This is a genomic window from Brucella pseudogrignonensis (assembly GCF_032190615.1).
In the GTDB taxonomy this organism is placed as follows: Bacteria; Pseudomonadota; Alphaproteobacteria; order Rhizobiales; family Rhizobiaceae; genus Brucella; species Brucella pseudogrignonensis_B.
Genome location: NZ_JAVLAT010000002.1, coordinates 1,302,058 through 1,356,663, shown reverse-complemented (window position 1 = coordinate 1,356,663; position 54,606 = coordinate 1,302,058). Strand labels below are relative to the sequence as shown.

Genomic DNA, 54,606 nt, shown 5'->3' with positions numbered 1-54,606 from the left:
ATGCCTCGCGATCAAGAGCAGAGCCGGGGCGAATGTAAGCAGCAACATCGGCAATAGCTACTACAGCCACAAAGCCACCGAGATTTTTGGGATCCGTATCCGGCTCCGCATAAACGGCATCATCGTGGTCTTTTGCATCTGCTGGATCGATGGTGAGCAATGGCATTTCGCGCCAGTCTTCACGACCATCCAGCGTTGCGGGCTCTACAGCCGCTGCTTCGCGCAGAACTTCCTCAGGGAAGATATGCGGGATTTCATGCTCATGAATAGCAATCATCGACAGCGCTTTTTCACTGTCTATGGAACCAACGACTTGACGCACTTTGCCAGAAGGCAGGCCATAACGGCGCGACGACAGAAGTTCCACTTCGACCAGATCACCACTCTTGGCATCTTGCAGTGATTGCGCGTCAAGCTGCACTTCCGGCTGCTTGCGATTGACCGGCTCAAGCCGCCATTCACCATTGCTCAGCTTGCGCAAAACACCAAGAACGGCATTGTTGTTCTGTTCAAGAACCTTGATGACACGCGCCGAATATTCCGGGACGTCATGCTCTTTGCTGCGGAAAATTTTTGCCAACACGCGATCACCGACGCCCACAACCGGTCCATCAGAGGTCTTGTTCAGGCGTGTGCGACGGATCACAACGACAGGTGGCTCGCCATATTCTGCCTCGTCCCAATCGACAGGGCTCGCAACGAGACCGCCTTCTTTATCGCGACCGGTGATGTTCAAGCTGGCAATAGGCGGCAATGAACCCGGGCGCGACAAGCGGCGATCACGTTTTTGGACCAAGCCTTCATCGCTCAACTCACGCAACAGGTCTTTGAGATAAACCCGCGCATCACCCTTAATGTTAAACGCCTTAGCCAATTCGCGCTTGCCTGCACGGTCGGGATTTTCCTCGATAAATTTGAGGACTTCCTCACGCGTTGGCAGATAAGCCATAGGGTCGGCTGATTTTGCCTCATTCAATTTTGCTGTTGCGGCACGCCGTTCGGTCCGTGCGGATCGTCCGGTATCGGGTTTGGGGAAACGACGTGCCAATTCTTACTCCTCTGCCGGCTTCGCTGTTGCTTTAGACGGGGCTTTTGCTTTGGAAGCTGCTGTTTTCTTCGCCGCTGGCTTTTTAGCAGCAGCTTTTTTGGGTGCGGTTTTCTTTTCGCCGTCTGCCGACTTAGCAGCTGACTTGCGAGCAGGAGCTTTCTTGGTCTTGGTGCTGCCAGCCTTTGCGGTGATCAGAACCAAGGCTTCTTCCAACGTCACACTCGCCGGGTCTTGTCCCTTTGGAAGTGTCGCATTGACCTTGCCCCAATTCACATATGGACCATAACGGCCATCGCGAACAGTGATTGAACCGCCATCTGGGTGATCGCCAAGTGTTGCAAGTGCTGCAGGCGTTGAACGGCCACGACCGCCGCCATTGGCTTTTTTATCCGCAAGTACAGCAACAGCACGGTTCAGGCCAACAGAGAAGACTTCTTCCGCGTTTTCAAGGTTCGCGAAAGTTCCGTCATGACTGACATAAGGACCATAACGGCCAATACCTGCCGAGATCATTTTGCCGGTTTCAGGATGCTGTCCAACATCACGTGGCAGTGACAGAAGGGCAATCGCTTTTTCATGATCAACTGTATCCAGCGACCAACCTTTTGGCAGGCTGGCGCGCTTTGCTTCTTTGCCTTCGCCACGCTGAATATAGGGACCAAAGCGCCCACTGCGCGCGGTGATTTCTTCGCCGGTGAATGGATCTTTGCCGAGCGACTTTGGCTCATCTGAAGCCGCAGCTTCACCATTGCCGTCGCCACTCAACTGACGCGTGAACTTGCACTCAGGATAATTCGAGCAGCCAACGAATGCGCCATACTTGCCAAGCTTCAGCGATAGCTGTCCGGTGCCACACGTTGGGCACGAGCGCGGATCGCTGCCGTCGCCACGATCAGGGAAGGCGAGCGGTGCAAGCTCTTCATTAAGCGCATCAAGAACATTAGTAACGCGCAGTTCTTTAATGTCATCAATTGAGCCGGAGAAATCGCGCCAGAAATCCCGCAATACGTCTTTCCACAGCAGCTTGCCGTCAGAAATCAGATCGAGCTTTTCTTCGAGATCAGCGGTGAAATCATATTCCACGTAACGCTTGAAAAAGCTTTCGAGGAACGACGTTACCAAGCGACCTTTCGGGTCAGGTGTCAGCTTGCGCTTGTCGATCGTGATGTATTCGCGATCACGAAGGGTTGCGAGTGTCGCGGCATAGGTCGATGGACGGCCAATGCCCAATTCTTCCATCTTCTTGATGAGAGAAGCTTCAGAGTAACGCGGCGGTGGTTCCGTCAAATGCTGTGTGGCATCGATTTTTTCGCGTGCGATTGCTTCGCCCGAACGGATTTCAGGCAGCTTTGCGCTGTCTTCATCCTCGTCTTCTTCCTCACGGTGGTCCGTATAGACAGCGAGGAAGCCGTCGAATTTTGTTACCGAACCATTTGCGCGCAGCATGGCTGATTTCGCGCCATTGGTGGCTTCAATGTCAGCTGTGGTGCGCTCAATGTCTGCCGCCTGCATCTGGCTTGCGATGGTGCGCTTCCAGATCAGTTCATAAAGGCGGGCCTGATCTTCATCAAGGAAACGGCGCATTTCTTTTGGATGGCGCGAGAAATCCGTTGGGCGGATTGCTTCGTGCGCTTCCTGCGCATTCTTGGCCTTGCTGGAATAATAGCGCGGCTTTTCCGGCACGTAATTTGGGCCGAAGTTTTTACCAATCGTGTCACGTGCTGCATTGATCGCTTCGGGTGCGATCTGCACACCGTCAGTACGCATATAAGTGATCAAACCGGCAGTTTCGCCGCCAATATCGACACCTTCATAAAGACGCTGTGCGATCTGCATCGTGCGAGATGCCGAAAAACCGAGCTGGCCCGATGCGGCCTGCTGGAGTGTTGAGGTGGTGAATGGTGGGCCAGGATTGCGCTTGGTTGGCTTGGCTTCAACTGAGACAGCTTTGAAGCTTGCGCCTTCCAGCATCGTGCGAATTGCCGTTGCCTGCTCTTCATTCTTAATGTCGAGCTTGCCGAGCTTCTTACCGTCAACTGCCGTCAGGCGTGCGGTAAACGCATCATTGCGCGGTGTTTTCAACGAAGCGGCAATGTTCCAGTATTCTTCACGAATGAAGCGTTCGATCTCAGATTCGCGGTCACAGACAAGGCGCAATGCAACCGACTGAACACGTCCAGCAGAACGTGCGCCCGGCAGTTTACGCCAAAGAACCGGCGATAGATTGAAACCCACTAGATAATCCAGTGCACGGCGCGCCAGATACGCATCGACCAATGGGATGTCGAGATCACGCGGATTGGCGATAGCATCCAGAACGGATTTCTTGGTGATCGCGTTGAACGCAACACGCTTTACGGTTTTGCCTTTCAGCGCCTTTTTCTGGTTCAAAACTTCCAGCACGTGCCACGAAATAGCCTCGCCTTCGCGATCCGGATCGGTTGCGAGAAACAATGCGTCGCTGTCTTTCAGCGCTTTGATAATATCCCCCAGACGTTTGGTAGAATTGCCATCCACCTCCCATGACATCGCAAAGTCTTCATCCGGGCGGACTGAACCATCTTTAGCTGGCAAATCTCGCACGTGACCGAACGAGGCCAGAACCGTATAGTTCGAGCCAAGATATTTATTGATGGTTTTTGCCTTTGCAGGCGATTCTACGACGACAACATTCATTAAAGCAGCCCAGATTCGCGATCTTCACAGGCAAAATGCCAATTCATCGCGTTCAAATTGTTGCCTTTCACATGAACAGCGGTTTGCGTTTGGTCAAGAGCGACAAGCGAAAAATCGTCAAATACAACCAAAGATTGATATTGTTAATTATAAACCAGATGGTAGAATTGTTGTCGAAATTATCCAAATGCATATGCCAAATAGATGATTTTAGGATGGAGATAAACGAACGATCTTGGGGGCAAGTATGGTTCAACGGGTGGCGACACGCCGGGAGTTGTTAATGTATATTGAGCAAATGCTTGGGGAATTGATAGTGATGGCTAAAGAAACTAATCAGCCTTTACTTGTTTACATGATGGACATGGCGTTGCAGGAGGCGAAAGAAGGCAGCCGCAAACGCAAATCTGCAAAATAATATTCAAATATATTTTCTACTGAGGCACCAATGCCACCTGATTGCCGGGATAACGTAAAAGTCGCCCGGCAAGATCAAGCTCCAACAGAATGAGTTGCGCGCTGCTGGCATCAAGGCTGGTATGTCGCACAAGGGTATCCACATCAATCGGGACGACGCTTAACGCATCAAGCAGAATGTCACGCTGTTCTTCAGTGGTGACTGCATGAGGCGGTTCTGGCGGCTCGTCAAATTGTTTGAGCAGGTCCGGTTGATCTGCGTCTCGCTGAATTGCTTCTCGACCTATCAGTGGGTTCAAGGCTTCAATAACGTCATCGGCATTCGTGACGAGTGTGGCTCCTTGTTTCAACAGTGAATTGGTTCCGCGAGCGCGCGGATCAAGCGGTGAGCCGGGTACGGCAAACACCGTGCGGCCCATTTCACCTGCCATACGTGCGCTGATAAGCGATCCTGAACGTTCCGCTGCTTCAACGACGATCAGTCCGAGTGACAGCCCTGCAATGATGCGGTTACGGCGTGGGAAATCGCGTGAGCGTGGTTCTGCCCCCATCGGCATTTCGCTGATTAATGCGCTCTCATGTTCCGGTATTGCGCGATAGATGGGCAGGTTTTCGGGGGGGTAAGGTCTGTCGAGACCACCTGCCAGCACAGCGACTGTTCCGCTTGTTAGACTTGCCTTGTGTGCCGCAGCGTCGATGCCCCTCGCAAGGCCTGAAACAACTGCGAAGCCAGCGTCTCCCAGCTCCCGTGCCAGTTTTTCCGTGAAGCGAGCGCCGACAACGGATGCATTGCGCGATCCAACAATCGCAACCGGCGGCTTGCGAAAGACATTTGGATTGCCCTTTATGATAACAAGCGGCGGCGGTGCTTCGCAGTTTTTAAGCTGTTGCGGATAGTCAGGCTCGCCCATGCCGACAAGCCGCGCACCCATGCGCGCAATTGCTTCAATCTCGCGTTCGGCATCTTCAAGCGGCGTAACACGGACGGGTTTTGAACCACCGCCACGTATATTAAGATCAGGAAGACGTTCTATGGCGCTGGCCGCAGAGCCACAAAACATGATGAGATCGCGAAACGCGACGGGTCCGATATTTTCAGTGCGAATGAGACGCAGCCAATTGAGCCGCTGCTTATCTGAGAGGCGAATTCCGTTTTTTGAATTCGCGCTCTGTTTCATCCTTTTTTACCAATCTTGCTTTCGGTACCGCTGAGAAGGCGTGAAATATTGGCATGGTGTTTGATAAAGATGATAATCGTCATAATTGCAAACAGTGTCGCAATCGCCAGATCACCGCGCACATAAAGCGCAATTGGGACAATGAGGCTGGCCACAAGTGCAGACAGTGACGAATAGCGGGTGAGAAGGGCAGTGACGATCCATGCGGCGATGAAAATCAGTGCGCTGGGCCATGCGAGGCCGAGCAGAATGCCGAGATAGGTCGCGACGCCTTTGCCACCTTTAAAGCCTATCCAGACCGGAAACAAATGGCCAATAAAGGCACCAAAACCGGCAGCAATAGCCGCATCCTGACCAAATTTTGATGCAATAAGAACCGCTGCTGTGCCTTTTAGTGCATCGAGAAGGAGAGTTGCTGCGGCGAGTTTCTTATTGCCGGTACGCAAAACATTTGTTGCGCCGATATTGCCTGAGCCGATCGAACGTACATCGCCAAGTCCTGCGAGCCTTGTCAGGATAAGCCCAAAGGGAATGGAACCAAGGATATAGCCGAATATCAGCGTGCCGAGTGTCACCAAATTGATAAGACCTGCGTCGGCCATGAAATTCCCCATATCTTCTTTATGAAATCAGTTGAGAAGAAAAGCCGCCTAAAATCAAGACGGCTTTTCAAAATTTGTGAGAGCGATAAGAAAAGCCTAAGGCATTATTCTTGATGCTTATTTAGTGACAGCTAAGCCGTATAAACGGTTTTCCCGCCAACGATCGTGCGGTTAACACGGCCCTGGAAGCGGGCACCTTCAAAACAGCTGTTTTTTGAGCGCGAATGCAGGTCTTCTTCGCGAACCACCCAAGGCTCATCGAGATCAACAATCGCAAGATCTGCTTTTGTACTAGGCTTCAGCGTTCCTGCATCGAGACCAAAAATCCGCGCAGGAGCGGTTGAAAGCACTTCCACCAGACGAAGCAGCGGGATGCTGTCGTTGTGGTGAAGACGAAGCGCCGCTGCCAGCAGCGTTTCCAGACCAATCGCGCCAGCTTCCGCATCTGCAAAAGGCAGACGTTTTGTGTCTACATCCTGCGGGTCATGTGCCGAAACTACAATGTCGATAGTACCGTTTTTCACGGCCTCAACCATTGCCAGACGATCTTCTTCGTTGCGAAGCGGTGGTGAGAGCCGGAAGAATGTACGAAATTCGCCGATATCGTTTTCGTTAAGCGACAAGTGATTGATGGAAATGCCAGCGGTGACATTTGTGCCGTGCTCTTTTGAACGCTTGAGCGCATCGGCTGACATCGCGCAGGAAATTTGTGCTGCGTGATATTTGCTGCGAGTGAGGGCAGCCAAACGCAGATCACGCTCCAGTGGAATCACTTCCGCTTCACGTGGGCTTCCCGAGAGTCCAAGCCAGCTTGCAAACAGCCCTTCATTCATCACGCCATTGGCACCGAGATATGGATCGCGTGTTTCGCAGGCAATTACAGCATCGAAATCGCGCGCATAAGTGAGCGCACGACGCATCAGCTGCGTATTAACAAGCGTGTTGCGACCTTCAGTGAAGGCAACCGCACCTGCATCGCGAAGCAGGCCGATTTCCGTCATTTCCTCACCATGCAGGCCCTTGGTAATGGCAGCGGCGGGATGCACATTGACGATAGCCGTGTCGCGTGCGGTTCGCTTGACGAATTCCACAAGCGCCACGTCATCAATAACCGGATCGGTATCCGGCATCATGATGATTGAGGTTACACCGCCAGCCGCTGCGGCCTGACTGGCCGATGCAATGGTTTCACGATGCTCGGCGCCCGGCTCGCCTACGAAGACGCGGGAATCAACCAGACCCGGCAAAATAGCCATGCCATTGAGGTCGATGATTTCAGCACCTTCCGGGGCACCTTGATTACGGGCATCTGCACCGCTGGCGACAATCTTGTCGTCTTTGATCAAAAGGCTTCCAACTTCATCGAGCCGGCGTGACGGATCGATGATGCGGGCATTTTCAAAAAGAATCGCACTCATGCCCGTTCTCCTGCGGCTGTTTCGCGTCGGGGATCGAGCAAGGCTTCCATAACCGCCATACGAACGGCGACACCCATTTCCACCTGCTGCTGAATCATGCTCTGCGGACCGTCTGCGACATCAGATGCGATTTCGACACCGCGATTCATCGGGCCCGGATGCATGACGAGTGCGTCGGGCCGCGCGATTTTCAGCTTTTCTTTGTCGAGACCGTAGAAGCGGAAATATTCACGCACCGATGGTACGAAAGAGCCAGCCATACGCTCACGCTGGAGGCGCAGCATCATGACGACATCGGCGTCTTTCAGACCTTCTTCCATGGTGTTGTAAACTTCAACACTCATATCGGCGATGCCGGAAGGCAACAGAGTCGATGGGGCGACGACGCGAACACGCGCGCCAAGTGCATTGAGAAGCAGGATATTGGAGCGCGCAACGCGCGAGTGAAGCACATCGCCGCAAATGGCAACGATCAGGTTCCCGATGTCGCCCTTGGCACGGCGGATGGTCAGCGCATCAAGCAGCGCCTGTGTTGGGTGTTCGTGCGCACCGTCGCCCGCATTGACGACTGCGCAGCCGACTTTTTGCGCGAGAAGCGCCGCAGCACCAGCAGATGCATGGCGAATGACCAGAATGTCTGGCTGCATGGCGTTCAGCGTCATCGCGGTGTCGATGAGCGTTTCGCCCTTTTTGACCGATGAATTGCCCACCGACATGTTCATCACGTCCGCGCCCAGCCGTTTTCCGGCGAGTTCGAACGATGATTGCGTTCGCGTCGATGCTTCAAAGAAGAGGTTGATTTGGGTGCGACCGCGCAGCACGGACTTTTTCTTCTCGGACTGTCTGGAGACAGCCACTTCCTGATCCGCAAGATCGAGAAGACAATTAATGTCCAGGGGCGATAGCCCCTTGATGCCAAGCAGGTGGCGATGAGGGAAAATCGGTGAGACCGTTTGATTTGTCATGGCAAGTCACCCGTATAGAGCCGCAAGAACTGGACCGCAACCGCCCTTATAATGGCTTTGGCCGATTCACAAAGAAAAACCTGTATTCTTTGGGCATAAAGCGGTGGGCTGTGTGAAAATGTTAGGAAATTACGATGCAAGAAAGCATAGAATGTTAAATCGCTGAGCCGCAAAAGGCTCACGAGCTGAATTTGAATTGAACAGAACCAAACGGATGAGCCTGTGAAAACGCACGAAGTCACCAACCAGACACCGTCCATGACGGGCACAAATGCATATCTGGGCGATCCGCTTCTGATACAGATCGCAGCGCGTTTCCCAAAAGAACTGCATTCTGATCTGGAAAACACCGGACGTTTCGTCATGTCGGCAGAAGCGCAGGATCTGGCGCGTCTTGCCAACACCGAATTGCCAAAGCTGCGCACGCATGATCGTCAGGGTCGTCGCGCTGATCTGGTGGAATATCACCCCGCTTATCATGCGCTGATGCGCCGTTCGATTGCGCAGGGCCTTCATTGCTCAATTTGGGAGGCCAATCCAGCTGAAGCCGGACGTCGCCATCAGGCTCGCGCCGCGCGCTTCTTCCTGACAGCACAGCTTGAGGCAGGGCATCTCTGCCCGTTGACCATGACCAATGCGTCGCTTGCAGCCGTCATGGCGTCGCCCGATCTCTACAAGGAATGGTCGCCGCAGATTCTGTCGCGCAAGTATGATTCCTCGCAAAAGCCTGCTCTGCAGAAGCACGGCATAACGCTTGGCATGGGCATGACCGAGAAGCAGGGCGGCACGGATGTTCGCGCCAATACTACCCGCGCAGAACGCAATGAAGATGGCACCTATGCAATCAGCGGCCATAAGTGGTTCATGTCGGCGCCTATGTCGGATGCCTTTCTGGTGCTGGCACAGGCGGAAGAGGGGCTTTCCTGCTTCCTGTTGCCGCGTCTGACCAATGAAACGGCTGGAAACGGCTTCTACTTCCAACGTCTCAAAGACAAACTCGGCAACAAATCCAATGCTTCATCCGAAGTCGAGTTCGACGGCGCGATTGGTCATCTGGTCGGTAATCCCGGCGAAGGCGTCAAAACCATCATGGATATGGTGACACTGACGCGGCTTGATTGTGCGGTTGCCTCTGCTGGTCTGATGCGCTCAGGGCTGGCCGAGGCCGTTCACCATGCGCGTCATCGTGAGGTGGGTGGGCAAAAGCTCATTGAACAGCCGCTGATGAGCCGCGTTCTTGCCGATATGGCACTGGATGTCGCGGGTGCTACCGCACTTTCCATGCGTCTGGCGCGCGCTTTTGATATGGCTGCAAGTGATCGCGCGGAAGCGGCTTTTGCGCGCTGCATGACGCCGGTTGTGAAATACTGGGTCTGCAAAATTGCACCGGCATTGCTTTATGAAGCGATGGAGTGCCTTGGCGGCAATGGCTACATAGAGGAAGGAAATCTCGCACGGGCCTATCGCGAAGCGCCGGTCAATGCGATCTGGGAAGGCTCGGGCAATGTGATGGCGCTTGATGTGGCGCGTGTGCTTTCGCGTGCTCCAGCTTTGTTCGATGAAGTTCTCGACTGGATCAGCGGGCAGCTGGGCGTACGCGGGCAGGGGACGATTGATGTGTTGCAGGCGGCCTTGCAGCTAACCGAAACCGATCAGGGTGTTGCGCGCCTTCTGACAGAGCAGCTTGCTTATGCTGCTGCCGCCGCAGAACTGCGTAATCTTGGCGCGGATGATGTGGCCGATGCATTTATCGAAACGCGTCTTGGTGGTCAGTGGCGTTCGACCTATGGCATGCTGGACGCACGCCATAATGCCAATCGGATATTGGACCAGCTTTATCCGGCGTCGTAATCGCTGTCATCGACGTTCGATGAGCGCAGCATGTGCAGGCGATCGAGCGCACCTTGCAAAATGAAGGAAGCTGCGGCCGAATCAATCCGTTCGGCCCGCTTTCCGCGTGAAACGTCCATGCCGATCAGCGCGCGTTCGGCTGCGACTGTAGACAGGCGCTCGTCCCAGTAGACGAAGGGCAGGTCGGTCAGTGGCTGCATAGTGCGCACGAAGGCGCGCGTCGCCTGAACGCGTGGACCAGCTGAACCGTCCATGTTCATCGGCAGGCCAATAATAATGACGCCGACCTTGTCTGCTTCGAGTGCTTTCAGCAGCACCTGTGCATCGATTGTGAACTTGGTGCGTTTAATCACGGGACGCGGATGTGAGAACGACAGGCCGAGATCAGAAACCGCAAGGCCGATAGTTTTGGTCCCAAGATCAAGCCCGGCGACTGTCTGGCCGGGTTGCAGAATTTCCAAAACGTCTTCGATCTCAACGACGGCCATATGTCCTCATAGTATTTTGATCAGGCTTCATATTGCCTGATGGAATTGCAACGTAATATCTGTTTTAAAACTGAAAATCGAGCCGCAAGGAGACACACAATGAAAATCACCTGGTTGGGCCATGCAGCCTATCGCGTTGAAACGGAACAAGCGGTCATTCTCATTGATCCGTTTATCAATGGAAATCCGGGCGCCAAGGGCATCGATTTTAATGAAGCGACTAAAGGCACCACGCATATCGCGCTGACTCACGGTCATGGTGACCATATCGGCGATACAGTGGCAATCGCAAAGGAACATGGTGCAACGGTCATAGCAAATGCCGATCTTGCCGCTTGGCTTGGGAGTCAGGGTGTGGAAAAGCTGGATCCGGGCAATACTGGCGGCACGCTTTCTTTTGACGGATTTACTGTCACATTTGTCAATGCGCTCCATTCATCAGCTACCCTGACGGACGGCTGTGAAAGTCAGGCGCTGGGCAACCCGAACGGGTTGGTATTCCATTTCAACAATTCTCCATCGCTTTATCACATGGGAGATACGGATATTTTCTCCGATATGGCGCTTATCAATGAATTGCATCAGCCGGAGATCGGTATAGTTCCTATTGGCGATCGCTTTACGATGGGTGGTGCTGTGGCAGCTCTTGCCTGTCAGCGTTATTTCAACTTTAAAACCGTACTACCATGCCACTACGGTTCTTTCCCGATCATTGATCAGAATGCGGATAAGTTCGTTGCTGGCATGGAAGGACAGACGAATACCAAAGTTCTGGTTGCTCCAGCGGGCACGGTTCATAGTTTCTAACTATGGATGGAAGCGCAAGAAATGTTGCGCTTCCGCACCCACACCGTTATAGCCGGTAAAAGAACCTTTTCGGGGTGGTTTCGTGCCGTCCTAAACATATAATTGCGGAGAACAGGATGTCCGTCGATATTTCCACCGTCAAGCGCGTCGCGCATCTTGCGCGTATTGCTGTCACTGAAGACGAAGCAGAGCGCATGACCGGCGAACTCAATGCAATTCTGGGCTTTGTCGAGCAATTGAACGAAGTCGATATCGAAGGCGTTGAGCCCATGACGTCGGTTTCGCCGATGAAAATGCGCTTGCGCGAAGATGCAGTGACGGACGGAAATATCGCCAGTGCGGTTGTTGCCAATGCGCCTGTGACCGAAGACAATTTCTTTGTCGTGCCAAAGGTCGTGGAGTAAGCCGATGGCTATCCGGGTTTCCATCGAGACCCCATTGCAGGATGATGTGCGTGATCTTGTTGAAGCATTGAACGCCCATATGCTGCCGCTTTCGCCTATCGAGTTCCAGTTCAAGATGACTGTTGAACAGATGGCAGAGCCAGACACGACAGTTTTCGTCGCGCGAGATGAAGACGGCAAGGCCGTCGGCTGTGGCGCATTGAAGATGCATGACAACGATGTTGGTGAACTTAAGCGCATGTTCACGCGCCCTGAAGTTCGCGGTAAGCGTATCGGCTCACATCTTGTTGATGCGATTGTCGAGCAGGCAAAAGCCAAGGGTGCTTCGCATTTGGTCCTTGAAACGGGTACTGGTCCCGGCTTTGAGAGTGCCTGGCGGCTTTATGAAAATTCGGGTTTTGCGCGCTGCGGAGTGGTTTTAGATTATCCCGATTCCGAATACAGCGCCTTTTTTGAAAAGCGCCTTGCTGAGGCATGACTTTACAGGATTAGATGATGAGCGAACTGACCGCACTGACCATTGCCGAAGCGCGCGATAAGCTGAAGGCCAAAGCCTTCACTGCGACGGAACTGACTGAAGCCTATATTGCGGCTATTGATTCTGCCAATGACAAGCTCAATGCCTATGTCGCTGTAACGCCTGAAAAGGCGCGCGAAATGGCAAAAGCTTCCGATGCACGCATTGCGGAAGGCAAGGCCGGTGCTCTCGAAGGCATTCCACTTGGCGTAAAAGATCTGTTTGCGACGAAGGGTGTTCACACGCAGGCTTGCTCGCATATTCTTGATGGTTTCAAGCCTGAATATGAATCAACCGTCACTTCTAACCTTTGGGCTGACGGCGCTGTTATGTTGGGCAAGCTCAACATGGACGAATTCGCCATGGGCTCGTCCAATGAAAGTTCTTATTACGGCCCTGTGAAAAACCCTTGGCGTGCGAACGGCTCAGATGTTGATCTCGTGCCGGGGGGATCGTCGGGCGGTTCAGCAGCGGCGGTGGCCGCGCATCTTTGTGCTGGTGCCACGGCATCTGATACAGGTGGTTCAATCCGTCAACCAGCGGCATTTACCGGCACAGTTGGTATCAAGCCAACCTATGGCCGTGTTTCGCGCTGGGGTGTTGTCGCTTATGCGTCGTCGCTTGATCAGGCTGGTCCGATTGCGCGCGATGTGCGCGACGCCGCAATTTTGCTGAAATCCATGGCATCGGTCGATCTGAAAGATACAACCTCAGTTGATCTGCCGGTTCCAGATTATGAAGCAGCGATTGGAAAGTCACTGAAGGGTCTCAAGATCGGCATTCCGAACGAATATCGTATCGATGGTATGCCAGAAGAAATCGAAGCGCTTTGGCAGAAGGGCATCCAGTATCTCAAAGATGCTGGTGCGGAAGTTGTCGATGTTTCGCTGCCGCACACGAAATATGCGCTTGCTGCCTATTATATCGTGGCACCTGCGGAAGCTTCTTCCAACCTCGCACGTTATGACGGTGTGCGTTATGGTTTGCGCGTGCCGGGCAAGGACATTGCCGATATGTACGAGCAGAGCCGCGCCGCTGGCTTCGGCAAGGAAGTAAAGCGCCGTATTCTGACTGGAACTTATGTTCTGTCGGCTGGCTATTACGACGCTTACTATCTGCGTGCGCAGAAGGTTCGTACGCTGATCAAGAAAGACTTTGAAAATGTCTTTGCGAGCGGTGTTGATGCAATTCTGACGCCGATTACGCCTTCTGCTGCATTCAGCATCGGTGACAAGGAACTCGCGAACGATCCGGTCAAGATGTATCTCAATGATATCTTCACCATTACACTCAATATGGCTGGTCTTCCGGGAATCGCTGTTCCTGCGGGCCTCAACGATCAGGGCTTGCCGCTTGGTTTGCAGCTGATCGGTCGCCCGTTCGAGGAAGAAACTTTGTTCCAGGCAGCAGGTGCAATTGAGCAGGCAGCCGGACGCTTTACCCCGAAAAAATGGTGGTAAAATCTGAAACTCTCATTCGCCGGGCATTCCCCGGCGAATTTGTTTTGATGGCTGATCTAGCAGTTCGCGCATGGCAAACCGGAGGGCGTGACATTACGTTTACGGACGAAAGCCGGTCGGAACTTCAGGTCAAGTTCCTGCGTGATTTGCATGAGAATGCCGATGGTGTTTTGTTGGCAGAACGAAGCAGTGAGATTCTCGGCTGGGGCGCTTATGTCCCGAACACAAACTATATTTCAGACCTCTGGGTTCATCCGCTCTATCATGGTCAGGGAGTTGGCGGAGCACTGCTTGATGCGCTGATGGCGCAGATTGTACTGAATGGCTTTTCAGACGCAGAGATAGGCACTCATGCCGACAATCTTCGGGCAATTAAGCTTTATGAAAAATTCGGCTTTCGTATTTATCAGCATGGCGAAGAATGGTCGGCGAGTTTTGGATGCATCGTTGAAAAAGTGCGAATGCGTGCTGACTTATAAAGCGTCATTGCCCTTTTGAGACATACGCCTATCCTCTTGTAAGGAATCGTTTTTTCAGAGGAGGGGCACATGTGGATTATGCTTACGGACGTTAGCGGCGAACGGGTTGCGGTCAATTTCAACCATGTTTTGTCATATAATGCCTATGGTACGGGAACGCGTATTGTGACGCTGAGTGCTGATCTCACATTCTTCGTCAAGGAATCTATTGATGACATACAAACGAAGCTAGGCATCGATGTGAAACAATAAATCACGCGATCAGCGATTGGCTTTTCTTCGTTTTTTGGCACTTGATCGCTTGACCTTCCAGCGATGGGAACCCTTATTTTTTGACATGAGATAAACCATGGAGGTTCTCATGACATTTTTGAATATGCTTTTGGGTGGCAATAAACGCATAACAAAGACTTTTTTAGTGAGCGTATTGGTTGCATGTCTCGGAGCGGGTATTGCTCAAGCGCAGACTGGAACTAGCGATGCCCATATGCACCATGGTGGTGGCCCTGAGAAAGCTGACGCATCTTCTGCAGATTCTGCGGTGTTGGCTTATAAAGCTGCCAATGACCGTATGCATCAAGGTATGGCTATAGAATATAGCGGTGATGCTGATGCAGATTTTATGCGTGGAATGATCCCTCATCATCAGGGTGCCATTGATATGGCTCGGGTGGTACTAAAATATGGTTCTGATCCGAAGGTAAAAGCGCTCGCGGAAGAAGTCATCTCCGCACAGGAAGCCGAAATCAAAATGATGCAGCAATGGCTGACAGAGCACAATAAATAAAGTGACGGCGGGCGTGTATATGCGCCCGCTATCTTTCACGGATTGATAATCCAACGAATTGATTACCTATCGTCAGGCTGAGTTAAATATCAAGCTCTTCCACAAACGCAGCGCGATCCTGAATGAAGCGAAAGCGCGCTTCCGGCTTTGTACCCATCAAGTCATCAACGGTGCTGCGCGTTTCATCGATATAATCCTCATCCACATGAACACGAAGAAGCGTGCGCTTTTTCGGATCCATGGTGGTTTCTTTGAGCTGCTCGGCGCGCATTTCACCAAGGCCTTTGAAGCGGCCGATTTCAATTTTGCCACGTCCGGTAAACATCGTACGGAGCAGTTCGTCCTTGTGCGCATCATCACGAGCATAAGCGACTTTGCCACCCTGACTGAGACGATACAGCGGCGGGACAGCCAGATAGAGGTGACCGTTGCGGATGAGGTCTGGCATTTCCTGATAGAAGAACGTGATGAGCAGCGATGCAATATGCGCGCCGTCAACGTCAGCATCGGTCATGACGATAACGCGATCATAACGTAGATCATCTTCGCGATAATTCTTGCGGGTGCCGCTCCCCAGTGCCTGAACCAGATCGGCAATCTGCTGGTTGGCTGTCAGCTTCTCACGGCCAGCACTGGCAACGTTCAGAATCTTGCCACGCAGCGGCAGGATTGCCTGATTGGAACGATTGCGTGCCTGCTTGGCGGAGCCGCCAGCTGAGTCACCTTCGACGATAAAAAGTTCAGCGCCCGCAGCCGCATTCTGCGTGCAGTCTGCAAGCTTACCCGGAAGACGCAGTTTGCGCGTGGCACTCTTGCGGACTGTTTCTTTTTCCTGACGGCGACGCAGGCGCTCTTCCGCACGATCGACAACCCAGTCGAGCAGGCGCGAAGCTTCCTGTGGCGAGGCTGTAAGCCAGTGATCGAACGGATCGCGGATGACATTTTCCACGATACGTTGCGCTTCGACAGTTGCAAGCTTGTCTTTGGTCTGACCGACAAATTCCGGTTCCCGAATGAAGACCGAGAGCATGGCGGCTGCTGAAATCATCACGTCATCGGTGGTGATGATCGAAGCGCGCTTGTTGTTGGTCAGTTCGGCATAGGCTTTGAGGCCACGCGTCAACGCAATGCGCAGACCTGCTTCATGCGTGCCGCCGTCGCCCGTCGGGATTGTGTTACAATAAGAATTGACGAAGCCGTCGCCACCATACCACGACACCGCCCATTCAACGGCACCATGCCCGCCCTGCTTTTCGGTGCGGCCGGAGAAAATCTCACGCGTCACCTGATGTTCTTTGCCAAGCGACGCCGCAAGATAATCCTTCAAGCCACCGGGGAAGTGGAATACAGCCTTTTCCGGTGTTTCCTTTTTCGGGTCGAGAAGTGCGGGATCGCAGCTCCAGCGAATTTCTACGCCACCGAAAAGATAAGCCTTTGAGCGCGCCATGCGATAAAGCCGATGCGGATCAAAATGTGCGTTCTTGCCAAAAATATCCGGGTCGGGATGGAAACGGACGCGCGTACCACGACGGTTGTGCACTTCGCCGACATCTTCGAGACCACCCTGCGGAATGCCGCGCGAAAAGCGCTGGCGATAAAGGCGGCGATTGCGTGCAACTTCGACTTCCAGAACATCGGAAAGCGCGTTAACCACCGAAACACCGACACCGTGCAGACCGCCTGAGGTTTCATAGGCTTTGCCGTCAAACTTACCGCCTGCATGCAGCTTTGTCATAATGACTTCAAGGGTCGATTTTCCAGGCACCTGTGGGTGTTCGTCGACCGGAATACCGCGTCCGTTATCGCTGACGGTCAGGAAGCCTTCGGCATCAAGATTGACTTCGATGAAGTTGGCGTGGCCTGCAACGGCTTCGTCCATCGAGTTATCAATGACTTCTGCAAAAAGGTGATGCAGCGCCTTTTCGTCGGTGCCGCCGATATACATACCGGGGCGCAGACGCACAGGCTCGAGGCCCTCAAGAACACGAATGGAGGAGGCGTTGTAATCATCAGCACCAGATGAAACAGGTGGAGCCTTGGTCGCGACAGGCGCTGGCTTCGTTGTAGACGGTGCCGTTGCCGTTTGCGCAGCAGGCGTCGATACAGAAGCCTTCTTGGGCTGCTGTTCCATCTGCCGTTCACGGGCATTGTTCACTACTCTGGAAAAGAGATCGTTATCGTCCATCTTTGTCCGAAAAGCTTTCTATCTGAAACCTGAAGGACCGCCCCCAGCGAACGGCACCAAATTTATATCTGCGAATCACATATATAATGCCACTGTAATACCCGCATTGCGAATAAAGTTCGCCTTACGTTCCAGTTTAGTCCCAAGTTATCAAGTGGTTTTGCCTAAAGCGAGACCGATTTGCACCATAAGCACGGCTAAAGTCAAACCGCATGCTTCCTTACGCGGATTAAGATAGAAACCGGCCAACCATTCGCGTAAGCGCAATTGCAGTGATGAAATTGTGAGTAATAAAATGCAGGGCAAGGCGACAGGCGGTACCGAAGCACACGTTAAAGGCATGGCGATCATGGTGCTTTCGGTGTTGCTACTGCCGCTTATGGATGCCATCGGCAAGTGGCTTGCCATGATGGACAATATGCCACCGGCGACTGTCACCTTCATGCGCTTTTTCATTCAGTCAGGGCTGATGTTTCTTGTGCTTATTGTTATGGGCGGTCTGAGTGCGCTGCATACGAAGCATCTTACGGGCAATCTTGTGCGTGGCGCCCTGATGGGTTTCGGCGGAACATGTTTCTTCACTGCCGTTAAATATATGCCGCTCGCCGACGCCATGGCGGTGTTTTTTGCGGAGCCGCTGATCCTTACATTGCTATCTGCTGTCTTTCTTAAAGAGAAGGTCGGTTGGCGCCGGTTCAGTGCGGTCGGGATTGGTTTGATCGGCACGATGATCGTTATTCAGCCGAGCTTTGAGATTTTTGGTGCTGTATCTCTGTTGCCATTGGCGACTGCCGTCACTTTTGCAATCTATCTGATTTTGAACCGCAAATATGGTGCCAAGGAAGGTCCAGTCGTGATGCAGTTTTATGCTGGCGTCGGCGGATCGCTGATCGCAGGTCTGTTTATGATTTTTGGCACGGCTGCTGGCATTGGAGATTTGAGCTTCGCGCTGCCTCATAGTCTACAGCCTTGGTTGTTGCTGTTTTTGCTGGGCTCTATTGGCACAATCAGCCATTTGTTGGTGGTACAGGCATTTAAGCTTGCACCGGCATCTATGCTGGCACCGTTTCAGTATCTGGAAATCGTCAATGCGGTTTTGGTTGGGTTGATTATATTTGGTGATTTTCCGACACCATCGAAATGGTTTGGTATCTTCATTATTGTGGGATCTGGCTTTTACGTCTTCATGCGCGAAAGGCGAATAAAAGCCGTATGATTATTTCGTCTGACGTGGGCCAAAGACGCTTTCAAAAGCTATTCCCAGTGCCACGTCAACGTCGCCCATGGTGATCGGCAGACCTAGATCGACAAGGCTGGTCACGCCATATTCCGCAATGCCACAGGGCACAATGCCGCCAAAATGTTCGAGCTCTGGCTCGACATTGATGGCAATGCCGTGGAAGCTCACCCAGCGGCGAAGACGGATGCCGATAGCAGCGATCTTATCTTCACACATGCCTCCATTGGAAAGCAGTGGCTTTTCGGGACGTGAAACCCAGACGCCAACACGATCTGCGCGGCGTTCACCTTTGACATTGAACTGCGCCAATGTCTCGACGATCCATTGTTCAAGTGCGGTGACAAATGCCCGGACGTCTTCACGGCGACGCTTCAAGTCCAGCATCACATAGGCCACGCGCTGGCCGGGGCCGTGATAGGTGTATTCACCGCCACGTCCGGTGTTGAAAACTGGGAAACGATCCGGCGTCAGCAGGTCTTCGGTATGAGCGCTGGTGCCAGCAGTGTAAAGCGCCGGATGTTCGACAAGCCAGACAAGTTCGTTTGCGGTGCCTTCGCGAATTGCTTGCACGCGCTCTTCCATGAACGCAAGTGCTGCTTCGTAATCTGTCAATCCATCCGCGACGAGCCACTCAACTGCAGGCTGGTCGTTCGACTGCGGGAGAAAACGCGGTGCGGCGACTAACGTGTCACGTCCAATATGGCGCGGTTCGTCATCCGTAACAAAAATGGAAGGAGCGGAGCTGTCGTTCATGATCGCAGCATATGGCGCTTTTTCAAGTCGGGCACCAGATGTCAAAATGCCTCTTTTTCTTAACCAGTTGTTCCAGCGGGAATACTGGTAGAATGCGTGCTGTGATCAAAGCCAGGAAAGATTTCGCAGGTGATGGGAGCCACAACATCAATTTTCAGGCCAGTCGGGGCGAAATCAATATCGCACCGCGCTTTGAGTTCTTCCGCGAGAACCAGGCGTATGAGACGTTGTCCAAAACCGCGACGCGATGGACGTGTGACGGTCGGTCCGCCACTTTCAACCCATTGCATGTGGAATTTGTGTTCTCTGTTATCAATGATAACGTTCCAACTGAAATCGATGCTGCCGTGCTCATCCGACAATGCGCCGTATTTAACAGCATTTGTGGCCAGTTCATAAAGGCCAAGCGAAAGCGAAACGGTAATTCGGTCGCACACAAAGAGCGATGGGCCACTTATGCGAATGCGATTGCCGTAGGTTCTATTGAACGGTTCCAGTGCTGTGTCGGCAATTTGTTTGATTGTTGCGCCGTTCCAATTCTCTTGCAGCAGCATATCATGTGCTTGTGCCAGTGCATGCAAGCGTTCGTTAAATAATTTGCTTGCTTCATCGGAATTACTTGCATTGCGTAATGTCTGGTTGGCAATTGATTGAACCATTGCCATCGAGTTCTTGAACCGATGTGAAATTTCCCGTGTCACAAGTGCTTTGTCGGCTTCGTTCTGCTTGCGTTCTGTCACGTCTAAGATAACACCGACCAGAGCCGGATTCTCACCAAGCAAGGCTTTTGCTCGGGTCTCAACCCAAAGAGTTTCTCCAGCTTTATTGATGATCCGATATTCCATGGAATAAGGTTCGCCGTTTATAAAAGCGGCCTCAGTCTGCTGGATCACAGCCATTCGATCTTCAATAGCGATCAATTCAACAATCTGATCGAAATTAATGGGCTCATTCTCTGTGAAGCCGAATATTCGTCGACATTCTGCTGATCCGGTCACAATTCCGCTGTTTAAATCACGTGACCAATAACCGATATTGGCCGCATCAACGATATAATCGAGATGTTTTTGGTGTCGAGCAGTTTTCGTGGAAAGCAGGTCACGTTCTTTTTGAAGTTCAACAAGCTGTTTGAGTTCCAATGTCACATCGAGCTGCGTTGCAACGAAATGCTCGACCTGACCGTCAGCGTTTTTAACAGGCGAAATATGCAGGCGATTCCAAAATGCTTCGCCGGATTTCTTATAGTTCAGAACGTCAATGTCGATTGCGGTTTCAGCATGTAATGCATTGCGAATAGCATCGATATGATCTGCGCGCGTTCCTTCGCCCTGCAAAAATCGACAATTTTGGCCGATAACTTCTTCCGCAGAATGGCCCGTCAAATTCAGGAACGCTTCGTTTGCATAGACAATTGGATTGTCTGGAAGGCGTGGATCGGTAATAACCATCGGCGTGGGGGTATGCTCAATCGCAGCCAGAAACGGGTTTGCAGTGCCCGATAACAAGCTAGTCGAATTCATTCTGGCAGTTATTGGTTCCGCCTGCACGACTTTCCCCGCTATTTAACAGTGACCCAATTTATTATGGGTTCAAACGAACCATCACTAATAGCAGATTCTAATAGAAACATAGCCATACCTTTGTATTATCGGAAATTTTAGCCGCGAATGCGATGATGGATCATGAATGACGGGAGCTTGTCAGGTGTTGAGGGCGCTATATATTTCTCCCTATCATTCAGCGCATGTTCATCTGGCATTGAGCATGATGTGTGCAGTTGAACTGGAGAACAAGATGATCAAAACGTTGAAAAAAATGATGGTTGGCTTGATCGGTGCGACTTTTATGATTGGGGCTATGGCGCCGGTCTCTGCCGCTCCGGTCCTGCCGACAGCACAGGTTGCAGGCTCTGATAATGTCTTGAATGTTCGCGATGACCGTTGGCGTCGTCACGGTAACGGTAACTGGAATGGAAATCGTCCGGGAAATCGGCCTGGCTGGAATGGTCATCGCCCGGGTCCGCGTCCAGGCTGGAACGGCAACCATCGGCCACGTCCTGGATATTGGAATGGTCATCGTGGTTATAATCACTATCGCCAAGGCTATCGTCGTCACAATGACGGCTGGTGGTATCCACTTGCAGCGTTCGGTGCTGGTGCGATCATCGGCGGGGCTATTGCATCACAGCCAGCGCCGCAGCCGGTTTATCGTCAGAGTAACAACCATGTTCAGTGGTGCTACAACCGATATAAATCTTACCGGGCGTCGGACAATACGTTCCAGCCATATAACGGCCCACGTCAGCAGTGCTATTCGCCTTACCGATAGCAGGATTTGACTCCTGAGATGAACAGCCGCTCTAATTGGGCGGCTGTTTTGTTTATTCTGGCTTTTTATCCGCCACGCTGTTCGTAACCTTCGACGTCTTCGCCAGTGAGTTTATGGCGGAGGTATTGCTTGAGACGATTGATCTGAGCTTCATTCCATCCATCAACATCTGCAACATCAATCCAGGCATTAACATAGTCTTCCGGTGCATAAACATGGCCGTAGCCCATTGGGGTTGTGGTTGCAAAAGCCATATCAAGCGCAAGCTGAAGCATTGTCACAACTGGATACCACCGCAATTTTGGCGAGACATCAAAACCACGTGGCGTGTTCATCCATTCGGGTTGCCGATAAAGCGCATGGCTGTCAAAAAAGACAACAGCATCGCTGGCATACTGCAGATAAACAATTCGAAGCGGCCCCCATCGATCACCATTACCGGGTGCTTCGCCTTTTTGGTTCATGAAGCGGGCAAACGCTCCATCGCGAAATACGGGAAGCCATTCCGGCGTGCCTTCATTTCGGTCCCGAGTGAGCAGCTTCCAGTCGCGGCTTGGAAAGGGCGGCCCCGCCCATAAGGCACCATTTATTGGGTCTTCAAGCATTTCAAATAAAGCGACTGACTTCTCGGAGTTCATAGCGCCTAAACTCAAGCCATATAGATAAAGCCTTGGACGCTGGTCTTTTGGCAGTGTTTTCCAATAATTATAAACGGTTGTGAATAGAGCTCGTGATGCTTCGGCACCATATTCGGGCTGAAAGAGCAGTGATAACGGGCTGTTGAGATAAGAATATTGCATAGCAATGCTCGCGACATTGCCGTCATGTAGAAATTCGAGGCCGTCCATTGCAGCAGGATCAACCCAGCCAGTGCCCGTAGGAGTGATAATGACGAGAATTGAACGGTCAAACCCGTTCTGTCGCTTTAACTCTGCCAACGCGCGCTCGGCACGTTGTTTGGGCGCGTCAGCGACATTCAATCCGGCATAGACACGAATTGGATCAACAGCATCGCGTCCGGTAAAGGATGATATCTCTTCCGCCGCAGGACCAGACGAAACAAATTCACGTCCGGCACGCCCGAGTTCATTCCATGCTAAAAGGGATGTGGCACTTCCTGTCTTGCGGCTTTCTTTTGGCTGAGGGCGGTCTGGCTCAATCAGTGCATCAAACTCGCGAAATGAGCGGTCAAGCACTTCAAAAGTCGATTTGATGAGAAGGCCGTTCGCAATTGTCCATATCAAAACAATTGTCAGTGTGATGCCGACGACATTTGACACTCTGCGCGGCACGAGGCGATGTGTCATTCTAGAAATGAAAAGCCCAAGCCAAATGAGCGCGCGTGTTAAAAGCAGCAGGACAAGAAATGTAACAATTGCTAACCCGCACACGCTTGCAGGGTAGGCGCTTGGGACAGGCTCCATGCTCATGACAGAGCGGACAGAATTTTGCCATTCAGCGGAAAGATAGAGCGCTGCTAGCGCAACTGCGAGACATATAAGGCCGATAAAGATGTTAACTCGCCGCCGCAACCGTTCACGCGGCTCTGGAAGTTCGAGGTAACGCCAGATCAACCGCCAGAAAACACCCAATCCATATCCTGATCCAAAGGCAACACCACACAGCACGCCTTGCATCACATAAGTTCGGGGTACAAGGCTTGGCGTCAGTGCTGCCGCGAAGAACAAAGTGCCGAGTGCCAATCCGATCCCGGATAAGGAATGACGAAAGCGAAAAAATGCTTTGGCGATAAAGGACATGAAAAACCGATACGCTAGAATGGGTTACGCTGACAGCCTACAATATCATTCTAGAAATCCATATCAATTTCTAGAATCAATTGATTTTTCGATGGACGTCGTCCGCCGCGTGATTCTGTCTTTCTGAATGGCTGGATTGCCAATTTTATTCTTTTGATGGTGTTTTTTAGCGTTGGAATGTCTGTGTTGGATCGGCTTGGTATGGAATTTGTACGGATATGACTATTTTTTTGAATTTATGTTGGAGAAACTTGATTTTATGGTGTTGACCAATTCAAAAGTCGCCCGTATGTTCCGCCGCACTTCCTGGGGTTAAATACTCCATTAGGGAGCGCGTAGCTCAGCCGGTAGAGCAACTGACTTTTAATCAGTAGGTCCAGGGTTCGAATCCCTGCGCGCTCACCAAAAATATCCAACAATATCAAATGTTTGAGCGTGGTGTGGTAACTTTAGCCATGTGCCGCGAATGTTCAGGAATTTCCTAGAAAAACACGCATTTTCGGGATAGCGCGGGGAATCGGCGGCACATGGTTTGGCACACGGCACACGGTTTACGCGGCGTGCTCTGCTTCCAGATTTTCCATCCATTTTTTGAGGCTTGATCGACGAGCCGCTACTGTCCCACCGAGCTTAAAGCTAGGCATAATTTTATCGTAGACTAGCCTATAGGCTTGGCGCCTCGTAACGCCGAGATACTGAGCAATAGGCTCTACGCCCATGAGCAGATCGGCTTCGTTATCGTTTTCATGATGCATGTTGATTCCCTCATTGTTGTTAAATTGTTTGGAACAAAGATTCCTGGTCGGCGTTGTTGCCGCAAGTTCCCTTCCTAAGGATATCGAAATGTCGGTTTTTAACAGCACGGCTCATAATTTTTACTACCTCTCCGAGCAACAAAACGGCCTATGGGAAGTAAGGGAAACGGTCACCAAGCAGCCGGTATCTCTGAACGGTCAATTCTGCTGTTCACTTAAAAAGCGAGACGCTGAAGAACTGATTGAGTATCTGAATGGTTTGGATGCATCGCTAGCAGCATAAGCCATGGTCACTCCCCGCCTTTCAGGGTTTGGCGACGACGCTCAATCATTTCAGCAACTTCTGACAAGTTGTCGTCTGTCATGCAGAAATCACGATCAGGTAAACCCGGCGTTCTAACTAGAACAGTGATCTTACTGCCCGATTTGAAGCAAGCGAGTATCTGATCCATAGCGCCCGCCGTTATGTGGGTTGCATCTTCCAGCTTCATTCGCTCTGCTACCCTAGTGCGGATGCGTTGAGCATGGCGCGCCAAAGGCCACGGTTGCGCGGGTGTGTCTCTGTCGCGGTTACATGCTCATCCCATGTGTAACCGGCTTCTAGAACAGCCTCTGTCGGCTCCTGTAGAGCATCGAAAACCGTATTAATCGCCGCTTCTGCTTGATCTAATGGAAGCAGCTTGACCGCTTCCTCCGAGGGGGCTCCAGCGCGTATCAACGTATCGACAAGCTTTGCTGTGTCTGGCTTCATCCGCCTTGCAGCATTTTCTATGAGCGTCTGACGTTCCTTACTCGCCATGGCTGGCCTCATACTGCTTCCAAGTTGGTGACATAGACTGCAAGCGCGTCCGGTGAGGTTCGGGGCAAACTTTCCAGCCTATCCACGATAAGGCTTTGAATACTTTCCAACGCAGTTCATTGATCATGGCTTGCTGGCCTCCTTTGCGCGCAAGACTTCAGCGTGTGCCGTGTAAACCTTCTGGATGGTCGCTAAAGGTATCTCGCCTTCAAACTTTTCATCGTGTTTTTGCATTAGGGTTACGGCATCGAAAAGGTCCTCCAACGCCTGCGCACGCGGGGATGGGGACAGATTCGATTCAACCTCTTTGTAGAGCCGGTAAACCTGGTCGCCGGAAAGGGTCCAGCTTGTGGACGCTGCATGACATGCGGCCTTAAGCTCCTGCTCACTGACCAACATAACGCACCTCATCACCAACAACGACGGCACGCCCCGTTGCCGACAGACGGCGAGCAACGGGTAGGGGGATGCCAGCGCTTCCGACAGAAGCGCGGCCTATGCGCTGCGGGCCTAGCCGCAACGCGTTGAGATATGCAGCGTCGATACTGTTGCCGCGTCTATCTGGGGCGTGTGTGTCCATCACGCTGCCCTCCGCTTGAAAGGACGACGATTGTCGTTTGCCGGTCGCACGCGGCGCATACGGAACTTCTCGCCCGTTTTGCGCGACACGTCATAGGCGATGTCTTTGATCTTCGCGGCCGTCGTCGGGTCGCTCGCGCGGTACCAACGGGCAATCGAAAGGATTGCTGCTGCTGTGGTGCCCTGAGCAATGAACTCGTCGGCGGTAAGGATGTGTCTTGCGGACATTATTGGTGCTCCTCGTGTGGTTTTGGTAAGCGTGACGACCCGTGGCGTGAAAACGCGTGGATCGTCGATGATTTGGAAATCCTGGGGCGCTCCGCCCCGTCGCTATCTTTCGCGGTAAATCATGTGACGACGAGTCCCACAGCGCCGACGCCGACAACAACGCAAAACCCTACAACAACCGTCATCTCAACGGCTTCGCGCGCTGCGTATCGTATCCAAGGCATGGGACGAGCGTGCTTCTTTGTGCGGTAATCCGGGCGCCGCATTGGCTCATCGCTGCCTGCACGAGCAGCGTCTGTGTGCAGGTCGGGTTCCATGTCGGCGAGCATTTCCAGCAGGGCGCGGTTCATCACGCAGCCTCCGCAAGCTCGGGGTCTTCACTAGCGACAGTCTCAACGCTGGCACCAGCCTCGCGGAGTTCGGCGAGAAAGAAATCATGGTTAGACGAAGCAATCGCGCCACTCGTCTGGAAAACTTCAAAAGTTTCGCCCGGGCAGAGCTTGGCAAGGCGTGTTGCCTCAGCCAGCGCTTGCTCAAAAGAGCCGTGCTCATAAGGCAGGGTAGTGGCTACGCTGACGCGGCCGGTTAGTTTGCCGCGGCGGAATACAAAGAATCCGCCGCCGATTACTTCGTTCTTGCGAGGTGCTGGCGATCTTCTTCTTCTTCTCGGGGTTTTCGCGTTCGTCATTGGGTTACTCCTCGTGTTTGGTTGGTTCAGCAGATCGAGCTGGTGAGGCTGTCTTCGTGCTGTTCTGTCACCTTTATATGCTTATCAGTCACCTAATGTCAACACGATCGATGACAAAAACACATCAACGAAATTCACAGGGTTAACCAAGCATGAATAATGTTCTTGAAATGTTCCTATAATGATGGAATCCTAAATTAGGAGTAGCGCGTGTGAGGTCTCATGTTCCCGTTGTTTGTGGTTCAGTGTTTTATTCAGGGGCGATGGGGTGTGGTTCCCGACACTCCAATCCATGTTGATACAGAAGATCATGCCTGTGTTTCGGCGTGGAATATTGACCCCACTAGCGGGTGAATACTTATTCAATTTTGACCCCTGCTAGATTTCATCCGAGTATCTGACTTTTAGTCAGCGGATGGAGTAGGGAGTTGAAAAGAGTGGATACGATTGCTCGTGTCCGGCGCGCCTTCCATGTTCAAGGCTGGTCGGTAAAGAAGATCACCAGAGAGCTTCATGTTTCTCGTAATACGGTTCGCAAAATACTGCGATCTGATGCGACTGAGTTTTCTTACAAGCGTGAACATCAGCCCTTACCGAGAATGGAGCCTTGGAAGGGGGACGTTGAACGTTTTCTTGTTTCCAACGAAGGTAAGGCATCTCGTGAGCGGTTGACGCTTATCCGCATTTATGAAGAAGTTCGGTCGCTGGGCTATGAAGGCAGCTATGACACGGTCCGCCGCTATGCCAAGTCCTGGTCTAAGAAACGCGGATTAGTGACAAGTGACGCTTATGTTCCGCTCTATTACGCGCCAGGCGAAGCTTATCAGTTTGATTGGAGCCATGAGATTATTCGTCTCAATGGCGTGACGACAACGATCAAAGTTGCGCACGTTCGATTGTGTCATAGCCGGATGATGTTTGTGCGGGCCTACATGCGCGAAAGCCAGGAAATGGTATTCGATGCACATGACAAAGCTTTTGTGTTTTTTCGTGGCGCTTGCACGCGCGGCATATACGATAATATGAAAACCGCTGTTGATGCCATTTTTGTCGGGAAAGAGCGGCAATATAACCGTCGGTTCCAGCAAATGTGCTCTCATTACCTTGTTCAGCCTGTTGCCTGTACTCCGGCATCAGGTTGGGAAAAGGGACAAGTCGAGAACCAGGTGGGCTTGGTTCGAGAGCGTTTTTTTACACCGCGTTTACGGGTCAAAAGTTTGGAGGAGCTCAATGTCTGGCTCCTCGATAAATGTATCGCTTATGCAAAAGCACATCGTCATCCTGAACAAACGCAGCGCATGATTTGGCAGGTATTTGAGGAAGAACGCAAAAGTCTTGTACCCTATATTGGCCCATTTGATGGCTTTCACTGCGTTTCAGCGTCCATATCAAAAACCTGTACCGTCCGTTTTGACAACAATAAATACTCGGTTGTTTCGACTGCAGTTGGTCGCCCTGTAGAGGTTCATGCCTATGCAGATCGGATTATCATCCGGCAGGATGGTGTGAAGGTCGCAGAGCATACGCGTAGCTTTAATCGAGGAGAAACGGTCTATGACCCATGGCATTATGTGCCTGTTCTTGCTCGAAAACCTGGCGCTCTACGCAATGGTGCTCCTTTCCGCGATTGGGTTTTGCCAGCTGCAATGGAGAAAATCCGCAAACGTTTGCAGAGCGCTCACGATGGTGATCGGCAGATGGTCACCATCCTCGCATGTGTACCTTCCGACGGATTGGCAAATGTCGATGCTGCATGCCAGGAAGCGCTTGATCATAACGTTTGTTCTGCGGCGGTTATCATCAATATTCTCGCACGCAGTCGAGATCCCGCTCCTGCTCCAACACTCCAAATCCCAGAAGCACTTCGATTGATGCATGAACCAATCGCCGACTGTTCACGCTATGACAGCCTTAGGAGGGCAAGCTGATGGAACGCACGCAGGTACTTGAACTCATGGGAACGCTGAAGCTCTATGGTATGCGCAGCGCCTATGACGAGGTAATGGGGAATGGCATAAAACGGCAGCACGAACCGCCACGTATTGTGGGTGAGTTGTTGCAGTCGGAAATTGCAGAGAAGCAAGCACGTTCCATTCGATACCAGCTCAGCATTGCCAAATTACCTCTTGCTAAAGACATTGAGGACTTCGACTTTACCGGCACCCCAATCAACGAAGGTTTGGTTCGCGAGCTGGCCACAGGCATTTTTGCGAGCGATCAAAGAAATGTCGTTCTGGTTGGTGGCACGGGAACGGGAAAAAGCCATCTGGCCATTGCCATTGCGCGCGCACTCATTCGCAATGGCACACGTGGCCGTTTCTTCAATGTAGTTGATCTGGTCAATCGCCTTGAAACTGAAACACGCAACGGGAAGCAGGGCAGAACCGCGGAATATCTCAACCGTCTCGACTTCGTTATTCTCGACGAGCTGGGTTACTTGCCATTCGCTCAGGCAGGAGGACAGTTGCTGTTCCACCTTATAAGCAAGCTCTACGAGCGAACCTCAATTATCGTTACGACCAATCTGGCGTTCGGCGAATGGCCCACCGTCTTTGGTGATGCCAAAATGACAACCGCACTTCTAGATCGCCTAACGCACCATTGCGAAATCGTAGAGACAGGCAACGATTCATGGCGCTTTAAAAACCGCTCTCAAAGCTAAAGCCGAAAGAGCTAATCACCCGCACTTGGCCTACCCTTTGCAACCCCGGCCAGCGTCGGGCAGGCCAAGTGCTAATCCGTAATTGGGGGGTCAATATTGGATAAGTAAAGGGGGTGAATATTCCGCTCCGATTGACAATCATGCCCTCAGGCTGGCTCATCGATTGGCATGCGAAAAGCCTGCCGTCCTTGCTATATATAGATGGAACAATGAAACGCAGATCATCGCAGCTATCGGCCGTGTACCTGATAGCGCGCTTGAGGCTGTAGTTAATGGTTAGCTTTAACGGGTGTTATACTTGCCAACGACGCGATGACAGACCGGCCAATCCGCGCGAAATTCCTTGAATTCCTTATGCGGGTTGTACTGTTCCAACATCCATTCTCGGTCATTGAAGCCTATCAAGCGTTTGATGATCGCCTCATTCTCATCCATTGCGCTCGTGTGATAAAGAATTACGTCTTCATCTCGCACTGGCGGCAAATTCGGGTTTACAAGCGCAGTTTCGCCCGGGCGGTAGGCGGGAATCATGGATTCCCCAGACAATAGAAGGCCGTAACCACCCTTAACGCCCTGTAGGACGGCGGGCATTTTCATATAGCTGATTGGATCAAAGGTGATGATGACGTGACCATCGCCCCCCTTCGCTGCGGCGTAAACAGGCAGGCCGCGTTCTTGGCTTACAAGCTGATCGCCGGGGATGGGTGCCGGTGTGAACGTATCAGCAATAGGCTTAGCTGATGTCGCGGCCATCTCGCCATTACCAAAGGCAAGCCAATCTTCATTCAGATCCAGCGCACGAGCCAAACGGGCGACAAACTCAACGCTCGCGCCACGTTTCCCGCCTTCCAAAAGACTAATCGACGACTTGTCGCGCCCAATAAGAGCCGCAAGGTCAGCCTGACTCATTCCCTTAAGGTCACGCGCCGAACGAAGGCGCTGCGCGAAATCTTTGTCCATGATGTGCTTTTCGCATATTGTTGTGAAAATGTAACGTGCGAAAATGTCACCACATGTTGACATGGATGCGAATCTGTCATATATAGGTGTCATCAACCGGCGCACAAGACGCTGGACAGTTCGAAGGAGGGCCTACCTCATGATGCCAGAGAACATCCTCCCAAGGATATCGGCACTCAACAGATAGACGCCGCGCTGAAGCGCAATAGAAACTCAGGAGAGAGCAAATGAATAAAACCGCCGACAGAAGCGAACCGACTCTCATTGCAGTGCCGCCGTAGGATTAATAGGAACGCTGCTGACCTGAATAGGGTCAGTGGCGCTTTCGGCATTCCTGTATGTCGAAAGATTTAAAGGCGGAGTTTATGAGCCGGCACCACCCGCTGCTCGCTCCGCCTCGTAATCCCAGCGCTTACACGAGGAGGGCTTGCACCACTTCTACACGCTGGTTTCCTTCGCAGGTACCACCCCGCGCAGGACAACAGATGGCTTCACCAAGGCCATTTGTCAACCAACACCACACACGAGGAGAGCATGAGAGATTATGAAACCATAGAAGAAGTGCATCGCATGCACGACGTTGGCGCCAACCCGACTGAAATCGGAAATGCGCTTAGCCTGCCCAGGTCGACCGTAGCGTCAATTCTGCGTCGACCAATTCCTAAATCTACAGCTGACCGCATTGTTGTGCGATGTGTTTCGAACGGTGGATGGTCCACGGCCAATCACTGCGTCAGTTATATCGCAATGCCACGCATTCGTGCGCTGGAAGCCGCGAACGACAATTACGAACAGCCGGGCGCAATCGCAGCCTGAGCCACGTTGGCCGTGTCGGAGTTATAAATCTACGTATTTTTGACCGGCCACAGATCAACCTCCTGACAGGAGGAATATCAATGAAATCCCATAACTTGCGTGAGCCGCACAAGGCTTACCAAACCAAATTCACGCGGACTGGTGAGCGGGATACGACGAACCGCAAGCCTTATCGAACGGTCGCGCAGAAGCTGCTTGCCCGCGACACTGCCGTCCTTAAAGACGGTCGGTACGTTTCAAACGCACCTGTGTCCTTCAGCAGAACGAAGCGGGGTGCAGCGTGACTTGCGAATGCGGTGATTGCTGGGATCTACCCGGCTCAATTGTGACCCACAAGCTGACAGGCTGGAAGGGCATCATCATCGGCGACCGAGATGGCTGCATGTTCCTCACAGTGCGGTTCTGGATACCAAGCACTGGCCTTGGGACGATCGAGGTTTCGCGCTTCGAAGTTGAACCACCCGCTAATGATGGCGACGGCGGTGGCGGCTCTGAGGTCGGAACAGAAGAAGACAATGTCATTCCGGTCGATTTCACCAAGGGCGTGAAACTTACCAAGAACACCAAAACACGAGGAGTAGCTTGATGGGTAATGTGAAAGTTGGAGATAAGGTTAGAAGCCTGGTAACACAGATCGACGTTCGCGCAGGCGAGCTTTACGAGGTAAAAACCGTCGATGATGGTGATGTTTGGGTCATCGATGACGTTGGCGACGATTTTTATTTGACGGCAGATGAGTTCGAAATTCTGCCGGTTGAGGAGGCATCGGAAGATAAGCCAGCTTTCAAGGTTGGCGATCGGGTGCAAATGATTGCCGATTCACTACCTTGGTACAGGACTGGTGAAATCGCAGAGGTCATCAGGGCTGATGGTGGCGACAACGATTGTTACGTTCGATTTGATACGCATCGAATGGCTGATGATTGCTGGTATGCGAAATGGGATCATCTCAAATTAGCCCCCCTCAAAATCGAAGCAGGCAAATACTACTGCACGCGTGATGGCCGTAAGGCTGGGCCATTGATGGCACGAAATAATGATTCATATGCATTTGCTGCTGATATAGCCGGTGATATCGGGATCCGCATCTTCCAGAAAGACGGTGTTCACGGCTCACGCTGGATAGGCAATGAGCCAAATCTCGACCTCATCGCCGAATGGGTCGACGAGCCTGTCAAGGCGGCTGCTCCGGTCCAGTTCATTCTGCGCAACGATGTATTCTCGTTTGCTCCGGTTGCAAAACCCGCCATCGTTGCGCTGATTGAAAACGGTCAGCCAAAGCCGTCAACAGCTCCATATGTTCACGCCAATGAAACGTTGGCCACGAAGGAAGCCGCACGTCTAGCCAGCCTCCAGAAAGGCAAGGAGTTCGGCGTGTACGTGATGACGCAGAAGGTGAGTGAGCCTGCACCATCCTATAAGCACGAATGGCAACGGTTAGCTGCTAAGGGCGAGAAGATTTCAGCGATCAAAGAGCTGCGATCTGTAACTGGTCTCGGATTGAGGGCGGCAAAGGATGCCGTCGAACACTGGATCGCTCACGACGAGCCGTACTCGCGCATCGCCGCTTAACCAGTAAATCCCACCGATGAACCAACCAGCCCCGCTGCAATCGCGGCGGGGAACGAGGAGGTTATTATGCTCAGATTTCATAAGGACGGTGCCGAATGACGGCGCCTTTCAAAGACTACGCCGTCGAAGACGACCGCATCTTGGAAACACCAACTTCCAGCGTTCTCGGCCTTGGCGATCGCTTCGTCATGGGGCTGGCAGTCGTCGCGGCTTTAGCGCTGGCCATCGGCTTTCTTCATGGGTGCTGTTGTGAACGTCATCACGCCAGCCGGTAATGGCACCGGGAAGATTGCACGTTCGCTGGCTCTGACCGGTTTTACCCTTGGGTTTTTGCTGGTCGTTGCAGGCTTCATTTTCTGGAACGCCGTGCTGCCGTTCTACGGCCTACTTTATTTGTGGGGGAACTAATGGAAACATTCGACAAAATTATTAGCGTTGTCACTATGTTCGTTGGCCTGATCTATATTTTGTTGGGGCGCGTAGACTTGGCAACATACATGATGGCCCTTGCGGCCGCTAATTTCGCAAGAATGGCGGCCTTCAAATGACCTACCCACGGTTCCCCACGCTCGCCACGTCGGCGCCAGTTTGGCTGATCGGCTCGCTTATCCTGCTGGCCATGATGATCGTCATTCAACTTACCCACTAACCACACACGAGGAGTTAATTATGGCTATCAGCCTATCAAGCCTCAAGTCGACGAAGAGAAACGACCCGCCAGTCATGCTTTTGTATGGCGTCGACGGTATCGGCAAGACCAGTCTTGCTGCTGAATTTCCAGATCCGATCTATCTGGCCACAGAAGGCGAGCGACCGCCATCTGATATCGAAATGGCAACGCCAGGCACAATTGAAAGCTTCGACGACCTGCTCAACATTATCGGTGAGTTGCTGACCGTCGAGCACGATCGACGCACCGTGATTATCGACAGTGCCGACGGCCTCGAACCGCTTGTCTGGGCTGCGACATGCACCCGCCTTGGCATCACCAGTATAGAGGAAGCTGGATTCGGAAAAGGCTACGTGGAAGCCGACACCGAATGGAACGAGCTCATGTCTGCCCTGTCGGCGCTCGCGCAAGCCGGTATTTATGTGGTCATCCTTGCCCACCCAGAGATTGTGCGCTTCGACAGCCCGACGACAGATCCTTATTCGCGATACCAGCCGAAACTGCACAAGCGCGCTAATGCACTTGTTCGTGAAAAGTCTGACGTTGTGGCGTTCATGAACTACCGCGTTTCCATCAAAGAAAAGGAAGTCGCGCGCCAGACGAAGGTCGCTCATGCGGAGGGTGGCAAAGAGCGCCAGATACATCTGAATGAAGGCGCGGGCTTCAATGCCAAGAACCGCTATTCAATGCCCGACGCCGTTCCATACCGCAAAGGGCAGGGCTTCACCGAATTGGCGAAGTACTGGCCGGTCTCAGAGCAGGAGGCAGCGTGATGGGGTGGTTCAGTCCAAATCCTATGCAGCTAAAGTTTGGAGAACCTGTCCACCAGATGGCGATAAGGGCGATGATGCAAGGAGCCCTCAAGTTTGACTCTGAGAGCATTCTCACCTGCACATCTTACCATTTCGTCGGTCCACATGGGATTGTTTATAAAGGAAAAGACAAAACATGGCGCCGGTGCGGGGACGTATTAGCAGAAGGAGTTGCCGAACTATGCGAAGAAATTCAGCAGGATTTCAATGAGCGCATAGCGGCACAAGAGAAAGCGCGTGAGTACGCTCGCGAAAAACTTTCCGTTCCGAGCCTTTTTGCATCAGTCACTAAACAGCAGGAGCCCGCATGATGGAAAAAGCACTAGCAGGACTGGTCACGGTTGCCGCTATCCTTTTCTTTGCACCGCTGATCGGCGTTCTCTTTGGCGCGTTTTCGGGATGGGTGGTCGGCTTCTTCTTCACTGAAACTGTGCAGGCATTCTTCACCGCTTTGGGTGTCAATGCTGGTCACTTGTCACTTTGGCAGATTGGCGCTGCGCTTGGATTCATCGGTGGGTTTCTCCGACCCACTGTATTTCGCGCAAAGTCTTAACCTGCGCACTAACCACAACACCAACACAAGGAACTAACACATGGCGAGACTTGGAACGGCGTTTGACGCCACCCAACACGACACGACGCAGTCGGACTATTCCGATCTGCCGAACGGCACATACAAGATGGAAATCGAGGCGGCCGACGTTGCTGCAACGTCGACAGGTAGCGGCACGATTCTGAAAACCACAATGAAGGTGCTTGAACCGGCTGAATATGCTGATCGCAAGCTTTTCAACAACTACAACATCGAGAACAAGAACCCGCAGGCGCAGGAGATCGGCCAACGACAGTTCGCCAGCCTTTGCCGCGCGCTCGAAATGTCTTCGGTAGAAGACACGGACGATCTGCTCTTCAAGTCGTTCACGGTTCGCGTTGCGCTCGGCAAGCCTTCAAAGGACGGCCAATATCCCGCGCGCGCCGAGATCAAGAAGTATTTCTTCCCTGACGAAAACAACGTGCCTGAGCCGAGCATTGACGCTCAGCAGCCTGCGGCGGCAGCGCAGCGCCCAGCAAACGACGACCGTCCTGCAGCGGCAAACAGCAACAAGCCAGCGCAGCCTGCAAAAGCTGCGGGAAGCCGTCCTTGGTCTAAGTAAGCACCAAAAAGCTGCCGGTGCTTTCGCGCCGGTAGCCCACCGAACCGAACATGAGGAGTTTTGTATGGCATACGAATCCGAGCGCAGACAGATCGATGGTGCGCTTCCAATACGCTTTGACGGTGCGTTTGTTGCTGGCGGCGCAGTAACTAGCGTTTTTACTGGAACCAAAATTAATGACGTTGATTTGTATTTCAAATCTCGCAGCGCATTCCAGCGAGGGGTTTATGATGCATATGAGGATGGACTGTGGTGCGTGGCTGCGAGTAAGCGCGCAGTGACCTTCTCTGATCGGAGCAACAATATTGCTCAGCTAATGTATTTTGACTTCTTCCCAAGTGCCAAGTCTATTTTTGACGCCTTTGATTTTACCGTTTGCATGGGTGCGGTTGATCTGGATGCAGGCGCCAACAGCCCAGACTCCGGCTTTGCTTTTCATCCTGACTTTCTGAAGCACAACAGCCAGCGCTTTCTGAAATTCAATGCTGGCACTCGCTATCCACTCGCGTCAGCTACCCGCGTCCTGAAGTATCAACAGCGTGGATACACGATAGGCAAAGGCGACATTATGAAAGTTGCCTTGGCCGTTCGGGGTGTGAAAATTGAAACTTGGGAAGATCTGAAAGACCAGATCGGCGGCGCGTATGGTGACAAGGTTGTGTTGGGTAATGAGGACAAGCCTTTTACCATTGAAGCGGCTATCGAGGCGCTGACTGTGGACGATGCGGAAAGTGAACCATGGGTGCAACCGGCCAACGATAATATGCCGGGCAACGCCGAAGCGCTACTTGAACACCTTGCCGATATCAATGGCATCGAATTTGTTCCGCCTGAGCTTGACGAAGATGGCTGGCCTCTAGCAGCCTAATCTAACCAAGGCGCGGTTACCAGCCGCGCCTAACACCACCAACACGAGGAGAAACCCATGCGGGTAACGCTTGACCGAGCGCAGCTTGCGCACGCCTTGTCGACAGTTACGAAGGCTGTTGAAGCCAGAACGACAATCCCAATTCTTGGCAACGTGCTCTTGTCCACGGACAAAGGACAGCTGAGCATCACAGGCACCAATCTGGATCTGGAAATCAGCACCAGTTTGCCGGTTCTGGATAGCCAGGACGGCACTGTCACGGTTGCAGGCAAGCTGCTTGCGGACATTGCCAAGAAGGCAACCGGCGACATTAGTTTGGAAGCCGACGGCAATCATCTGGTCGTAAAATCTGGCAAGAGCCGTTTCAAGCTTGATACGCTGCCAGCTGCTGACTTCCCGTCCTTCAATCACGGAAGCTTCGACACCACGATCGAAGTGGATCTCGCTTCGCTCGTGCAGGACGTGCAGTTCGCAGTCAGTACCGAAGAAACCCGCTATTATCTGAACGGCGTCTTTCTGGAAGCAAAAGACGGCCATATCGTTGCCACGGCGACAGATGGGCATCGCCTCGCGTCGACACGCATCGAGCAGGACGCCACGTTTGCTCCCGTTATTCTGCCGAACAAGCTGCTGTCATTGCTTCCGACCGGCGTTGTGTCAGTTTCGCTATCGTCAAACAAGGTGATGGTCGAAAGCGGTTCGACCGTCATCGTGTCGAAACTCGTCGACGGTACATATCCGGATTACGAGCGCGTTATTCCAAAGCCGTCGGAGCGTGTCGCTACGCTGTCGGCAAAAGCTCTGCGAGAAGCTGTTGGCCGCACATCAGTTATCGCCAGCGAGCGTGGGCGCGCTGTGCGCTTCTCATTCGCTTCGGATGCTCTGACACTGAATGTCGCTAATCCAGATCGTGGCGACGCGACGGAGGAAATGGAAGTCAATTTCAGCAGCGAGCCGCTGACGATCGGTTTCAATGGTCAGTATGTCACGGACCTTATGGCGGCGTTTGGCGCGGATGAAATCACAATGTCGATGGCGGACTCCGGTTCGCCTGCGCTGATCACGTCGGCGAGCAGGCCGGGGTACAGGTGCGTAATTATGCCGATGCGCGTGTAGGAGAATGGCACCACTCCCCAAACCACAATCTACAACCGTCGGCGCGATCTATGCTGCGTACGAGGCCCAGGCGAAATCCTGGGACTCGTGGGGCATAAGCGTGGGCGAGGCGGGCACGGAATGCGATAGGGCGCTTTGGTATGGCTTCCGCTGGGCATCGGCTCACGAGGTCCATAGCGGCCGCCAGCTGCGCTTGTTTGAAACTGGTAACATCGAGGAAGAACGGCTCGTCGCTGATCTCGAGAGCATCGGCGTCGACGTTTACGGGCAGCAAGACAAGATCCGGCTTGTGTCGGGCTTTGTGCGGGGCAAGTGCGATGGCAAAGCAATGAATGTGCCTGAAGCGTCGAAGATAGAACACCTGTTAGAGTTTAAATCGAGCAATGCCAAGGGTTTCGCGCTGATTGTTAAGGACGGCTGTCAGAAAGCGAAGCCACTCCATTATGCGCAGTGCCAGCTTGGAATGCATGCCTTCGGGTTGAGCCGCTGTCTTTATCTGGTGTCATGCAAAGACAGCGACAGCCTTTATTCCGAGCGCATCGAGTACGATCTGGAATTCTGCCTGCGACTGGTAGCGCGCTGCGAACGTATCGTGTTTTCGGACACGCCGCCGAGCAGGATTAGCGAAAACCCAGAGTTCTTTGGATGCATGTTCTGCAAACATAAGGCGGTCTGTCATCACGACGCACAGCCGCGAGTGAACTGCCGAACCTGCCTTCATGCTCAACCTGAAAGCGGCGGTGATTGCCATATCTCGTGCGCACGATGGGCAAAGCCTTTGTCGATCGACGAACAGCGCGACGGTTGCCCGGCGCATTTGTACCTACCGGGCATGGTGAATGGTGAGCAGGTCGATGTCGACGAAGAAGAAGAGACGATCACGTATCGTATGAAGTCGGGAGAGGTTTGGGTGGATGGCTCTAAGGGTTAGGACCAGTATTGGGAAAGCTCACGAAACTCATGGTCTAACCGGTCTCTCAGTGACTGTGCTTGAAGTTGAAGTATTCGATATCGATTACGTAAATCTAACTCGTCGTCGTGCCCAAATAGTGCTTGTGAAACGACTGGATTGTTCCATTTAACGATTGAAAAGAATAAACAAACCCGGGGGCTAGTACCTTGGTGGCCCTGTCAATGTAAGTATCGTCAAATGGGCCAATATTAAACCCGTCGACGTCAGGATCGCGGTTGGCTAGTTGTTCATCGAATGTCATGCATAGCATTGAGCTGCACCAATCAGAGGCCGCTATCATAACGTCAACCTGCTCTTTGAACGACCGTCTAATGCTGGCCGCATGCTGCCGACGATTAGCATCCAACTGCTGCTTTGCGACCACGACAGCAACAAGAACCGGGATACCCGCAAGGATTGTTCCGTAGTCCTTCACAAGCAACAAGAACGCTTCTCCGAAGGTCGGCAGCTTCGCATAGAGCGCACCAAAGACCATCGCGCAAACACCGACATAAACAGCTGTCGCCACGTACAAAATCGACGAAGAAAACTGCTCGTTTTCTTTTTCTGCATTCTCTTTATCAGACAAGGTAACGCCCCCAACATGCTAACCTTACGAAACTACCAGTCAGAAGCAATAGACGCCGTATTCGACTATTGGCAAGAGGAGGCAGGCAATCCGCTTGTTGATCTTGCAACGGGCTGCGGCAAGTCGTTGGTTATGGCGTCATTGATCCAGCGCCTCGTTGAAGGTTGGCCTGATATGCGCGTGATGGTCGTTACCCACGTCGCGGAGCTTATCGAACAGAATTATCTGGAATTGCTGGGCGTATGGCCATTTGCGCCTGCAGGTATCTATTCGGCGGGTCTTGGTCGCCGTGATGCACGCAGTCAGATTGTGTTTGCAGGCATTCAGACGGTTCACAACAAGGCTCAGCAAATTGGACACGTCGACGTGCTCATGGTCGACGAGTGCCACCTGATCCCAATCAACGGCAACACGATGTATCGCAAGTTCATCGATGCGCTGCTTGAGATCAATCCGGATATGAAGATCCTCGGCCTGACTGCCACACCTTACCGGCTGGACAGCGGCCGCTTGGATGAAGGCGCGGATCGTCTGTTTGATCAGATCGTCTACACCTACGGCGTTGCAGACGGTATCCGCGACGGCTTCCTTGCTCCGCTCACAAGCAAACCAACGGCTACAGAATACGACGTCAAAGGCGTCGGGAGGCTTGGCGGAGATTACAAGCAGCGAGCGCTGGAAGAAGCAATCAATCGTACTGACCTTAATGACGCGGTCGTTTCTGAGATCATAGCAAAGGGTTCCGATCGTCGTTCCTGGTTGTGTTTCTGTGCCGGCGTGAAGGCTGCGCTGGACGTGCGCGATGTGTTCAGATCGCGCGGCATTACGTGCGAGGCCGTAACGGGCGATACGCCGAAGGAAGAACGCCGCCGCATCCTTGAGGACTTCAAAGCATACCGTATCCAGTGCGTGACGAACAATTCAGTACTTACGACAGGATTCAATCATAAGGGCGTTGATTTAATTGCATTTATGCGCCCGACTCTATCTTTAAGTTTGTACGTCCAAATGGCGGGGCGTGGCACTCGTCCTCTCTACAGGGCAGGTGCGCCACTGGATACGGTAGAGGAGCGTCTATCAGCTATCGCGGCAGGCCCCAAACGTAATTGCCTCGTCCTCGACTTCGCGAAACTCGTCGACCGGCATGGTCCTGTCGACATGGTCGAGCCGAAAGCGCCAAGCGCTGGTAATGGGGAGCCGCCAATCAAGATCTGTCCGACCATGCCTGACAACAACGGGGCGGTCGGTTGCGGTGAGAAGGTGCACATCTCGCTGATGAAGTGCCCATGCTGCGGATATCACTTTCCGCCGAATGAGGATGAGAAGCTCACACGGCAGGCCGCCGACGTTCCGATTGTTAGCACCGCCGAAGCAGAATGGCGCAAGGTGACCGGAAGGACGTTTCATTTTCACGAAGGCAAGGGCGACAAGCCGCCGTCGGTCAAGTGCAGCTACATCGCAGGCTATACGCAGATCAATGAATGGCTTTGCCCGCAGCATACGGGCTTTGCACAAACAAAGGCGCATCGATGGTGGACGCAGCACGGAGGCCAGCGACCTTTCCCTAAAACGGTCATGGAATGGCTAGAGCGTCAGCGCGAATTGCTCACCACCGACGAAATTAGCGTGATCCCGAACGGCAAATATTGGAACGTGAAAGACGTGCGGGCTAGAGACGTAGGAGATAACAACAACGTACCGGAGCCTGCGAACGATAATGTGTCTGTCGGGTTATCGGAGCTGCTGGACGATGAGATCCCGTTTTGAGGCCCGTATCGCGCTTTGGGCGGGGGGCTTGGGGTGCGCGATACGGGTGCCGCCCTGCGAGCAGGGTGCCAACAATAAGTAGGTACGAGCGCTGGATTCAGAAATGACAGTTTGTTGCAATTGCAAATTGTTAGTGCAGCAACCAAAAAAGTCGCCCTGCAGCTAGAGCTGTCAGAGCGACTGCGTACGGCGCCCCCACCCGGAAGCCAATACGCAATTCAAGCGTAACATCAAAGGCATGCAAGTAAAAGTTACATTTACTTTAGATTCCTGTTGCACAGACTGACGACGCCACCACAATGAGCATCACTCGGCCTCACCAGCCAACCACACGAGGAGAAACCATGAAGAATATCGACGCAGATAGGTACGATCCGTACAACGCCAGACCTTCGGCGCAGGCAGGACACAACAACCCGCCGACCTCCGCATATGAGACGATCAAGCAGGAAATCGAAGACCTGTTCGACGAGGCGAAGAACTTCGCAGACGGCGAAGCGATCGACAATCAGGCCCTCGCCGACGCTGTGACCGAGCTCCATGACAAGCTGCATGAGGCTGGCAATCGTGCCGATACCGCACGCAAGACTGAAGCCAAGCCACACGACGACGCCAAAGCTGAAATCCAGGCGCGTTACAACAAACTGATCGGCAACACTAAGACGTCAGGCAAGGGCAAGGTCGTGCTTGGTAAGGAAGTGCTGCAGGGGCTCCTGACCCCTTGGCGCAATAAGGTTGCCGCCGAAAAGGAAGCTGCTGCTCGGCTGGCAAGAGAAGAAGCTGACCGCGTAATCCGCGAAGCGCAGGAAGCCATGCAGGCGAGTGCTGGTAATCTGGAAGCGCGCGAGCAGGCAGAGGAACTGGTCAAGGAAGCGAAACAAGCTGACCGTTGGGCGAAGCGCGAAGACAAGGCGGCAACGACTGGCGCTGGCCTTCGTTCGGTATGGCATTGTGATCTGGTCGACGAAGGCGTCGCGCTTGATTGGGCATATGGCCGTGCGCCAGACCGTTTCAAAGCTGTCGTGCAAGTAATGGCTGAGGAAACCGTGCGCGCCGGTGTGCGTCAGGTGCCGGGCTTTAACGTGCGTGAGGAAAGGGTGGCGTGGTGAGGACCAAGATAGATCCGGCTGATTATGTGCCGCGCATAAAAAGCTTGCGCGAGCACGGGATAGGGCTCGACGAGGCAAGGAAACAGGTAGACCGTGAGTACCTGATGAACGCAATTGATAACGCGTCCAACTTCTATGAACTGCGTGGTGTAATGCGCGCCTGCATGGAGAAGGTGTTGTGACCAACTACGGCGATCAGTTCATGAAATGACCCGAATGCGGCGGCACGGCAGAAGCGGAATGTGTTGACGTCGGGGTAGGCCTGTACATCCGCGACGAATACGAATGCCCGTGCGGTTACAATTCAGCGGCTGATGGACGGATGAATGTCGCCACCTATGATGATTGGTTTCCAGACCTGACACTCTCGATTGCTGCCGTGCAGCAAGGGGTCGCCGTTCCGCGTTGCAGTGAATGCGGAGAAACGCAGTTAATGACACCACACGGGATTTTCTGCTCCAACGGCCACGGTGGCGCACCCATCCTTTAACTTACAGCCCGCCAGCCACCAACTGGCGGGTTACCACACACGAGGAGAGAATGAATGCAGGAAGATCTGCCACGGGCCAATATTGCGCCAAGCGCAACAGTTGGCGACGCCACTATATATCAAGCTGATTGCCGCGATGTGCTCAGATCGTTGGCGGATAATTCCATCGACAGTATTGTAACGGACCCGCCTTATGCTCTTGTCAGTATCGTCAAGCGCTTTGGAAAGCCTGGGAGTGCACCAGCAAAGGGCAACGAAGCTTATCAGCGAGCTTCGGCGGGCTTCATGGGCAAGTCGTGGGATACTGGAGAAGTCGCGTTCAGCGAAGATTTCTGGCGTGAATGTCTGCGGGTGTTGAAGCCCGGCGGACACGTCGTCGCGTTCAGCGGTACACGCACTTATCACCGCATGGCTGTAGCGATCGAGGATGCTGGTTTTGAAATCCGAGATCAGCTTGGTTGGCTGTATGGATCGGGCTTCCCCAAAAGCCATGATGTTGCAAAGCAAATCGACAAAAGTGCCGGCTTCTGGCGCGGGAAAGCCGGTGCAATCAAGGATAATACTGTTGGTCAGGTTGCTAAAGGCACCGAGTATGAGCGCACTGAGAAGGGTGAACCCATTACCGACGAAGCTCGCGAATGGCTAGGATGGGGCACAGCATTGAAACCGGCTTGGGAGCCTATCGCCTTGGCGCGAAAGGCGTTGTCTGGCACCGTTGCCGCGAATGTCCTTTCCCATGGTACGGGTGCCATTAATATCAATGGAACACGTATTCCCGCGGGCAATGAGCATGAACCGGATCGCTGGCCCGCAAACATCGTCCATGACGGCAGCGATGAGGTTCTTTCGGCATTTCCCAATGATGGTGATCCAGCTCGTTTCTTCTACTGCGCCAAAGCAAGCCGGAAGGATCGGGATGATGGGCTTGATGGGTTTGAACAGAAATTGGTAGCCTCCGCGCTTGCAAGGGTTACTCAACTCGCAGGGGAAGAGGCAACTTGCATCAGTGGCACTAAGAATACTCGTGCCAACACGCACCCAACCGTCAAGCCTACAGACCTGATGCGCTGGCTATGCCGCCTCATCACGCCGACAGGTGGCATCATTCTAGACCCATTCATGGGCAGTGGATCGACGGGCAAGGCCGCTCTACTGGAAGGCTTCAAATTTATCGGATGCGAGCGTGAGGAAGAATACATGCCGATCGCACATGCGCGTATTGCAGCGACTCTGCGCCCTGTTGTTGCGAAAACGCGGCCAAGTGTGGTCAACGACAACGAGCCAATAGATTTATTTAGTCGTGTAGCCTGATTGAAAGCAGTCGGGTGAAATGCCAGCATAGCGCATCGTCAAACCGGGGGTGCGTCATGCTCAAGAAACAGTCCAAAGTTCCACATCACGATCAGCTCTTTTGGCCGGTGGTCAAAGCGTTCAGAGATTTGGGTGGCTCTACGGATAAAGACCAATTGGTTGAGAAAGTTTCCGAAATCATGACACTTTCCGATGAAGTTGTGGCTATCCCGCACAAGGACGGACCACAATCAGAACTAAGCTATCGAGTTGGTTGGGTTCAGTCTTGGTTGAAGTGGGCCAAGGCGCTGGACAATCCTAAGCGCGGAGTTTGGGTATTAACTCCGTATGGACGCTCAGCAACGCAGCAAGAAATCGAATCGCTCCCTGCCTTACGGCGTGCTTCCTTATCCAGCAAAGCGAAGAATAAGGTCAGCGAAGCTGAACAGGTGGACGAAGATGTTGTGGAGGCAGAAGAAGAAACACAATGGCAAAATGAACTTCTGAACACACTGAAAGCTATGCCGGCAGATGCTTTCGAGCGTTTGACGCGACTTTTGCTTTTGCAGCTAGGCTTTTCGCATGTGGAAGTGGTGGGACGTAGCGGAGATGACGGCATAGACATCCTTGGACAGGTGCAAGTCAACAGCGTTCTTTCGTTCCGTGTCCTCGCTCAATGCAAGCGGTTTAAAAATACAGTTGGTGCACCAGACGTTCGTGATTTTCGTGGTGCAATGCAGGGTCGGACAGATAAGGCCCTTTTTGTGACTACTGGCCGCTTTACAGCCGACGCGAAACGTGAGGCGACCCGTGACGGGGTTCCTGCCATTGACTTGATCGATGGAGAAAGGCTGGCCGTTCTGCTGAAAGAAATGGGGATGGGCGTCAAGACAGAAATGGTCGAGAAAGTAAGCGTGGTCCGGGAATTTTTTGATGACGTGTAACTCAGCCAAGGACATTTGCCACGTCTGCTTCCGCCACGCTGTGGGACTCGGCGTGCAGGAGGGCAAAGAACCGATCCGTTGGCTATGCAAGGAGTGCGCAGACATTGCCGAGCATATCCGCACACGCCGCAGGCTCGACCCTTACGAATTGCGCGCCCTTGATACCGGCGTTGAGGCGGTTGGGGCCTTCCTTGGCTCCATAGGCAAAACCGACCTTGCAGACTGCGATGAGCTAGAAGCACGCATGCTGGTGAAAGCCGCATGGGAAGGCTGCGGGCTAGGAATGCGGGAAGCACTCAAAGAAGCACCATTTTAGGAAGGGCGCCGTTTTGATGAAACACGACGACAGCCGCGGACTAGTCATTCTGCTTTGCAACCTGACGGACGCCATGGCAACCCCATGGGCGGAAAATGGCTATAACGTTCTTATGGTTGACCCGCAGCACGGTATGACGCATCAGGACGGACGTATAACGAGGTTCGCTGGAACGGTGCTTGAAGCCGCGCCACTGCTAGCGCATCACATTAGGGAAAGTAACATCGTCTTTGTGGCGGGTTTTCCACCATGCACGGACGTCGCTGTCAGCGGCGCTAGGTGGTGGGAAGAAAAGCGCGCCAAAGATCCATATTTTCAAGCGAAGTCTTCTATCGTAGCGGAGCAATGTCGGATGACGTGCCTGTTGTCAGGTGCGCCGGGATTCTTCGAAAACCCAGTATCAGCTTTCAGTAAAATATTCGGAAAGCCAAGCCATACGTTTCACCCCGCCGATTACACTGCACTTTGCGCAGGCGATAACTATGTCAAACGGACCTGCCTGTGGGCGTTCAACGGGTATAAAATGCCACCTCAGCAACGTGACAATAGTTTAGGGGTGCCTGACACTCGAATATGGACGGTGCCGCCGGGGCCTGAACGCGCCAACATACGAAGCGCTTTTCCGATGGGGTTCTCGATAGCAAACTACTTAGCAAACGCACCCCATCTGCGGGCAGCCAATGACAATTATCTAGGTAGCAGCTGTGTGGCGTGACGGTTAAGAACCTCTTTTTCCCTCATAAAGCGGTGCCCATTCGCCGATAAGTGCTGCTTCGAGCGTATTCATCGCGCTCTGAGGCGTGTTTATAGGAAGAAGAAAGTCGATCCTCACGGTATTCTTTTTGATCCATTCATTCACTGTTTCTAGAGTGAAGTTCACATCAGGGATTGGTGATCTATCGCAGATGCTTCTGGCCAACGTGCTGCTTAGCGCTGGAATCACATTGTAATGATGGAAGCTGTATCGTGCCTGATTATTCTGGCTTACTTGGCCGACCTTCAACGTGCGGAGATTTCCTTGGAGGTGAAATGAGTAAAGAGCTTTGCGGTTCTTAGGGAGCGAAGGAACTTTCCCGTCTTCATGTTCCCAAACGCGCTGCTCCACACTTAGCCCATCAATGTCGCTAAAGTGCTGAATAATCTTGTTATTTATAAACGCTAGAGACTTCTGCGCCTTGATTGCCAGAGGCGATTTCACAGATCGTTTGAAAAACATGCACCCACCCCATTAATGACGGAGATTTTATGCATATTTTGCAGGAACTCAATACCGACCCAATGCTCGATGTTGCGCTGTCGTATCAGGCGCAAAACTGGCCAGTATTTCCCTGCCGCCACTGCGACGAGAAAATCATCGATCCACAAACCGGCGAAATTGAAATCCTCGCTACTAAAACGCCTCTGACATCAAACGGGTTCCGTGGAGCAACGCTAAACGAGCGCATTGTTCGCGAATACTGGCGCCGCAATCCCTCCGCTATGATCGGGGTGCCAACCGGTGCCCCGATTGGCGCATGGGTGCTCGATATCGACCCGAAACACGGCGGTGACGAAACACTTGCAGCGCTGGAGGCTGCACACGGCGCGCTGCCTGCAACACTGACCGCAGAAACCACGAGCGGCGGCCGTCACTATTTCTTTCGTCATCGTCAGGGCGTTCGCAACCGCGGCGCGCTTGGCTCCGGCGTCGATGTGCGCGGTGACGGAGGGTATGTCATTGCAGCCGGGAGCGTACCGGAGGTCGGCCTGCCTTATCGCTGGGTGTCTGAGCAAGAGCCGGTCGACGCGCCAGAATGGTTGCTGGAGCTTGTGCTGCCGCGCTCATACGAAAGCACTTACACCGCGGCACCGTCTGTCAGCGGCAAGATCAACGACCGTTATGTCGAGCGTGCAGTTCAATCCGAGCTGGACGATCTTGCGCTTGAACCGATGGGCAACCGCAACAACCGCCTGAACGATGCTGCGTTCCGCTTGGGCACTTTTGTCGGGGCTGGCGCTCTGGCTGAATCCGAAGCACGCGCCCTGCTGCAAGATGTGGCACGAGGATGGGGCCGAGATTGGCCGCGCTGCGTCAAGACCATCGACAACGGCTTGGCAGCCGGTGCGCGCAGCCCGCGTAGTGTGCCGCAGAATGACAACGACAACACACGTCTGGTGGATATCAGCCGCATGATTGCCAATGGACTGGCCAAAGCTGAGGCGCGCACTGATGCTGTTGACGAGCCAGTTTCGAGATTTGATTCATCTACAAGCGAACCGGAGCAAGCCACTGAAAACAAACGAGCAATCATCGCGACGCCTTTCGTTTGGAAAGACCCGGCGACGCTACCACGGCGCGAATTTGCGTTCGGCAAACACTTCATTCGGAAGTATGTCTCGGTGACAGTCGCGCCGGGGGGGCTCGGCAAAACTGCGAACAGCATCGTCGAGGCGCTGGCCATGGCGTCAGGTAAAGCGCTCAATGGCACGAAGCCTCCGAAGCGTCTAAAGGTGTGGTTGTTCAATGCCGAAGATCCGCGCGACGAGCTTGAGCGCCGTATCATGGCGGCATGCATTCATTTCAATCTGAAGCCAGCTGATATCGATGGGCATCTGTTTCTGGACACAGGCCGCGAGCAGGAATTGGTCATTGCGATCGACGACAAGAAAGGCGTGCGCATTCAGGAGCCAGTTGTTGAAGCTGTCGTTGAAACGATCTCTGAGCTCGGCATTGACGTGATGATTGTTGATCCGTTCGTGTCGACGCACCAGGTGAATGAAAACGACAACGGTGCAATCGACAAGGTGGCAAAGCTCTGGGCGCAGGTCGCGGATCGCACGAACTGCTCAATCGACATCGTGCATCATCTGCGCAAGGTGAGCGATCGTGAAGCGACTGTAGAAGATGCACGCGGTGCAGTTTCGCTGATCGGCGCAGCGCGTTCGGTACGCGTGCTTAACCGCATGTCGGAAGCGCAAGCCAGCGAGGCCGGCCTTACACACGAAGCGCGGTTTTCATATTTCAGCGTGGTCTATGGCAAGTCCAACTTGTCGGCGCTGTCGCACAAGGCTGACTGGCGGAAGCTGGAAAGTGTCGCGCTGGGGAATGGGCAAGGCCTGACCAAGCCTCAGGATCATGCACCGGTCGTGACTTCGTGGGCATGGCCGACGAGCGAGGAAGTTGCAGAAACGTTGACTGCAGACGAACGCGACGCAATCCGTGGTGTTGTGAACGGCGGCATGTATAAGCCAGCACCGCAGGCAAAGGATTGGGTTGGGCGTGCCGTTGCGTATGCGCTGCAGCTGGACGTCGATGAAGAGACCGACAAGAAGCGTGTCGGGATGATCACCAAGGCGCTGTTCGCGGAGGGCTTCTTAATGAAGGTGGAAGACCGAGATCCTGTTCAGCGCAGGGCGACGACGTTTGTTCGAGCGGCGTAAAGACGCATAAAATTGGGTAGAAAAAACTTTTGTGAAAGCTACAGTCAGAACAAACTAAAGGGAGACTGTTATGGCGGATGGCAACTTTTCTGGCGCTAAGCGGAGCATTGTGGTTGATGGGTTCACGAATAGCGTTTTGGACCCGAACGAGCCAATGCTCGGACCATTGCAAAGCGGCGGCACAATCATATCAAATACTGCTCCCGGCTGTTGGGGGCCAATGATAACCCCACGGTTGCGTGGTGGTCATGAGGTAACCAAGCCCGTTTTCATCGATGGAGCTGAGGTCGGTGATGGCGTAGTTATTCGTATTCGAGACATATCTGTCACGTCGCTAGCGACAGCTTCAGGTCATGACACAGTTTCGAACCAGTTTTGTTTGGGCGACCCCTTCGTGGCGGCCCGCTGCCCTATCTGCGACGAAGTCTGGCCTGAAACACATATCGAAGGAGTGGGGCAGGATTCCGTCCGCTGTGACAAGTGTGGAGAACCCATAAAGCCGTTCACCATGGAGCACGGTTATACGGTCATTTTCGATGATACGCAGTCAATAGGCGTGACACTACCGCAGGATGCAGCACGTAAGATTGCCGAAAATGCAGATCACTATGCCTCATTGCCAGACAACTCCGTGCAGCACTCAATCTTGAATTATGCTCCTGCTGACCTTGTTGGCGCGATCGTTCGAATGCGGCCGTTCTTGGGTCAGCTAGGCACAACTCCATCCATAGCGATGCCAGACTCGCACAATGCAGGTGATTTCGGTTCCTTCCTTGTCGGTGCTCCTCACAGTTACGCGCTTACACCAGAACAGCTTCTTGAGCATAAGACTGATGGACACATGGATATCGACGCTGTTCGTGCAGGTGCGGTTATAGTTTGTCCTGTAAAAGTTAAGGGCGCTGGCGTCTATATGGGCGACATGCATGCGTCGCAGGGCGATGGAGAAATCGCTGGTCACACTATGGATGTTGCAGGAAGTGTGACGCTTCAGGTTGAAGTACTGAAAAAATACAACAATGACGGACCCGTATTATTTCCACTACTGGAAGACTTGCCTCCTCTGGCCCGCCCATTCACCGAGGAAGAAAAGCAGAAAGCGTCCAAATTAGCACAACAATGGGGCGTGGAAAGAACTGAGGAAGTGGCGCCGATTTCTGTCGTTGGAACTGCACAAAATATGAATGCCGCTATCGTCAACGGTCTGGAGCGTGCATCCAAGCTCCTTGGCATGACAGTCGCAGAGGTCCGTAATCGGGCAACTGTCAACGGAGCCATTGAGATTGGTCGTGACCCGGGCGTAATTCAGGTCACATTTCTTGCGCCACTGAAAAATCTGGATGCAGCTGGACTTGGGGATATTGCGCGCAAGCAATACGGCCTGTGATGATCCTATAATAATAAGAAAGAGCGTCCTACGGGGCGCTTTTTGTATAAGATGCTGCAGCTATTCTCTGCTCTCTAATGATTTTAAATTAATTTTTTCGTCGTGCTCTTCAATAGTGATTTCTGGGAATGTTGCTATCCCAGCAGATGTTAAAATGGTTTCCCGGCAGATTTTTGCAAAGTTTTGATCATTCACATCAGAAAGATATTTCGCCACGCGAAAGAGGTCGGATGTTTGAACTAAACACGTACCGGATGATTGGGCAGCAGAAATACACTTTTCTGTGAATTGCGTGCTTCGTTCGCTGGGATTTTGCAGCCTATATCCGTTTCCGAATAAAACCGGTTTTGCTTGATGAGTCACATCTTCACGTTCTAAATCTTCGTGAATGTTCATCGCGAGTTGCCGAAGCTTATCAATATTAATGGGCTTGTTATCTTTCCCCTCTGCCTCACCTAGAAGCCGCCCTTCGGGACAAGAAAAGACTACGTCGAATTCAGATGTGGCGTCTTTATAGTTATTCGCCTCAAAGCCTAAGGCGCGCAGAGCTTTTATAATTGCCCCTTCAAGGGGGGTACCCTTTTCATACAACAATCCTCTTAGACTGCCAACTTCTCTTAGGGCGTCTGATGCCTGTTCCTTTTGTTTTTGAGCTTCAACTAGTCTCTGTTCAGCGGCCAATAAAGAAGCCTTTAGATTCTTCTCTTCCAACAGTAAAAAAGAGTCGCTATCAGCCCACTGGGGCGTAGGCGTGACCTCTGCATCGGATCGAAGAGTGCTGTCGATCCCTAGCCAAGAATGGGTTATCCTGTCAGCGAACTGCTTAGCATTGTCGTTGTATTCACCATTAGTGAAAAAGGCATCGTCGTAGAAGTCTAATGACGGAAGAAGTACAAGGCTGCCACCACTCGACGTGCTGTAGATCCCCCCGACTAGTAGATCTCCCGTCTTCGTTGTGATTGGCGCGTACGGAGGATTGCCACCTAGGGTAACAAGAAACGTCGAAACATTTCCAAATGTCTTCCAATAATCCGAAAGAGCTGTTGCTTTTGGAGATAACTTCATCGACGTTCCACTCGCTTTTCTGGCAGGTGCCTCGAGCGGAAAACAATGATAATTAGAGTAAAGACTGACGATATGCGTTGTTTGCCGGTTTTTACCCGTGCCTGAATGATTTCGCTTGCCTGTGTCAACGTAAAACTCACGCAGCTCAGACAAGTAACAAATAACCGTCTTTCCGGAGTCGACGGCTAACTTTATTTCTCTTCTCCAGTGTTCGCATTGTTCAGTCAGGCGAAAACTTTCATTTTCGTTGAGACTAGGTTTTCCTTGATACTCATCGTAATATCCGAAATTCTCGCCAATCTCAGGGACGAAAATAGTAATATCCCAATCAAGCAGTGTTGATGTTGATTCAAAATCTATGTTGCTAACATAGTCGCTGTTTATATGTCTGCCGATCAAAGCGATGGTGCGTGGCGCCATTCAATTTATCCCCCGTTGAACAGGTAAAAAAACTGAGTTGCACTCACAAATCAAGGGGAACAAGTTGCGAACATAGTGTCCGCTTTCTCCTGATTTACAACCCACTGTCACAATCAAAATACAACCATAGGTAACGCGTAAGTCATACTGCGTAAGTCTCAAAAAACCTAAAAAGACTTGCGCAAAAGCACGCTGCTTTTAGTGCGTAAGAGTTCTTATATAGAAACTTACGCACAAAGCGCGCAGCGCGTAGTTCTATGCGTTTGAGAACTACGCAATTTTGAGAAAATTTCCTGATTGAAAAATACAACCTGATTTGAGGTTGGTTGAAATTATGCCGGTTGACGCTTGACCTGCCTGTCACTCCCACCATGATGTGAATTCTTCCGCTACCAACGGAAGCCCACCAAGCTGACGCACCATGAACACGAGGAGGGACCATGACACGAAGACGTGCGCTGAAAGGCGCGTCATCCAGCAAGCTCAAATCGACAACCAGTGCCAAGCCAAGCACAACAAAAGCCACGACGCAGACGGTCCGCATTAATGGCGTCCGAACAATCATCACGACACGCGATGGCAAGGTGACCACGAAAGCTGCCCTGCCTCTGGAGTGGGAACTGCAAGCTGCACAAGTTCGCAGCCTGCGCAGATTGCCGGAATACGTACACACAGCGAGAGACGTGCGGCCGGGAACATTCACACTGGCCGGAGATCAAAACGCAGCCAAGCGTGGACCCAAGGCAAGAGCAGAGGCATTAGCGGCAGGGCTGACGCCGGGAGAAGCAGACGTCCGGATATATCTCTACGGTGGCGTGCTGCGGCAAATTGAAAACAAGGTCGGCAAGGCCAAGCTCGAACCTAGTCAGACAACCCGCCATCCGTTGCTTGATGCACTTGGCTTTCCAGTTGTGGTCGTCAGGGCAGTCACCGAAGACGATGCAGCGGAGCAGGCAGTGAGGCTGGTTAAAGGCTGGCTGAGTGAAAGCGCGACAAGCCAAGCCGCTTAATTGACGAACCAAACACGAGGAGAATTGTGTGAGCAACGCAGTAACAAACAAAATCATCCCTGAAGGCTTCTATTGGTCAAAGTTGTGCGGAATGGCCTTAAGGAAGAGACAGCTTGGATCACCTGTATCTGTAGAACGGCACACCGTGACCCCAAGTTCTTTGTTGAGGCGGGTAATTGCAGAAGTGTCGCCAGTCGAAAACGACGCCAATGAAGCCAAAAAACTGACATCAGAAGACGCTTCCCGTTACGGTTCCGCATTGTGGTCTGGTAAATTGAAAGAATATTTCTCTTGGAGAGCGGAGCAGGGTTTGTCGTGGTGGCATGAACAAGAGCGCCTTTATCCTTCCGCAGCCAATGATAATTCGGCGGTAGCAGTCAGGAAGGCAGCATGAGTAGGCACAAGTCCCTTGCCGGAGCCATGACTGCTTTAATGGCTTACAAAAACCGGCCCGAAAGCGAAATCATACCCGTTTCAACAAACTGGAATGTGGTGCCTGAGAATAGCAACGAACCAGAGGTGATATCGAAGATGCATACTGAGCGACGCATCCAGATACTTCCGACCGTTGAGGAAATCATGCGGAATGTCAGCAGTGAGGACATCGAGCGCAATGATCTAGGTCAGATAGTTCGTATAGGCCGGCTCAAATTCAGCGATGGAACGCAAGTTGAGGCAGGAAATAAATATGGACCCGGTGGCGAGGTAATCGCCACCAAACATCGAATGCCAGCGGGTGCAATGCTCGGATGCCGCGAACAGGAGAGCAGGACGCTAGGCGGAGATGAAAACCCATCCGAAGTTACAGCAAGTAATAGCTACTTTCTAGCTGCGTTCGAATTGAAGCGCCGAGAGCGTATTCCATCAGGGAAAAAGACAAAGCGGACATACCAAACGCATGACCAAGCGAAAGAAGACCTCGCAAAAGCATACGCAAACACGCCAGTGCTGCCGCCAGTAACAAGATGCCCGCCCGGCCTACCCAATGCAGGCAACCGTATCTCAGATAGCTTTCTTGGGATGAAGAAAACGACAACCGGTGAATCTGGATCAATGGGGTGGCAGGATGTTTCTACTGCCCTGGTAGTTCGCGAGATATGGGCCCAAGCCATCGAGGCGCTATCTGAGAGAGATAGAACGGTAATGGATACGGCGGCACATGGGAAGGTGAGGAACTACGAAAGCTTGGGAATATCTTTGGGCTTCAAGTCAGAATATTCGAGACGCAAGGGCGGACGGAAGGCCTTAACTGCTGCCAATGATAATCTTCAAGAAAACATAAAAAGATTTTCTGCTTAGGTCCATATTCCGCATAGTTATGGTTCTTAGATGTGAAGGGGTCGAGATGGAGACATTACGACCCCAAACAGTTCCGACCACGGACCCTGCGCTATGCTGCATCAAGTGCAGCCTCTGAGTGTGGGGTAACTATCAAAACACAAGTCATCATCACTTATCATGCTTTGCGTGATCAATGACGCTTGTTTTCAAATCCCCGGCGCCGTATCTCCTCCGGCAGACGGGATACGGCGGGTTGAGCTTATCGGGCTCCCCGCCGATCAATTTACATCCCGGTTTCGCGATTGTCGCCCATATCGGGCTTTTTGCCGGTGACGGATGCAAATAGCATCTTCGCAGTGGCAGTTATGGCGCCAGGGCCGTCCCAAAATTCAGCATGGCTCGGAGATACAACTATCAGACGGATATTCGGATCGTTCTCGGATTCCCAGAACGCCTTAGCAAACGGTGTCCAGACATCCTTAATTTTATCGCGATCGTTGGATACCTGAGCATTGCCCTCAATGAACAGATAATCATTGGCGGATTCATTTGAGAATGTGAGCTGCACAGGTGACTGGCCTTGGATATCAGTCACTTTATCGCTTTGAGCGTCGGTAAGGAAATAGATCGCGCCTTCATCTTTGCGGACGATTGGGGACATTGGAACCTGTTTTCCATTCCAACCATAAAAGCAGACGCGGTTGTCTTCAGCTATCTTCCAAGCTTTCTGTGGATCTGAATGGGACATTGGTTTCGCCTTTTCTAATTACGAATGGGTTTTGAGTTAACTCGAAGAAGGGTTGCCCCACTATCGGCGACAACGGCCGAGCATCATCCCAGCTAGCAATCCGATGACGCCGACTGTCACGAGTGTCGCAGTTGCTGCACCCGGATTTTCGCGAGCGGCATTAAGAACTCGTTCGCCGTGATAGCGAGCATTCGAAGCTACGTCTTCAAATGCTGAAGATGCGGACGACAAAGCGTTGTCAGCTTTGTCTGTAGCGCTGCCAAGTCGGTCGGCGAGTTGCGAAGAAAGGCTGCTCAGTTGGCTACGAAGTTCGCTGATCTGATCTGCAACTGCATTTTCTGGTTCGTTTGCCATTGAGACTATTCCTTCTGAAATGAATTGGTCTGCAGCGTGTGCTGCCTTGCTATTTGAAAACGTGTTGCCACGAGTTTTGTTTCACTGAGAACAGAAAGAAAATCTTATCTGGGTGTAGCTCAGCAGGTAGAGCGCTCGGCTTGGGTCCGAGAGGCCGCAGGTTCAAGCCCTGCCACCTTGACCAGTTTCTGCAGGATAGAGCGGTCCGGTAGCTCGTCAGGCTCATAATCTGAAGGTCAGTGGTTCGAATCCACTTCCTGCAACCAAACAAGACCAGCGACGCCTTCTGCCGCCACGACACATTGTGGATTAAGTGCAAGCGCACCCAAGCTGGTTACTTTCAAGAGGAGAATATCATGAACACAGGTCAGACTATTATCGCAAATGCATTCAATGAATGGATGCGTCGATATACCGAAGAT

General features: G+C 52.5%; 64 protein-coding genes and 3 tRNA genes (2 of these 67 cut by a window edge). 42 read left to right on the top strand and 25 right to left on the bottom strand.

Annotated elements, in window-relative coordinates:
• On the bottom strand, window positions 1-1,048 hold the start of the coding sequence (gene rnr / locus RI570_RS17680; protein WP_313829980.1) for a ribonuclease R. It extends 1,319 nt beyond the left edge of the window; only the first 1,048 of its 2,367 coding nucleotides appear in the window; its start codon is at window positions 1,046-1,048; its stop codon lies off the left edge, out of view.
• 3 nt (window positions 1,049-1,051) lie between these two features.
• On the bottom strand, window positions 1,052-3,724 hold the full coding sequence (topA, locus tag RI570_RS17675; RefSeq protein WP_313829978.1) for a type I DNA topoisomerase: 2,673 nt from the start codon (window positions 3,722-3,724) through the stop codon (window positions 1,052-1,054).
• Between the two features lie 247 nt (window positions 3,725-3,971).
• Between topA and RI570_RS17670 the strand changes: the two genes are divergently transcribed.
• Window positions 3,972-4,142 carry a hypothetical protein gene (locus RI570_RS17670; protein ID WP_313829977.1) on the top strand — a complete coding sequence of 57 codons (171 nt, stop codon included), beginning with the start codon at window positions 3,972-3,974 and terminating at the stop codon, window positions 4,140-4,142.
• Between the two features lie 16 nt (window positions 4,143-4,158).
• On the opposite strand, the gene dprA is transcribed toward RI570_RS17670, so the two are convergent.
• The 4 genes from dprA to RI570_RS17650 form a co-directional block, all read right to left on the bottom strand.
• Window positions 4,159-5,319, bottom strand: coding sequence for a DNA-processing protein DprA (dprA, locus tag RI570_RS17665; RefSeq protein ID WP_313829975.1), 1,161 nt, complete (start codon window positions 5,317-5,319; stop codon window positions 4,159-4,161).
• Window positions 5,316-5,921, bottom strand: coding sequence for a glycerol-3-phosphate 1-O-acyltransferase PlsY (plsY, locus tag RI570_RS17660; protein WP_313829974.1), 606 nt, complete (start codon window positions 5,919-5,921; stop codon window positions 5,316-5,318). The genes dprA and plsY overlap by 4 nt, the downstream gene beginning before the upstream one ends.
• A 131-nt stretch (window positions 5,922-6,052) precedes the next feature.
• Entirely contained in the window at window positions 6,053-7,339 is a 1,287-nt protein-coding gene (locus tag RI570_RS17655; RefSeq protein ID WP_313829973.1) for a dihydroorotase, read from the bottom strand.
• A complete protein-coding gene (locus tag RI570_RS17650; RefSeq protein WP_313829971.1) occupies window positions 7,336-8,304 on the bottom strand; it encodes an aspartate carbamoyltransferase catalytic subunit in 969 nt (322 codons plus the stop codon). Before RI570_RS17650 ends, RI570_RS17655 begins: the two co-directional genes overlap by 4 nt.
• A 222-nt stretch (window positions 8,305-8,526) precedes the next feature.
• On the opposite strand from RI570_RS17650, the gene RI570_RS17645 reads away from it, so the two are divergent.
• A complete protein-coding gene (locus RI570_RS17645) occupies window positions 8,527-10,155 on the top strand; it encodes an acyl-CoA dehydrogenase family protein (RefSeq protein ID WP_313829969.1) in 1,629 nt (542 codons plus the stop codon).
• On the opposite strand, the gene ruvX is transcribed toward RI570_RS17645, so the two are convergent.
• Entirely contained in the window at window positions 10,140-10,643 is a 504-nt protein-coding gene (ruvX, locus tag RI570_RS17640) for a Holliday junction resolvase RuvX (RefSeq protein ID WP_313829967.1), read from the bottom strand. The two genes, RI570_RS17645 and ruvX, sit on opposite strands and share 16 nt — an antisense overlap.
• 99 nt (window positions 10,644-10,742) lie before the next feature.
• Between ruvX and RI570_RS17635 the strand changes: the two genes are divergently transcribed.
• The 7 genes from RI570_RS17635 (at window position 10,743) to RI570_RS17605 (ending at window position 15,097) form a co-directional block, all read left to right on the top strand.
• Window positions 10,743-11,450 carry a metal-dependent hydrolase gene (locus RI570_RS17635; RefSeq protein ID WP_313829965.1) on the top strand — a complete coding sequence of 236 codons (708 nt, stop codon included), beginning with the start codon at window positions 10,743-10,745 and terminating at the stop codon, window positions 11,448-11,450.
• 116 nt (window positions 11,451-11,566) lie between these two features.
• Window positions 11,567-11,854, top strand: a complete 288-nt coding sequence (gatC, locus tag RI570_RS17630) for an Asp-tRNA(Asn)/Glu-tRNA(Gln) amidotransferase subunit GatC (RefSeq protein ID WP_313829964.1) — start codon at window positions 11,567-11,569, stop codon at window positions 11,852-11,854.
• Between the two features lie 4 nt (window positions 11,855-11,858).
• A complete protein-coding gene (locus tag RI570_RS17625) occupies window positions 11,859-12,332 on the top strand; it encodes a GNAT family N-acetyltransferase (protein ID WP_313829962.1) in 474 nt (157 codons plus the stop codon).
• Between the two features lie 17 nt (window positions 12,333-12,349).
• Complete coding sequence (gatA, locus tag RI570_RS17620; RefSeq protein ID WP_313829960.1) at window positions 12,350-13,831, top strand: Asp-tRNA(Asn)/Glu-tRNA(Gln) amidotransferase subunit GatA; 1,482 nt, start codon at window positions 12,350-12,352, stop codon at window positions 13,829-13,831.
• A gap of 47 nt (window positions 13,832-13,878) precedes the next feature.
• Complete coding sequence (locus tag RI570_RS17615) at window positions 13,879-14,310, top strand: GNAT family N-acetyltransferase (RefSeq protein WP_313829959.1); 432 nt, start codon at window positions 13,879-13,881, stop codon at window positions 14,308-14,310.
• Window positions 14,311-14,379: 69 nt separating this feature from the next.
• On the top strand, window positions 14,380-14,562 hold the full coding sequence (locus RI570_RS17610) for a hypothetical protein (protein WP_313829958.1): 183 nt from the start codon (window positions 14,380-14,382) through the stop codon (window positions 14,560-14,562).
• A 109-nt stretch (window positions 14,563-14,671) separates the two neighbouring features.
• A complete protein-coding gene (locus RI570_RS17605; protein WP_409558690.1) occupies window positions 14,672-15,097 on the top strand; it encodes a DUF305 domain-containing protein in 426 nt (141 codons plus the stop codon).
• Window positions 15,098-15,179: 82 nt separating this feature from the next.
• On the opposite strand, the gene parE is transcribed toward RI570_RS17605, so the two are convergent.
• Window positions 15,180-17,282: a DNA topoisomerase IV subunit B gene (parE, locus tag RI570_RS17600; RefSeq protein WP_313829956.1), complete on the bottom strand. Its 2,103-nt coding sequence runs from the start codon at window positions 17,280-17,282 to the stop codon at window positions 15,180-15,182.
• A gap of 295 nt (window positions 17,283-17,577) precedes the next feature.
• Between parE and RI570_RS17595 the strand changes: the two genes are divergently transcribed.
• Complete coding sequence (locus tag RI570_RS17595; RefSeq protein ID WP_313830086.1) at window positions 17,578-18,498, top strand: DMT family transporter; 921 nt, start codon at window positions 17,578-17,580, stop codon at window positions 18,496-18,498.
• On the opposite strand, the gene lipB is transcribed toward RI570_RS17595, so the two are convergent.
• Window positions 18,499-19,275 carry a lipoyl(octanoyl) transferase LipB gene (lipB, locus tag RI570_RS17590; protein WP_313830085.1) on the bottom strand — a complete coding sequence of 259 codons (777 nt, stop codon included), beginning with the start codon at window positions 19,273-19,275 and terminating at the stop codon, window positions 18,499-18,501.
• Window positions 19,276-19,334: 59 nt separating this feature from the next.
• Window positions 19,335-20,795, bottom strand: coding sequence for a PAS domain S-box protein (locus RI570_RS17585; RefSeq protein ID WP_313829954.1), 1,461 nt, complete (start codon window positions 20,793-20,795; stop codon window positions 19,335-19,337).
• A 274-nt stretch (window positions 20,796-21,069) separates the two neighbouring features.
• Between RI570_RS17585 and RI570_RS17580 the strand changes: the two genes are divergently transcribed.
• Window positions 21,070-21,603, top strand: coding sequence for a BA14K family protein (locus RI570_RS17580; protein ID WP_313829953.1), 534 nt, complete (start codon window positions 21,070-21,072; stop codon window positions 21,601-21,603).
• A 65-nt stretch (window positions 21,604-21,668) separates the two neighbouring features.
• On the opposite strand, the gene RI570_RS17575 is transcribed toward RI570_RS17580, so the two are convergent.
• Window positions 21,669-23,363, bottom strand: a complete 1,695-nt coding sequence (locus tag RI570_RS17575) for an alpha/beta-hydrolase family protein (protein WP_313829952.1) — start codon at window positions 23,361-23,363, stop codon at window positions 21,669-21,671.
• A gap of 329 nt (window positions 23,364-23,692) precedes the next feature.
• On the opposite strand from RI570_RS17575, the gene RI570_RS17570 reads away from it, so the two are divergent.
• Window positions 23,693-23,768: transfer RNA gene (locus RI570_RS17570), tRNA-Lys, on the top strand.
• Between the two features lie 146 nt (window positions 23,769-23,914).
• Here RI570_RS17570 and RI570_RS17565 read toward each other — a convergent pair.
• Window positions 23,915-24,118: a helix-turn-helix domain-containing protein gene (locus tag RI570_RS17565; RefSeq protein ID WP_313829951.1), complete on the bottom strand. Its 204-nt coding sequence runs from the start codon at window positions 24,116-24,118 to the stop codon at window positions 23,915-23,917.
• Window positions 24,119-24,206: 88 nt separating this feature from the next.
• Between RI570_RS17565 and RI570_RS17560 the strand changes: the two genes are divergently transcribed.
• A complete protein-coding gene (locus tag RI570_RS17560; protein ID WP_313829950.1) occupies window positions 24,207-24,401 on the top strand; it encodes a hypothetical protein in 195 nt (64 codons plus the stop codon).
• A 7-nt stretch (window positions 24,402-24,408) separates the two neighbouring features.
• On the opposite strand, the gene RI570_RS17555 is transcribed toward RI570_RS17560, so the two are convergent.
• The 7 genes from RI570_RS17555 to RI570_RS17525 form a co-directional block, all read right to left on the bottom strand.
• Window positions 24,409-24,609: a hypothetical protein gene (locus RI570_RS17555; RefSeq protein WP_313829948.1), complete on the bottom strand. Its 201-nt coding sequence runs from the start codon at window positions 24,607-24,609 to the stop codon at window positions 24,409-24,411.
• 8 nt (window positions 24,610-24,617) lie between these two features.
• Window positions 24,618-24,917 (bottom strand): hypothetical protein, encoded by a 300-nt coding sequence (locus RI570_RS17550; RefSeq protein ID WP_313829947.1) that lies wholly within the window; start codon window positions 24,915-24,917, stop codon window positions 24,618-24,620.
• A gap of 123 nt (window positions 24,918-25,040) precedes the next feature.
• Complete coding sequence (locus tag RI570_RS17545) at window positions 25,041-25,316, bottom strand: hypothetical protein (protein ID WP_313829945.1); 276 nt, start codon at window positions 25,314-25,316, stop codon at window positions 25,041-25,043.
• Entirely contained in the window at window positions 25,303-25,497 is a 195-nt protein-coding gene (locus tag RI570_RS17540; RefSeq protein WP_313829944.1) for a hypothetical protein, read from the bottom strand. Before RI570_RS17540 ends, RI570_RS17545 begins: the two co-directional genes overlap by 14 nt.
• Window positions 25,497-25,724 carry a hypothetical protein gene (locus tag RI570_RS17535; RefSeq protein WP_313829942.1) on the bottom strand — a complete coding sequence of 76 codons (228 nt, stop codon included), beginning with the start codon at window positions 25,722-25,724 and terminating at the stop codon, window positions 25,497-25,499. The genes RI570_RS17540 and RI570_RS17535 overlap by 1 nt, the downstream gene beginning before the upstream one ends.
• Window positions 25,725-25,843: 119 nt before the next feature.
• Window positions 25,844-26,074 carry a hypothetical protein gene (locus RI570_RS17530; protein ID WP_313829941.1) on the bottom strand — a complete coding sequence of 77 codons (231 nt, stop codon included), beginning with the start codon at window positions 26,072-26,074 and terminating at the stop codon, window positions 25,844-25,846.
• Window positions 26,074-26,412: a hypothetical protein gene (locus RI570_RS17525; protein WP_313829940.1), complete on the bottom strand. Its 339-nt coding sequence runs from the start codon at window positions 26,410-26,412 to the stop codon at window positions 26,074-26,076. The genes RI570_RS17530 and RI570_RS17525 overlap by 1 nt, the downstream gene beginning before the upstream one ends.
• 428 nt (window positions 26,413-26,840) lie before the next feature.
• On the opposite strand from RI570_RS17525, the gene istA reads away from it, so the two are divergent.
• Together istA and istB are read left to right on the top strand one after the other, a co-directional pair.
• Window positions 26,841-28,340, top strand: a complete 1,500-nt coding sequence (gene istA, locus RI570_RS17520; RefSeq protein WP_313829939.1) for an IS21 family transposase — start codon at window positions 26,841-26,843, stop codon at window positions 28,338-28,340.
• On the top strand, window positions 28,340-29,074 hold the full coding sequence (gene istB / locus RI570_RS17515) for an IS21-like element helper ATPase IstB (protein ID WP_313829938.1): 735 nt from the start codon (window positions 28,340-28,342) through the stop codon (window positions 29,072-29,074). The genes istA and istB overlap by 1 nt, the downstream gene beginning before the upstream one ends.
• A gap of 282 nt (window positions 29,075-29,356) precedes the next feature.
• On the opposite strand, the gene RI570_RS17510 is transcribed toward istB, so the two are convergent.
• Window positions 29,357-30,034: a helix-turn-helix domain-containing protein gene (locus tag RI570_RS17510; protein WP_313829936.1), complete on the bottom strand. Its 678-nt coding sequence runs from the start codon at window positions 30,032-30,034 to the stop codon at window positions 29,357-29,359.
• A gap of 534 nt (window positions 30,035-30,568) precedes the next feature.
• Here RI570_RS17510 and RI570_RS17505 point away from each other — a divergent pair.
• The 12 genes from RI570_RS17505 (at window position 30,569) to RI570_RS17450 (ending at window position 37,973) form a co-directional block, all read left to right on the top strand.
• Complete coding sequence (locus RI570_RS17505; RefSeq protein WP_313829934.1) at window positions 30,569-30,850, top strand: hypothetical protein; 282 nt, start codon at window positions 30,569-30,571, stop codon at window positions 30,848-30,850.
• Window positions 30,851-30,930: 80 nt separating this feature from the next.
• Window positions 30,931-31,134: a hypothetical protein gene (locus RI570_RS17500; protein WP_207441655.1), complete on the top strand. Its 204-nt coding sequence runs from the start codon at window positions 30,931-30,933 to the stop codon at window positions 31,132-31,134.
• Window positions 31,131-31,436: a hypothetical protein gene (locus RI570_RS17495; RefSeq protein ID WP_313829932.1), complete on the top strand. Its 306-nt coding sequence runs from the start codon at window positions 31,131-31,133 to the stop codon at window positions 31,434-31,436. The genes RI570_RS17500 and RI570_RS17495 overlap by 4 nt, the downstream gene beginning before the upstream one ends.
• Window positions 31,436-32,422, top strand: coding sequence for a ribosomal protein L7/L12 (locus tag RI570_RS17490; protein ID WP_313829930.1), 987 nt, complete (start codon window positions 31,436-31,438; stop codon window positions 32,420-32,422). The genes RI570_RS17495 and RI570_RS17490 overlap by 1 nt, the downstream gene beginning before the upstream one ends.
• Before the next feature lie 237 nt (window positions 32,423-32,659).
• Complete coding sequence (locus tag RI570_RS17485; RefSeq protein WP_313829928.1) at window positions 32,660-32,830, top strand: hypothetical protein; 171 nt, start codon at window positions 32,660-32,662, stop codon at window positions 32,828-32,830.
• The gene (locus RI570_RS17480) at window positions 32,830-32,970 is read left to right on the top strand and encodes a hypothetical protein (RefSeq protein WP_313829927.1); all 141 of its coding nucleotides are present in this window, start codon (window positions 32,830-32,832) and stop codon (window positions 32,968-32,970) included. The genes RI570_RS17485 and RI570_RS17480 overlap by 1 nt, the downstream gene beginning before the upstream one ends.
• Before the next feature lie 121 nt (window positions 32,971-33,091).
• A complete protein-coding gene (locus RI570_RS17475) occupies window positions 33,092-33,865 on the top strand; it encodes an ATP-binding protein (RefSeq protein WP_313829926.1) in 774 nt (257 codons plus the stop codon).
• Window positions 33,862-34,215, top strand: coding sequence for a hypothetical protein (locus RI570_RS17470; RefSeq protein WP_313829925.1), 354 nt, complete (start codon window positions 33,862-33,864; stop codon window positions 34,213-34,215). Before RI570_RS17475 ends, RI570_RS17470 begins: the two co-directional genes overlap by 4 nt.
• Window positions 34,212-34,457: a hypothetical protein gene (locus RI570_RS17465; protein WP_313829924.1), complete on the top strand. Its 246-nt coding sequence runs from the start codon at window positions 34,212-34,214 to the stop codon at window positions 34,455-34,457. Before RI570_RS17470 ends, RI570_RS17465 begins: the two co-directional genes overlap by 4 nt.
• Window positions 34,458-34,497: 40 nt before the next feature.
• Window positions 34,498-35,058, top strand: a complete 561-nt coding sequence (locus RI570_RS17460; RefSeq protein WP_313829923.1) for a DUF669 domain-containing protein — start codon at window positions 34,498-34,500, stop codon at window positions 35,056-35,058.
• Between the two features lie 925 nt (window positions 35,059-35,983).
• Window positions 35,984-37,042 carry a DNA polymerase III subunit beta gene (gene dnaN / locus RI570_RS17455; protein WP_313829922.1) on the top strand — a complete coding sequence of 353 codons (1,059 nt, stop codon included), beginning with the start codon at window positions 35,984-35,986 and terminating at the stop codon, window positions 37,040-37,042.
• A 4-nt stretch (window positions 37,043-37,046) separates the two neighbouring features.
• The gene (locus tag RI570_RS17450; RefSeq protein ID WP_313829921.1) at window positions 37,047-37,973 is read left to right on the top strand and encodes an oxidoreductase; all 927 of its coding nucleotides are present in this window, start codon (window positions 37,047-37,049) and stop codon (window positions 37,971-37,973) included.
• A gap of 94 nt (window positions 37,974-38,067) precedes the next feature.
• Here the strand turns inward: RI570_RS17450 and RI570_RS17445 are convergent, their stop codons facing one another.
• Entirely contained in the window at window positions 38,068-38,583 is a 516-nt protein-coding gene (locus tag RI570_RS17445; RefSeq protein ID WP_313829920.1) for a hypothetical protein, read from the bottom strand.
• A 15-nt stretch (window positions 38,584-38,598) separates the two neighbouring features.
• Between RI570_RS17445 and RI570_RS17440 the strand changes: the two genes are divergently transcribed.
• From RI570_RS17440 to RI570_RS17410, 7 genes are all read left to right on the top strand, one after another.
• On the top strand, window positions 38,599-40,350 hold the full coding sequence (locus RI570_RS17440) for a DEAD/DEAH box helicase (protein ID WP_313829918.1): 1,752 nt from the start codon (window positions 38,599-38,601) through the stop codon (window positions 40,348-40,350).
• A gap of 344 nt (window positions 40,351-40,694) precedes the next feature.
• On the top strand, window positions 40,695-41,459 hold the full coding sequence (locus RI570_RS17435; protein ID WP_313829916.1) for a hypothetical protein: 765 nt from the start codon (window positions 40,695-40,697) through the stop codon (window positions 41,457-41,459).
• On the top strand, window positions 41,453-41,641 hold the full coding sequence (locus tag RI570_RS17430; RefSeq protein WP_313829915.1) for a hypothetical protein: 189 nt from the start codon (window positions 41,453-41,455) through the stop codon (window positions 41,639-41,641). The genes RI570_RS17435 and RI570_RS17430 overlap by 7 nt, the downstream gene beginning before the upstream one ends.
• A gap of 362 nt (window positions 41,642-42,003) precedes the next feature.
• Entirely contained in the window at window positions 42,004-43,260 is a 1,257-nt protein-coding gene (locus RI570_RS17425) for a site-specific DNA-methyltransferase (protein WP_313829913.1), read from the top strand.
• 56 nt (window positions 43,261-43,316) lie between these two features.
• Window positions 43,317-44,183, top strand: a complete 867-nt coding sequence (locus tag RI570_RS17420) for a restriction endonuclease (RefSeq protein WP_313829912.1) — start codon at window positions 43,317-43,319, stop codon at window positions 44,181-44,183.
• A complete protein-coding gene (locus tag RI570_RS17415) occupies window positions 44,173-44,499 on the top strand; it encodes a DUF6511 domain-containing protein (protein WP_313829911.1) in 327 nt (108 codons plus the stop codon). Before RI570_RS17420 ends, RI570_RS17415 begins: the two co-directional genes overlap by 11 nt.
• A gap of 13 nt (window positions 44,500-44,512) precedes the next feature.
• The gene (locus RI570_RS17410; RefSeq protein WP_313829910.1) at window positions 44,513-45,214 is read left to right on the top strand and encodes a hypothetical protein; all 702 of its coding nucleotides are present in this window, start codon (window positions 44,513-44,515) and stop codon (window positions 45,212-45,214) included.
• Window positions 45,215-45,217: 3 nt separating this feature from the next.
• On the opposite strand, the gene RI570_RS17405 is transcribed toward RI570_RS17410, so the two are convergent.
• A complete protein-coding gene (locus RI570_RS17405; protein ID WP_313829909.1) occupies window positions 45,218-45,715 on the bottom strand; it encodes a hypothetical protein in 498 nt (165 codons plus the stop codon).
• A 29-nt stretch (window positions 45,716-45,744) separates the two neighbouring features.
• Here RI570_RS17405 and RI570_RS17400 point away from each other — a divergent pair, with 29 nt between their 5' ends.
• Together RI570_RS17400 and RI570_RS17395 are read left to right on the top strand one after the other, a co-directional pair.
• Window positions 45,745-47,919 carry a bifunctional DNA primase/polymerase gene (locus RI570_RS17400; RefSeq protein ID WP_313829907.1) on the top strand — a complete coding sequence of 725 codons (2,175 nt, stop codon included), beginning with the start codon at window positions 45,745-45,747 and terminating at the stop codon, window positions 47,917-47,919.
• Between the two features lie 70 nt (window positions 47,920-47,989).
• Window positions 47,990-49,306, top strand: a complete 1,317-nt coding sequence (locus RI570_RS17395; RefSeq protein WP_313829906.1) for an acetamidase/formamidase family protein — start codon at window positions 47,990-47,992, stop codon at window positions 49,304-49,306.
• Window positions 49,307-49,366: 60 nt separating this feature from the next.
• Here the strand turns inward: RI570_RS17395 and RI570_RS17390 are convergent, their stop codons facing one another.
• Window positions 49,367-50,791: a hypothetical protein gene (locus tag RI570_RS17390; RefSeq protein WP_313829904.1), complete on the bottom strand. Its 1,425-nt coding sequence runs from the start codon at window positions 50,789-50,791 to the stop codon at window positions 49,367-49,369.
• A 440-nt stretch (window positions 50,792-51,231) separates the two neighbouring features.
• Between RI570_RS17390 and RI570_RS17385 the strand changes: the two genes are divergently transcribed.
• The 3 genes from RI570_RS17385 to RI570_RS17375 are packed head-to-tail and all read left to right on the top strand — an operon-like array spanning window position 51,232 to window position 53,100.
• Window positions 51,232-51,801 (top strand): VRR-NUC domain-containing protein, encoded by a 570-nt coding sequence (locus RI570_RS17385; protein WP_313829902.1) that lies wholly within the window; start codon window positions 51,232-51,234, stop codon window positions 51,799-51,801.
• 28 nt (window positions 51,802-51,829) lie between these two features.
• Window positions 51,830-52,195 carry a hypothetical protein gene (locus RI570_RS17380; protein ID WP_313829900.1) on the top strand — a complete coding sequence of 122 codons (366 nt, stop codon included), beginning with the start codon at window positions 51,830-51,832 and terminating at the stop codon, window positions 52,193-52,195.
• A complete protein-coding gene (locus tag RI570_RS17375; RefSeq protein WP_313829899.1) occupies window positions 52,192-53,100 on the top strand; it encodes a hypothetical protein in 909 nt (302 codons plus the stop codon). The genes RI570_RS17380 and RI570_RS17375 overlap by 4 nt, the downstream gene beginning before the upstream one ends.
• A gap of 265 nt (window positions 53,101-53,365) precedes the next feature.
• Here the strand turns inward: RI570_RS17375 and RI570_RS17370 are convergent, their stop codons facing one another.
• The gene (locus RI570_RS17370) at window positions 53,366-53,830 is read right to left on the bottom strand and encodes a pyridoxamine 5'-phosphate oxidase family protein (RefSeq protein WP_313829898.1); all 465 of its coding nucleotides are present in this window, start codon (window positions 53,828-53,830) and stop codon (window positions 53,366-53,368) included.
• Window positions 53,831-53,890: 60 nt separating this feature from the next.
• Window positions 53,891-54,184 (bottom strand): hypothetical protein, encoded by a 294-nt coding sequence (locus tag RI570_RS17365; RefSeq protein ID WP_313829896.1) that lies wholly within the window; start codon window positions 54,182-54,184, stop codon window positions 53,891-53,893.
• A 108-nt stretch (window positions 54,185-54,292) separates the two neighbouring features.
• Between RI570_RS17365 and RI570_RS17360 the strand changes: the two genes are divergently transcribed.
• The 3 genes from RI570_RS17360 to RI570_RS17350 form a co-directional block, all read left to right on the top strand.
• Window positions 54,293-54,368 (top strand) — tRNA-Pro (locus RI570_RS17360).
• A gap of 5 nt (window positions 54,369-54,373) precedes the next feature.
• Window positions 54,374-54,450, top strand: a tRNA-Met gene (locus RI570_RS17355).
• A 90-nt stretch (window positions 54,451-54,540) separates the two neighbouring features.
• A protein-coding gene (locus RI570_RS17350) for a hypothetical protein (protein WP_313829895.1) crosses the window boundary here: on the top strand, window positions 54,541-54,606 show its beginning. The gene runs 132 nt beyond the window's last position; only the first 66 of its 198 coding nucleotides appear in the window; the start codon lies at window positions 54,541-54,543; the stop codon falls past the right edge of the window.

Excerpts from the sequence above, each read along its gene's own strand:
- topA (WP_313829978.1), bottom strand. The coding sequence starts at position 3,724 with ATGAATGTTGTCGTCGTAGAATCGCCTGCAAAGGCAAAAACCATCAAT.
- RI570_RS17670 (WP_313829977.1), top strand. The coding sequence starts at position 3,972 with ATGGTTCAACGGGTGGCGACACGCCGGGAGTTGTTAATGTATATTGAG.
- dprA (WP_313829975.1), bottom strand. The coding sequence starts at position 5,319 with ATGAAACAGAGCGCGAATTCAAAAAACGGAATTCGCCTCTCAGATAAG.
- plsY (WP_313829974.1), bottom strand. The coding sequence starts at position 5,921 with ATGGCCGACGCAGGTCTTATCAATTTGGTGACACTCGGCACGCTGATA.
- RI570_RS17655 (WP_313829973.1), bottom strand. The coding sequence starts at position 7,339 with ATGAGTGCGATTCTTTTTGAAAATGCCCGCATCATCGATCCGTCACGC.
- RI570_RS17650 (WP_313829971.1), bottom strand. The coding sequence starts at position 8,304 with ATGACAAATCAAACGGTCTCACCGATTTTCCCTCATCGCCACCTGCTT.
- ruvX (WP_313829967.1), bottom strand. The coding sequence starts at position 10,643 with ATGGCCGTCGTTGAGATCGAAGACGTTTTGGAAATTCTGCAACCCGGC.
- RI570_RS17635 (WP_313829965.1), top strand. The coding sequence starts at position 10,743 with ATGAAAATCACCTGGTTGGGCCATGCAGCCTATCGCGTTGAAACGGAA.
- gatC (WP_313829964.1), top strand. The coding sequence starts at position 11,567 with ATGTCCGTCGATATTTCCACCGTCAAGCGCGTCGCGCATCTTGCGCGT.
- RI570_RS17625 (WP_313829962.1), top strand. The coding sequence starts at position 11,859 with ATGGCTATCCGGGTTTCCATCGAGACCCCATTGCAGGATGATGTGCGT.
- gatA (WP_313829960.1), top strand. The coding sequence starts at position 12,350 with ATGAGCGAACTGACCGCACTGACCATTGCCGAAGCGCGCGATAAGCTG.
- RI570_RS17615 (WP_313829959.1), top strand. The coding sequence starts at position 13,879 with ATGGCTGATCTAGCAGTTCGCGCATGGCAAACCGGAGGGCGTGACATT.
- RI570_RS17610 (WP_313829958.1), top strand. The coding sequence starts at position 14,380 with ATGTGGATTATGCTTACGGACGTTAGCGGCGAACGGGTTGCGGTCAAT.
- RI570_RS17605 (WP_409558690.1), top strand. The coding sequence starts at position 14,672 with ATGACATTTTTGAATATGCTTTTGGGTGGCAATAAACGCATAACAAAG.
- parE (WP_313829956.1), bottom strand. The coding sequence starts at position 17,282 with ATGGACGATAACGATCTCTTTTCCAGAGTAGTGAACAATGCCCGTGAA.
- RI570_RS17595 (WP_313830086.1), top strand. The coding sequence starts at position 17,578 with ATGCAGGGCAAGGCGACAGGCGGTACCGAAGCACACGTTAAAGGCATG.
- lipB (WP_313830085.1), bottom strand. The coding sequence starts at position 19,275 with ATGAACGACAGCTCCGCTCCTTCCATTTTTGTTACGGATGACGAACCG.
- RI570_RS17585 (WP_313829954.1), bottom strand. The coding sequence starts at position 20,795 with ATGAATTCGACTAGCTTGTTATCGGGCACTGCAAACCCGTTTCTGGCT.
- RI570_RS17580 (WP_313829953.1), top strand. The coding sequence starts at position 21,070 with ATGATCAAAACGTTGAAAAAAATGATGGTTGGCTTGATCGGTGCGACT.
- RI570_RS17575 (WP_313829952.1), bottom strand. The coding sequence starts at position 23,363 with ATGTCCTTTATCGCCAAAGCATTTTTTCGCTTTCGTCATTCCTTATCC.
- RI570_RS17565 (WP_313829951.1), bottom strand. The coding sequence starts at position 24,118 with ATGCATCATGAAAACGATAACGAAGCCGATCTGCTCATGGGCGTAGAG.
- RI570_RS17560 (WP_313829950.1), top strand. The coding sequence starts at position 24,207 with ATGTCGGTTTTTAACAGCACGGCTCATAATTTTTACTACCTCTCCGAG.
- RI570_RS17555 (WP_313829948.1), bottom strand. The coding sequence starts at position 24,609 with ATGAAGCTGGAAGATGCAACCCACATAACGGCGGGCGCTATGGATCAG.
- RI570_RS17550 (WP_313829947.1), bottom strand. The coding sequence starts at position 24,917 with ATGGCGAGTAAGGAACGTCAGACGCTCATAGAAAATGCTGCAAGGCGG.
- RI570_RS17545 (WP_313829945.1), bottom strand. The coding sequence starts at position 25,316 with ATGTTGGTCAGTGAGCAGGAGCTTAAGGCCGCATGTCATGCAGCGTCC.
- RI570_RS17540 (WP_313829944.1), bottom strand. The coding sequence starts at position 25,497 with ATGGACACACACGCCCCAGATAGACGCGGCAACAGTATCGACGCTGCA.
- RI570_RS17535 (WP_313829942.1), bottom strand. The coding sequence starts at position 25,724 with ATGTCCGCAAGACACATCCTTACCGCCGACGAGTTCATTGCTCAGGGC.
- RI570_RS17530 (WP_313829941.1), bottom strand. The coding sequence starts at position 26,074 with ATGAACCGCGCCCTGCTGGAAATGCTCGCCGACATGGAACCCGACCTG.
- RI570_RS17525 (WP_313829940.1), bottom strand. The coding sequence starts at position 26,412 with ATGACGAACGCGAAAACCCCGAGAAGAAGAAGAAGATCGCCAGCACCT.
- istB (WP_313829938.1), top strand. The coding sequence starts at position 28,340 with ATGGAACGCACGCAGGTACTTGAACTCATGGGAACGCTGAAGCTCTAT.
- RI570_RS17510 (WP_313829936.1), bottom strand. The coding sequence starts at position 30,034 with ATGGACAAAGATTTCGCGCAGCGCCTTCGTTCGGCGCGTGACCTTAAG.
- RI570_RS17505 (WP_313829934.1), top strand. The coding sequence starts at position 30,569 with ATGAGAGATTATGAAACCATAGAAGAAGTGCATCGCATGCACGACGTT.
- RI570_RS17500 (WP_207441655.1), top strand. The coding sequence starts at position 30,931 with ATGAAATCCCATAACTTGCGTGAGCCGCACAAGGCTTACCAAACCAAA.
- RI570_RS17490 (WP_313829930.1), top strand. The coding sequence starts at position 31,436 with ATGGGTAATGTGAAAGTTGGAGATAAGGTTAGAAGCCTGGTAACACAG.
- RI570_RS17485 (WP_313829928.1), top strand. The coding sequence starts at position 32,660 with ATGGGTGCTGTTGTGAACGTCATCACGCCAGCCGGTAATGGCACCGGG.
- RI570_RS17480 (WP_313829927.1), top strand. The coding sequence starts at position 32,830 with ATGGAAACATTCGACAAAATTATTAGCGTTGTCACTATGTTCGTTGGC.
- RI570_RS17475 (WP_313829926.1), top strand. The coding sequence starts at position 33,092 with ATGGCTATCAGCCTATCAAGCCTCAAGTCGACGAAGAGAAACGACCCG.
- RI570_RS17465 (WP_313829924.1), top strand. The coding sequence starts at position 34,212 with ATGATGGAAAAAGCACTAGCAGGACTGGTCACGGTTGCCGCTATCCTT.
- RI570_RS17460 (WP_313829923.1), top strand. The coding sequence starts at position 34,498 with ATGGCGAGACTTGGAACGGCGTTTGACGCCACCCAACACGACACGACG.
- dnaN (WP_313829922.1), top strand. The coding sequence starts at position 35,984 with ATGCGGGTAACGCTTGACCGAGCGCAGCTTGCGCACGCCTTGTCGACA.
- RI570_RS17450 (WP_313829921.1), top strand. The coding sequence starts at position 37,047 with ATGGCACCACTCCCCAAACCACAATCTACAACCGTCGGCGCGATCTAT.
- RI570_RS17440 (WP_313829918.1), top strand. The coding sequence starts at position 38,599 with ATGCTAACCTTACGAAACTACCAGTCAGAAGCAATAGACGCCGTATTC.
- RI570_RS17435 (WP_313829916.1), top strand. The coding sequence starts at position 40,695 with ATGAAGAATATCGACGCAGATAGGTACGATCCGTACAACGCCAGACCT.
- RI570_RS17425 (WP_313829913.1), top strand. The coding sequence starts at position 42,004 with ATGCAGGAAGATCTGCCACGGGCCAATATTGCGCCAAGCGCAACAGTT.
- RI570_RS17420 (WP_313829912.1), top strand. The coding sequence starts at position 43,317 with ATGCTCAAGAAACAGTCCAAAGTTCCACATCACGATCAGCTCTTTTGG.
- RI570_RS17415 (WP_313829911.1), top strand. The coding sequence starts at position 44,173 with ATGACGTGTAACTCAGCCAAGGACATTTGCCACGTCTGCTTCCGCCAC.
- RI570_RS17405 (WP_313829909.1), bottom strand. The coding sequence starts at position 45,715 with ATGTTTTTCAAACGATCTGTGAAATCGCCTCTGGCAATCAAGGCGCAG.
- RI570_RS17400 (WP_313829907.1), top strand. The coding sequence starts at position 45,745 with ATGCATATTTTGCAGGAACTCAATACCGACCCAATGCTCGATGTTGCG.
- RI570_RS17395 (WP_313829906.1), top strand. The coding sequence starts at position 47,990 with ATGGCGGATGGCAACTTTTCTGGCGCTAAGCGGAGCATTGTGGTTGAT.
- RI570_RS17390 (WP_313829904.1), bottom strand. The coding sequence starts at position 50,791 with ATGGCGCCACGCACCATCGCTTTGATCGGCAGACATATAAACAGCGAC.
- RI570_RS17385 (WP_313829902.1), top strand. The coding sequence starts at position 51,232 with ATGACACGAAGACGTGCGCTGAAAGGCGCGTCATCCAGCAAGCTCAAA.
- RI570_RS17375 (WP_313829899.1), top strand. The coding sequence starts at position 52,192 with ATGAGTAGGCACAAGTCCCTTGCCGGAGCCATGACTGCTTTAATGGCT.
- RI570_RS17370 (WP_313829898.1), bottom strand. The coding sequence starts at position 53,830 with ATGTCCCATTCAGATCCACAGAAAGCTTGGAAGATAGCTGAAGACAAC.
- RI570_RS17365 (WP_313829896.1), bottom strand. The coding sequence starts at position 54,184 with ATGGCAAACGAACCAGAAAATGCAGTTGCAGATCAGATCAGCGAACTT.